A 57,671-nucleotide genomic window follows, 5' to 3' on the forward strand; every position below is an offset into this window, starting at 1 on the left:
AATCGGGATCAGGGCGTTTTTCAACGCGTGCTTGTAAACGATCACTTGTTCACGCAAGCCTTTTGCCCGCGCTGTGCGGATGTAGTCCTGGCGTACGACGTCGAGCATGCTGGAGCGGGTCATCCGCGCTACGATGGCAGCCCCGGCTGTTCCGAGCGTGATCGCGGGCAAAACCATGTGCTTCCACGTGCCCCAGCCAGCGACCGGGAACCATTGCAGTTTGACCGAGAAGTAGTAGATCAGGCTCAAACCGAGCCAGAAGCTTGGCAGCGAGACGCCGAGCAGGGCGACGATCATGATTGTGATGTCAGCCGCGGAATACTGCTTGGTAGCCGAGATGATCCCCGCGACCATTCCGAGTACGACGGTGACAAAAATACTGGCAATGGCAAGCTCGATTGTTGCTGGCAGGCGAGCCATGATTTCGTCGAAGACAGGCAGGTTGGAGCGCAAGGACGTACCCAAATCTCCGGTCATCACGTCCGTTACATAATGGAAGTATTGCACCATGACAGGCTGGTCGAGCCCGAGCTGTGTGCGAATTTTGGCAATCGTTTCTGCAGAAGCACCTTCACCAGCGAGCAGGACAGCCGGATCGCCGGGAACCATTTGCATGATCAAGAACACAACCAGAATGACACCGAGCAGGACGGGAATCATCTGTAACAGGCGACGAACAATGTAGACAAACATGAAGCCTTCCCTCCTATTGTTTCATTCTTGGGTCCAGAGCGTCCCGCAGGCCGTCTCCGAAAATGTTGAAGCCGAGTACGAGCGTAGAAATCGCCAGGCCAGGGAACATGGCCAAATAAGGAGCGGTGAACAAAAAGTCGCGTCCGTTGCTCAGCATGGCGCCCCATTCCGGCAGGGGAGGCTGTGCGCCGAGCCCAAGGAACGACAGACCGGCAGCGGACAAAATCGCTGTCGCGAGACGCATCGTTGCTTGCACGATAATAGGAGACAAAATATTTGGGAAAATGTGCTTGAAAATGATCGTGAAGTCGTTGGCGCCGAGCGAGCGAATCGCGTCGATGTATTCCAGCTTTTTCACCGTCAAGGTAGAACCGCGGACGATCCGGGCAAACACCGGAATCGAGAAGACCCCGACAGCGACCATGACGTTGAACAAGTTGGGACCCAGGGCGCTGACGATAGCCAGCGAGAGCAGGATGCCCGGGAACGCAAGCAGAACATCAATGACACGGGAGATGATCGTGTCGACCCATTTGCCGTAGTAGCCGGACAACAGACCGAGAATAATTCCGAAGAAAGCGCCGATAAAAACAGCGACGAATCCGACAGACATGGAAAGACGTGTTCCGTAGAGGAGACGACTGAGCACATCCCGACCTTTGTCGTCCGTACCCATCCAGTGATCAGCGGATGGCGGCTTGAGCTTGTTCACCAGATCAATCGCGTAAGGATCGTGCGGAGCGATAACTGGTGCCAACAGGGCGATTGCGATGTAGAACAAGACGATAAACCCGCCTACCATCGCCAATTTGTTTTTGCGCAATTTCCGGTAAAAAGTCCGCCATCTGCCTGGGCGTGCTGCCGCAGCTTTTGACGGAAGAGCTTGATTGGTTGGTGCGAACTCAACCTTCATGATGTGACCCCCTCCTTTGCTTACGTCAAAGTTATCAGAAAAATGTATGAAGTAAAGGCAATTTGAACAAGTCGTAAAAATAGTGAAAATAGACGTAAAGATTGTGCAAATCAACGCTCGTCCCTTCCTAGATAATGGGTAGGGAAGGCATAGATACACATTTCCCAGAGAGGATGGATGATGGATGGGCACTGCCTATTGGCTGACCAATGTTCGTTTGGAGACGGGCTATCGCAGGGAAAACGGAGTCGTCGCTGGAACGGATGCATCCTTGTTTCACATCTTGATAAAAGACGGAAAATTTGCACGTATTGCACAGGCGACGGAGACACTTGCGGACGATTTGCCGCAAAAAGACGCCAAAGGGCTTTTGGCGTTGCCGTCCTTCATTGAAAAACATGTGCATCTGGACAAGACACTCTTGGGCGAGCCGTGGCGGGCTGTCATTCCGGTAGCGAACATTATCGAGCGCTGCGAGATTGAAAAGCGGGCATTGCCAGCCTTGCCGACGACTACGCAGGAGCGGGCGGAAAACCTGCTGTCCGTGCTGCTGTCTTACGGTTCCACACACGTGCGCACACACGTCGACATTTATCCGGAAGCGGGCATCTCCAATCTGGAATCGGTGCAGGCAGCGCTGGCTACTTATGCGAATCGGGTAACTCATGAGATCGTGGCATTCCCGCAGCACGGACTTTTGCGGACGGATGCGCAGCCGCTGTTGCGTGAGGCGCTGCGCCAGGGCGCGACACATGTCGGCGGAGTAGATCCAGCAACGGTAGACGGCGATCTCGAACAGTCGCTGCACCAGATGATGGAGCTGGCGGTCGAGGCGAACGCCGGGGTTGATTTGCATTTGCACGACCCGGGACATTTGGGAACGTTTACGATGAAAAGGCTTGCAGCCATGACGGTAGATGCCGGATGGCAAGGCCGCGTAGCGATCAGCCACGCTTTTGCGCTCGGGGACATTCCCGTGCCGGAAGCAGAAGAGATGGCGACGATCTTGCGGGAAGCGGGCATTACGATTATTTCCAGCGTTCCGTTCAGCCGGGCGATCCCGCCTGTGTCATTGCTGCATCAAAACGGAGTGGACGTGGCGCTTGGCTGCGACAACATTTTTGATACGTGGCAGCCGTACGGCAACGGCGACGTGCTGGAACGCTTGTGGCGCTTGGCGGAGCGCAACCGTTGGCTGGACGAGCTGGCTTTGTCCCAGTCGCTTCGCTTCATTACGGGCGGGAAAACGACTTTGGATGCGAATGGCACGCAGCTGTGGCCTGCTGTCGGAGAAGAAGCGAGCCTCGTTCTGGTGGAAGCGTCGTGCTCGGCTGAAGCAATCGCGCGGCGGGCAGATCGCCAGGCGGTCTTTTTCAAAGGAAGCCAGGTCGCCGGACAAGTGGAAGAAGCGACCACAACGAAGGGATGATCGCAAATGAAGGCATCTCCGTACTGGATAATTAACGCTCGCCTGGAGTGCGGGTATGAGTGGGATCAGGGAGTTGTCACAGGAACGCGTACCGAGCTGTGCGATTTGCTTATCGAGAACGGGAAAATCACCCGAATCGTTCCGTCCAGCGAAATTTTGGAGGACGGAGTGCCAAAAAAGGATGCGAAGGGTCTGTTGATTTTGCCTGCGATGGCGGAAAAGCACATCCACTTGGAAAAAACGTATTACGGCGGGCCGTGGAAAGCGACGACTCCGGTGAAAAACTTGTTTGAACGGCACGCGGAGGATCGCACGTTGCTGCCGATGTACTTGCAGCAGGCACAGGCGGGAGCGGAGAGCATTTTGTCGCTTTTGGTGGAAACGGGCGTTACGCACGTGCGCACGCATTGCCACGTCGACCCGACTGTCGGCTACGGCTTTTTGGAGGGCATGCTGCGGGCTTTCGAAACTTTTACAGACAAAGTGTCGCATGAGATTGTCGCCTTCCCGCACTACGGCATGCTGCGCACGCAAGCACGCGAGACGGTGCGAGAGGCGCTGCGCCAAGGAGCGACGCATGTGGGCGGCGTCGATCCCGGCGGCGTCGACCAGGATATCGAACGCTCGCTGCAAACGATCATGGAGCTGGCTGTGGAAGCGGATGCCGACATCGACTTGCATCTGCACGACCCTGGGCACCTCGGACTTTTCACGATCAAGCGGATCGCAGCGATGACGGAAGAGGCAGGGTGGCAAGGGCGTGTCACGATCAGTCACGCGCTCGGGCTGGGAGATGTGTCGCTGGAGGAGGCGAGAGAGGTGGCGCAGCAGCTGGCAACGCTCGGCATCTCGATCGCATCGACGGTTCCGATCAACCGCCCGACGATTCCGATTCCGCTGTTGCACAAAGCAGGCGTCGCCGTCATGCTCGGCAACGACAGCCTGACAGACAACTGGACGCCGTTCGGAAGCGGAGATTTGCTGGAAAAAGCAGGCCGACTCGCGGAACGTTTTCGCCTGACGGATGAGCGGTCGCTGGGAGTGGCCCTCGGCTTCGTGACAGAGGGGCGCATTCCGCTGGACGATGCGGGCAATCGTCTGTGGCCGCTGGTAGGGGATGAGGCAAGCCTGATGGCAGTAGAAGCCGCTTCTTCGGCAGAAGCGGTGGCAAGGCGGGCGAAGCGCAGAGTGGTGCTGTTTCAGGGCAACAGGGTAGCGGGCGAATGGTAACAGGCAACAGGCGGCGCGACATGTGGCGAAGAAGCCAACGGTCGGCGGCAAGCCTTGCGCGGTGACAGCGGTTTTTTACAAATCCCATCTGGAAAGGATGTTATGAATACATGTCTACAGCCTATTGGATTACGAACGTTCGCCTGGAGCGTGGATACCGGACAGAAAATGGCAAAATAGTCGCAACCGACACAGAGCTGGCGCACCTTTTGATCGAGGACGGCCGGATTGCCCAAATCGCCTATGGCGACGAGGCGGGGGCGAGCGGACTGCCTGTCAAAGATGCGAACGGCTTGTTGGCTGTACCGTCGTTTCAGGACATGCACATCCATATCGACAAGACGTACTACGGCGGCCCGTGGAAAGCGGTCACTCCGGTCAAAAGCATTTTGGAGCGTCTGGAAGAAGAGAGTCGACTGATGCCCAAGCTGTTGCCGACGGCGCAGGAGCGCGCGGAAAAGATGCTGGAACTGCTTTTGTCCGCCGGTTCGACGAAAATTCGCAGCCATTGCAACATCGACCCGTATATCGGCCTGAAAAACTTGGAGGCGACACTTGCTGCCATGGAAACGTTCAGCGGCAGGTTGGAATGCGAGGTCGTTGCTTTCCCGCAGCAAGGGCTTTTGCGCAGCAACCAGGTGGAGAACATTCGCCAGGCGCTGAAAATGGGCGCGACCTACGTCGGCGGCGTCGATCCGGCGACTGTCGATCAAAACATCGAGAAATCGCTGGCGACGATTTTTGAACTGGCGGTAGAAGCGGATGCTCCGATCGACGTTCACTTGCACGATCCTGACCATCTCGGCATTTTCACGTTCAAGCGTCTGGCGAAAATGACCGAAGAGGCAGGCTGGCAAGGCCGCGTCACGATCAGCCACGCCATCGCTTTGGCTGACGTCAGCCTGGAGGAAGCGGGAGACGTAGCCGAGATGCTCGCCGCACTCGGCATCTCGATCACTTCTACCGTTCCTGTCAACAAGGCGACTATTCCGATTCCGCTTCTGCGCGACAAAGGCGTCAAAGTCATGCTCGGCGACGACAGCATTACCGATCACTGGTCGCCGTTCGGCCAGGGAGACAGTTTGGAAAAGGCAGGACGATTGGCGGAGCGCTTCCGCATGCAGGATGAGCGTTCCTTGTCCCAGGCGCTGGGCTTTATCACAGGCGGCAAAACGCCGCTCGACAAAGAGGGCAACCGCCAATGGCCGAATGTAGGAGACGAAGCAGACATGGTGTTGTTGCACGCTTCCTCTGCGGCAGAAGCGGTGGCGCGCCGAGCGAAGCGTCAGGCTGTCGTGTTCCGTGGCAATGTGGTGTCCGGGGCGCTGTAAGCTGACAGGTACTTGAAACGTTACGTACCATTTGCTGCAAAACATTCATGGCCGTTTTGTTGACTGCAAGCGGTCACATCCCATTTCACGAAAAACGTCGAGATGTTTTCACAGAAAAAAAGAGGCAGACCGCTTGCGGTTTTGCCTCTTTTTTGGCGTATGGAGCCATGCTTGTTTGCTAATGCGTTCGTGAAACAGCCCGTTCTTCCTATGAAATCAACGCCTGAGACGACAGACAGCGCGCGATCATTCCTGGCCAAGCTTCACGATTTGCTCGCGGACGTTTCCTTTGCATACGCCCCCGTGATAGCAGACGACGGCTTCCAGGTCGAGGTCTGCATACTTTTTCAGCGAGCGCCGGGCTGCATCCATATCTGGTGTCGTCGGGGCATGAATGCCGCCGATCATCCCGTCTACACTGTACAGCGAATCTCCGGCAATGAGCGTCTTGCTCTTTTTTACATACAGGCTGATATGTCCGGGAGTATGTCCGGGCGTATGAATGACGCGAATCCCGCCGCAAAAAGGCAGCTCCTGACCGTCACTTACCGTATGATCTACTCTGCCTTTAGGGGGATGTTCCAGGTGGCTGTCTTTTAACAGCGGCAACTCCCCTTGAATGTACGGCTGATCCAGCGCGTGCGCGTAAATTTTCACACGTGAACCGCATTCCTGCAAAATCTCAGGCAGACAGCCGATATGGTCCATGTCCTGATGCGTCAAAATCACGGCTTGCAGCTGGGCGAGCGGCACTCCTGCCGCGTCCATGGCTGCGCGCAAATCTTCTATTTGTCCGGGAAAGCCTGTGTCTATCAAAACGCTCATTTCTCCCTCGCGCAGAAGCATGGGGTGAACGATATTCCCGTGAAAATCGAGCGAAAGCATGTAAACCCCCGGTGAAATCTCCGCCGCCATTGTCATCGCCATCAACCTTTCATAAAATTAAATTTTTACGTAAATATATAATATTACGTTGGTTTTGCCGTTGTCAATCTTTACCGGATGATTTGGCTTGCTGCCCTTGACCTGGTTGTATCGTGTGGCACAAGAAAAAAGCTCCCGACTGTACACACTCAACAGTCGGGAGGTGGCTTGCCTCTTCGTCGGATAGGGAAAATTTCCTTGTTTTTTATTTATTTCACATATAAAAATATTGAAAAATAAATAAAAGTAATATAAGATAGTGCCCGAATCTACCAAAAATAGGAAGCGGTGCATAAGAATGATAAAGAGATCTGTATTCGCTATTGCTGGTCTTGGCTCATTGTTATTGTTTGCGAATAGTGCTTCAGCCGACATCACGTCTGCGACTTCATCTGTCGACATCAGTAGCTCACCCACAAGTAGCTACAAAGTAAAGTTTTCCGCTAAGACGCTTAATAATAATGCGAACGCTAAAGTGTATACTTTGTATAAAGGAGTCGTGCTCGTAGACGAAGTAGAGGATAGAGTTCGGACGTCAGGTGCTTATACTTCCAGTCATGAGCCGAAAATTAGATACAAGGTTGAGAGCGAGCATACTGAAAGTCTAGGCGCTGGACCAATAAGTGACTTCAAAATGTCCTCGGATACGGCCGTGTATGATCCGATTGATTGGACACTCGTTAAGGAAGATCCACATGAAGCCAAAGAATACGAGAATCTACTCGTACAAAGCGCCAATGAAATTGCTGACGATACTGGAATAGACTTGTCAGAATACACTGTAGTCGACAAAGAGGTAGTTTTCAATTTGGACAAAGACCTCTTTAAAGAGGTCAACGCCGTGACTAAGATTTCGATTGGTGATATACGCCCACAAATCTACCTCCATGAATCCCGTGAAAGTTTGTATGTACTGAAGCAATCAGCAGACGGGGAAAGCACGGTTACGGAATTTGTACTGGAAAACGATAAGTGGGAAAAGCAATAGTGTAAGGGGGGAGGTAGCGAAAGCTGCCTCTTTTTTCTTTCTTTAATGTCACAACTGCCATCCGATTACGGATGTATCCACATACACTACGAAAAGGGGCGGCATGCCAAATGAAAAACAGATACGAAATCAGGGGAGACGGATGCTTGCCAGCTCCCCACCTTGGCTGCGTTCTGCTTCCACGCGTCGCGCCGGGCGCTCTGTGGCCAGACTTGCTGGTCACAACCGCGCTCCTCGTTCCTCCCGCCGCTGCAGCCAGCTCATCTCGATGCTTGCCAGCTCCCACCTTGGCCGCGTTCTCCTTCCAGACATGGCGCCTGGCACTAGTTTTCCCCTCGTCTCTCCAACGCCCCATGCACGACTTTCCCTTTGAACATGACAGCAGCCCGGCGCGATCTTCTGGCGATGGCTTCGGCGGAGCAGGAAGCTTCGGCAAAAACGATGCTCGCTTCGTCACCAGCTTTGGGCCATGCGCGGTTGCCAGCGCGGTCGAGCGTCGTTTTGCCGCCTGTGATGAAAAAGAGCGATTGCACCAGCGAGCGCTCGTCCACCCAGCGATAGCGCTCCACGAGGCGATTCAGCTTCTCCAGCATGTCGCCCGTTCCGTACGGCGACCACGAATCGTAGAAACCGTCATAGCCAAGAGCTACGCGCACGCCTTTTTCGTGCAGGATCGGTACGGGAGGCATCGCTCGGTTGATCGGCACGGTCGTCATGATCATCGTGCCCAATCGGGACAAGCGCTCCGCCATTTCTGTGCTTTCCTCGACAGATACATCACCGAGAGCAAAGGCGTGGCTGATCGCCATCCGGTTTTGCCAGCCTGCTTCTTCTGTCAGGTCGAGAATGCGCTTGATCGTATAAAAGCCGAGCGTGCCCGGATCGTGCAGGTGGATATCGACATCGGCGTCAGCTTCCACGGCAATGTCCATCATCTCGCGCAGCGAACCTTCCAGCTCGTTGTCGATTCCGGCAGGGTCCAATCCGCCGACGAGCGTAGCGCCTTCTTTCATCGCCTGTCTCATCAAGGAGCTTGCTTGTGTGCGCAACAGCCCTTGCTGCGGAAAAGCGACAATCTCGTAGGTCATCCGGTCGCTGTACGCTTCCAGTGCGGCCCGTACGCCCTCCAAGTTTTTCAGGCCGATGTACGGGTCAATATTGACGTGCGTCCGTACATGTGTGGCACCGCCGTTCAGCAAAAGCTGCAACATCGCTTCGGCCCGCTTTTGCGTGGTTCCGGTCATCAGCGGCATTTCTGTCGCTTCGAACTCTAGGCGATCAATCAGCTTTTTCGGAGGGAGACACGACTTCCAGGTAGCGCCTGCATACGTTTTGTCCAGATGGTTGTGCTTTTCCACGAACGACGGGAGCGCAAGCAGTCCGTTGGCGTCCTGCTGCAGAAGCGTTGTGTCGAGTGGCTTGGTCGCGGAAACGATCTCGCTAATCACCCCGTCCTGGATTTTCAGGTGGCAAAGCTCGGAGCGTGTGTGGACAACCCCATCCTCTCCGGTTTCAAATCCGCTATCGAGACGAACGTTGGTTAGCCAGTATGAGTATGCTTGACTCACAAAAAATCAGCCCTTTCGCATGAAAAATAGTAAGAGGATCGTTGAAAAAAGCCCAGCCTAGCTTCATTGCTCTCTATTAATTGTAAGGAATATTTTGAATAAAGATTTGCAGCTTCTTTACGAGTTTTTGCATGATTTTTACTTATTGGCGAAATTCTTGCCGTTTTTTGAAAAGTAGTAAAGATTGTGCAAATACATGTAAAGCAATTGAAACAAACTTGACAGAATATTTCTTATACTGGCAAAGGATACAAAGATAGATAGTGGAGAGTGTGAGCACGAATCCGGAAGCAAGGGGGAGGAGCAGCATGAAAAAGAAACTGACAGCCAAGTATGTCATCGGGTACGACGGAGAAGACCACATCATCATCAAAGACGGGGAAGTCGTCTACGAAGGTGAGACGATTTTGTATGTAGGACATGCGTATGACGGAGAAGTGGACGAAGTGACCGACTTGGGCAATGCCGTGATCAGCCCGGGGTTCATCGATCTGAACGCGCTTGGCGATATTGACCACGACATCGTGCATCTGGAAGTGTCGGCGCAGCGAAACAAAAATTTGCTCTGGTCGGAAGCCTACTACAACAAAGGCTACCACGAGGTCATGACGCCGGAGGAAGAGGCGTTCAAATCGCTGTACGCCTACAGCCAACTGATCTTGAACGGCGTGACGACGGCGATGCCGATCACCTCTGTCTTTTACAAGCGCTGGGCAGAGACGTACGAGGAACTGGCAGCGGCAGCGGAGCATGCAGGACGTCTGGGACTGCGCATGTACATGGGACCGAGCTACCAGTCGGGAATGCGCGTCGTCAAGGCAAATGGCGAGATTGAAGTGCTGTGGAACGAAGCGGAAGGACGGGCAGGGCTTGAGCGGGCTGTCCAGTTCGTCAAAGACTTTGACGGCGCCCACAACGGCCTGATCCGCGGCATGCTCGCGCCGGAGCGGATCGAGACGCAAACGCCGGAAAATCTGGTTCTGACGAAACGCTACAGCGATGAGCTGGGTTGCCCGATCCGCCTGCATGCGGCGCAAGGAAGCTACGAGTACACGGAAATTCATCGTCGCCATGGCATGTCGCCCATCCAGTACCTCAACGAAATCGGGTTCCTGGGCAAAAGGACGGCGATTCCACACGCGCATTTCATCCCTGGCTACAGCGAAGCGACGATCGGGGAAGGCGACGATCTGGCCATCCTGCAAGAAACGGGAACAACGGTCATTCATTGCCCGCTCGTCATCGGACGCCACGGCTCCGCGCTGGAATCTTTTGCCCGCTACAAGCGTCGCGGCATTAATATCGCGATCGGGACGGACACGTTCCCGCCAGACTTCATCCAAAACATTCGCACGGCCAGCATGCTTTCCCGCTTGCAGGAGCGCGATGTGGCAGACTCCAGCTACGCGGATATTTTCCGCGCGGCAACACTGGGCGGCGCCCGCTTCCTCGGAAGGGACGATCTCGGCAGACTCGCTCCGGGAGCGCAAGCCGACATCATCGCGATCGACCTGGACGGATTCCACATGGGAACCGTTGACGATCCGATTCGCACCCTGATCATGTGCGGCTCCGGGCGCGATGTGAAGCTGTCGATCATCGCAGGACGCACCGTAATGAAAGACCGCGTGCTGCCAGGCGTTGATCTTGCGGAAATCAAGGAGCGCGGCCAACGCTATTTTGACAAAATGCGCCTCGGCTATGTGGAGAGAGACTATCAGCAGCTTGGGGAAAAAGAACTGTTCACCCCGTCGTTTCGCATCGTCAACAAACCGTAACGCTCTACACTAAAAGCCAATCCAAAAAGCACAATCTGCTGTTGTATAGCGGATTGTGCTTTTATTTTGCGCGCAACACACGCAAAAGTGGCAGCTCAACGCAAAAATCCTCCTTCCGAATGAATGATTTGTCCGGTAATCCATCCCGCTTCCTCGCTTGCCAAAAAAGCGACCAGACGTGCCGCATCTTCCGGTTGGCCGATCCTGCCCATGGGGCTGCGCTTCAAGAGGAACGGCACCAGCTCTTTTGACATCCATCCGGTATCTGTAGGGCCGGGATTGACTGCGTTGACGGTAATTCCGAGCGGAGCGACTTCTGCGGCAAAAGTAATCGTGAACGCATCCAGCGCCCCTTTTGTCGCGGCATAGGCGATTTCGCCAGGCATGGGGCCTTTCGATTGCCCGGAAGTCAGGTGAATAATCCGGCCGTTGCCAGGCTGGGAGAATCGACGGGCAAATTCGGCGCTGAGCATGATCGGCGCGCGAACGTTGAGCGCGTAATGAGCGTCCAGACTGGCAGCCGAAAGCGACTGATAATTGTCGGAAGTGGAATGGCAAGCGTTGTTGACGAGAATACAGGGAGCGCCAACCTGCGAGCTGGCTTCATCGAGGACATGCGACCACGAGTCAGGCTTGGACAAATCGATTTCGCTGCACGCGCACTTTACTCCATAGCGGGTCAACTGTTCGCGCAGTTGCGCTGGCTCATCGTCTTGTACCCCCCAATCCATTGTCTTGTCGTACGCTGTCCAATACGTGAAAAACAGATCAATCCCTTGTGCAGCCAACGCTCTGCATATGGCAGCACCAATACCGTTCAGCCGACTTGCTCCTGTGACGATGGCGACTTTTCTACTCATAGGCACGAAACCTCCTCAGCGATAATGGATCATTTGCGTTTTGCCCACGGGTAATCAAAACAAGTTCAGCAACAACGATGGCGGAGCCAAGTAAATATACCCGATGATGAGATAGGCGAACAGCAAGAAAAAGCAAATCCCGGAAATGGTGAGGTGTATGCGAATTTTTTTCGGATGGTAACCAAACAAACCGAGGAGCAGGCAAACGAAGCCGACGATTCCCAGCAAAAGCGGGATCGCGATGATAATATATTCATTCATGATAAAAATCACCCCACTTTACTACCTTCTTTTCGTTCCATGTAAAAGTCCAATCTTTGATGGGATGCGTGAGCACAACCAGAGCGCTGTTTTTGCAAAATGCAGTCCATTTTTCTTGCGCTGATGAATACTGCCTTTTTTGGGAATAGTCAATCACTTCGCTGTTCGCTCGCACATGCCGATGAAAATCACCCGATTCCATGAACAGGTACAACGTTTTCTGGAAAATGGGCGCAGCGTACTGGTCGTAGCTGTTGCTTTTCGTCAGGAAGCGGTCGAGCAGTGCGGGAGGCAGAACGAGATAGCTGAGCCGAATAGAGGGGCACAACACTCTGGAAAACGTTCCGACGTACACGACGCGTCCGTTGGAGCATGTCGACTTCCATTCCTTTCGTTCCTGGCACTGGAAAAAGCAGAAAACTGGATATTTCTTCTTTGTCTTTGTAAAATTAAGGATATTCTACATCATAACATCTTTGCAAAGCGAATCGGAAGCAGGGATGAGAAAGTCGCACGCGACATGGAGGAGAGAAGCAATGACGATGATTTTGCCTCATATCGAAAAGATGCCCGGCAATGTGAAAGGCGCGATGCCCTCGGCGGGAACAAAAGCGATCCGCCTGAATCTGCGATCGCACGCCATCTCGCGCTTGCGGCGTTGCGCGATCAAAGCTATATGCAAGAGACGACAGGCAGGATCAAGCGGACGCGGGCGGTTTTTTCCAAGCAGCTTGAATCGCTCGGTTTCAGCGTCGTCCCAGCGCAGACGAATTTCATTTTGTGCCAGCCACCAGCGAAGGCAGAAGGACAGTCTGCGCGCGAGCTGTATGAAAAGCTGATGGAGCAAGGAATTTACGTGCGCTATGATCAACTGCCGCGCCTTGCGGACATGTTGCGCATCACAGTCGGAACGGAAGCGGAGATGGAAGAGGTTTATGCTGCACTTTCCCCGATGATAGAGTAACTTTCCTGTTAGCCGTTTCTGGCAAAAGGAAAGTTAAGCTGGCAATCATTCGAAATAGTTGATATTTTAAATATATAAAGCTTATTTCAGAAATGCAGGATTTTAATAATCAAGGGAGATGTAGAAGATGGAGTGTCAGCTAACGATTGTCCGAACAGAACAGAAAAAAGAGAAGCCAGCACTCGACAAGCTGGGGTTCGGCGTGCATTTTACCGACCATATGTTCACGATGGATTACACGGAAGGAAAAGGCTGGCACGATCCGCAAATCGTTCCGCACGCTCCGCTGACGCTCGATCCGGCTGCGATGGTACTCCACTACGGACAAGCGATTTTTGAAGGAATGAAAGCATACCGCAACAAAGCAGGCAAGGTGCTTCTGTTCCGTCCGGAGCAAAACTTCAAGCGGATGAATCGGTCCCTGGAGCGGATGAGCATGCCGCAAGTGGACGGGGAATTTATGGTCGATGCGCTGAAACAGCTGGTAGCGCTTGAAAAAGAATGGATTCCGGCAGAGAGCGGCATGTCGCTGTACATCCGTCCATTCGTGATCGCTACGGAGCCATGTTTCGGCGTGCGTCCATCGCACACGTACAAGCTGATCATCGTTCTGTCTCCGGTTGGCGCTTACTATGCAAATGGTATGGAGCCAGTGAAAATTTACGTAGAAAACAAATACGTTCGCGCTGTCCGCGGCGGTACAGGCAATGCCAAAGTAGCGGGGAACTACGCAGGCGCTCTGAAAGCACAGGCGGAAGCCAAGGAAAAAGGCTACGAGCAAGTGCTTTGGCTGGATGGCGTAGAAAATAAATACATTGAAGAAGTCGGCAGCATGAACGTATTTTTCAAAGTGGGCGAAGAAGTGTGGACCCCTGCTTTGAACGGCAGCATTTTGGAGGGAATCACCCGTGATTCGACGATCCACCTGCTGAAAGACTGGGGCATCCCGGTAGTAGAAAAGCGGATTTCCGTCGAAGAATTGTACGAGGCGTACACAAAAGGGCAACTGGAAGAGGCGTTTGGAACAGGCACGGCAGCGGTCATCTCGCCAGTCGGCGACCTGAACTGGAACGGCCACCAAATGATTCTCAACGGCGAAAAAACAGGCCCGTTGACCACCAAACTGTACGAAACAATGACCGGAATCCAGTATGGCGAAAAAGAAGACAAGTTCGGCTGGTCTGTAGAAGTCAGCGAGTAATTTCATAACGACAATGCGACAAGCTGCAAAGCATGCCTTCCTCGTCTCGACGAGCGGGGGCATGTTTTTTTATGGCGCTACGCCAGCGAGATTTGCCAAGTTGCTTCCCTCAACGTAATCAAAAATGACCGAACGCGCAAAAAAGCACTGCCCACTCAGTGACAGTGCTTATTCACAACAACAGGCTAGACGTGCGCAAGCTCTGGCGCGTGCATGTGCAGGGGTGGGGAAATCAGCCAGCCCTTTTCCTTGAGGATGCGTTGCAGACGAAAACCGGAGTGCGCTTTCGCAAAGTGGAACTCGGCAAACATCAAGCCGATATCCTCGCGCAGCGACTGGCTCATGACCTGGCTGCATGTCAGCAAGCCTCCGGCAATATCCCGGGCAATTCCCAGGGCAATCTCGGAGTCGTTGAGCCTGGCTCCGACCGGAATGCTGCTCCGATCAGCCAGTGGCCGATCGGGAGGGGAAGGCGGCAAGGCGACGCCGTTTATTTTAAGTACATCCTCCAACTGGTCAATTTCCTTTTTCATCGTTTGCATGATATCTTCGAGAAAGTCCTTCAAATCCGTATCGCCAGCATGATTCATCGCTGTCTGATAACCAGCGAGCAGAGCTTTTGTCGTCGCCAAATAAACCCAGACGCCAAACACTTCGCCATAATGCAGCGGCTCTTGTTTGGAATTGTCACCAAAAATCCCCATGCCTGTCCTCCTTCTGATGCCGTTCATCTGACGGCGGCACTCGAATGATCTTCCGCCCATTGATAAGATTCGCCATGCACGGCAAATTCACCGTGGAAAATGTAGGCACTCGCCTGGTAGAGATTTTTTTAACATTCAAAAACAACAAGGTAAAGATAGTGAAAAAGAAAGTAAAGATCGTGCAAAGATTAATAGTAAGAAAATTAGTAATATTTTGTTATGTCATTATTTTTCTTTTTACCAACGAGACAAAGGGGGCATTTTCATTGAAGAAAACGCGCATCGTACGTTCCATTCTTGCTTTGTCTGTCGCGTTTGCGACCGTTTTGACAGGCTGTTCCGGCACCTCGCAATCGCAACCGGCCGCGATCGGCTCCAACTCCGGACAAGCAACCGGCAGTCCTGCGCCATCCACCCCTGCTGCGGCTGGCGGCGGTACGTTGATTATCGCCCGGCTGTCTGACGCGAACAACCTCGACCCGCATTTCAGTACGCAAATCAACTCCATGGCAGTCGTGCAGCACAAAATGTACGAAGGTCTGGTGATGATGGACCGCAACAGCGAGTACAAGCCGCTTCTGGCGACAGAATGGAAACAGAAAGACGATGTGACATGGGAATTTACTTTGCGAGACGGCGTGACGTTCCACGACGGAACCGCGTTTGATGCGGAAGCTGTGAAGAAGACGATCAATCGCATTTTGGACAAAAACCAGCCGACTCCGAAGGCAAACATGTTCGGGATGATCAAGGAAGTCAAAGTGATTGATCCGAAAAAAGTGGAGATCATTTTGCATTATCCATTCGCGGGATTGCTTTCTGTCCTCGCCAGCGCCGAGGGCGGCATCATCAGCCCGAAGGCGATTGAGCAGTACGGCAAAGACCTGGCCAAGCATCCGGTAGGGACAGGCCCGTTCGTCTTTGAGTCGTGGACGCCCGGTCAGGAAATCGTCATCGTCAAAAATGAAAACTACTGGGGCACGAAGCCAAAAGTGGACAAAGTCGTGTTCAAGACGGTTCCGGAGGACACGACGCGTGTCGCGATGGTGGAGACAGGCGAAGCGCACGTTGCCGAGCAGCTGCCCGTCACGGAGCTGGAGCGGGTGCAAAACTCCGCGAATATGTCGCTGGGGCGCTTCGAGTCTTTTGCCGTGGATCATATCGGGATGAATGTCAAAATGAAGCCGTTTGACGATGTCCGCGTCCGCCAGGCGATTGCGCATGCGATTGACAAGGAAGCGATTATTCAAGGCGTCTACAATAACGTCGGCAAAGTCGCGATCTCTTCGCTCGGTCCAAAAGTAATCGGCTATAGTCCGAACATCAAGACGCCTGAGTACGATTTGAACAAAGCCAAGCAATTGCTCACAGAAGCTGGATACGGCAACGGACTCAAGGCGACCGTGTACTTGAATGACAACAAAGCGCGCATCAACGTGGCAGAGGTGTTGCAATCGCAGTTGAAAGGCATCGGCATTGACCTGCAAATCCAGGTGATGGAGTTCGGGGCGTACCTGGAGCTGGCGGCAAAAGGCGAAGCCCAGATGTTCATCAGCGGCTGGGGCAATGCCACAGGCGACGGCGACTACAACCAGTACAACTTGTTCCACAGCACGTCTGCGGGAGTGCCAGGCAACCATTCCTTCTACAGCAATCCAAAAGTCGACGCGTTGATCGAAGCAGCACGCAAGGAAAAAGACCCGGAGAAACGCAAGCAAATCTACGCAGAGGCGCAACAGATCGAGATGGACGAAGTGCCGCTGCTCCCGTATCGCAGCTCTGAAAACCTGGCAGCTATCGCGAAAAATGTGCAGGGCGTCTACATCAGCCCTTCCGGCTACATCGAGGTCAGCGATGTGACGATTCAATAGGCTGTGCCAAAAGTCTCTCCCAATTGCTGGGAGGGGCTTTTTCTTTTGCTATCCTAATATGTGGAAAAGGCAAAAAAAGAGTAAAGAAAGTGAAAATAGTAGTAAAGAGAGTGAAAAAATAATACCTGAATAGTAGGTAAAATGAGACATGCGCGAATGATCAAAAAATTATAGCACATCCGGCGCAAACAAAAGAGGGGGAAACACTACATGAAAAAGACGCGCTTTTTCCAGACGCTGATCGCCATGACTGTTGCCGTATCGGCAGCGCTGGCCGGCTGCTCGCAGGCGCCAGCGCCAGAAGCGGGGACGAACGCCAATACGTCCGGGCAAACAGCAGCGCCTGGCACGGGCAAAGCAGGTGGCACACTGGTCATCGCCCGGTTGTCGGACGCAAACAATCTGGACCCGCACTTTCTTACGCAAATTAATTCGGCAGCTATCATTCATCACAAAGTATACGAGGGTCTGGTCCGCATGGACAAAGAAAGCAAATACGTCGGTTCGCTGGCAAGCGAATGGAAGCAAGTGGACGATGTGACGTGGGAGTTTAAACTGCGCACAGGCATAACTTTCCACGACGGCACCCCATTCAATGCAGAAGCGGTGCAAAAGACGATCGCCCGCGTCCAGGACCCGGCAGTCGGCTCGAACCGCGCCAACCTGTTCGAAGCGATCAAGGAAGTAAAAGTCGTGGATGACAACACGGTGCAATTTATCCTCAACTACCCGTACGCTCCGCTGTTGTCCGTTCTCGCCAGCGCAGAAGGCGGCATCCTGTCGCCAAAAGCGATCGAGCAGTACGGCAAAGACTTGACCAAGCATCCAACCGGAACAGGGCCGTACAAGTTTGAATCGTGGACGCCAGGACAAGAAGTTGTGCTGGTGAAAAACGACAACTACTGGGGAGACAAGCCGAAGCTGGACAAGGTTGTCTTCAAAACAGTACCAGAAGACACAACCCGACTGGCTATGGTCGAGACAGGCGAAGCACAAGTGGCTGAACAACTTCCTGTAACAGAAGTAGACCGCGTGAAAAACTCGGCAAACATGACACTCGGCCGCTATGCGTCCTTCTCCAGCGAGCATATCGGCATCAACAACAAGAAAAAGCCGTTTGACGATGTGCGCGTCCGTCAAGCGATTGCGCTTGCGATCGACAAGCCGACGATCATTCAAGGGGTGTACAACGATGTGGGAACGGTCGCTCATTCCTCGATCTCTCCTACGATGGTCGGCTACAGCGCGAACGTAAAAGACCTTGGCTACGACATCGAGAAAGCGAAAAAATTGCTGGCGGACGCAGGCTATGCCAACGGCTTCAAGGCAACCGTCTACCTCAATGACAACAAGGCGCGGGTCAACGTAGCGGAAGTATTGCAACAACAACTGAAACAAATCAATGTCGATCTGGAAGTCAAAGTGCTGGAGTTTGGCGCCTATATCGACGCAGCGAGCAAAGGCGAAACAGACTTGTTCATCAGCGGCTGGGGCAACGCGACAGGCGATGCTGACTACAATCAGTACAACTTGTTCCACACGAAGTCTCACGGCGCGCCAGGCAACCACTCCTTCTACAGCAATCCGGAAGTAGACAAGCTGATCGAAGAAGGACGCAAAGAGAAAGACGAAGAAAAACGCAAACAAATTTACGAAAAAGCGCAACAGCTCGAAATGGATGAAGTAGCAGTCGTGCCTTACCGCTTCGCAGAAAACTTGGCAGCGATTGAAAAAGGGGTAGAGGGCGTCTGGATCAGCCCGGCTGGTCACATCGAAATCGACGAAATCACCTTGCCATAACCGCAAGCTTCCAAGAGCAATGAATCGCAGCATAGCCGAGTTCCTTGAAGGGATCAGCTATGCTGCTCTACTTTCAAAACAAGAGACAGAAAAGCAAAAACGGGGGCGATTTTATGAAAAGACGCAAAGGATGGAGCATTCTGATGTCGGGCGTGCTCGGCGTTGGACTGGTGCTTGCAGGGTGTTCGGCACAACCGGAGCAGGGGGCTGCGGACAATCCAGCCAAAAGCGAAGCGGCTGATGGAACACAGACGCTGATTATTGCCAGACAATCGGATGCCAACAACTTGGACCCGCACTTTATTTCCGCGATCAACGCGGCGAGCGTCGTCCATCACAAAGTGTACGAAGGATTGATTCGCCGGGACGAAAATATGGAGTTCAAGCCGATGCTCGCAACCGAGTGGAAGCAGCTGGACGAAGTGACGTGGGAGTTCAAGCTGCGCCAGGGCGTTGTTTTCCACGACGGAACACCGTTTAACGCAGAAGCGGTCAAAGCGACGTTTGCTCGCGTCCTCGACCCGAAAGTCGGCTCTCCGCGCGCCACCCAGTTCCAAATGATCCAGGAAGTGAAAGCCGTAGACGACTACACTGTGCAAATCAAGCTGACTTACCCGTACTCGCCGCTGTTGTCCATTTTAGCCAACCATGAAGGGAGCATTATCAGCCCGAAAGCGATCGAGCAATACGGAAAAGATTTGAGCAAGCATCCGGTAGGCACAGGGCCGTTCGTGTTCGAGGCGTGGACGCCGGGACAGGAAATTGTGCTCGCACGCAATGACAACTACTGGGGTGAAAAGGTAAAATACGCAAAGGCCGTCTTCAAGGTCGTTCCGGAAGATACGACGCGAATTGCCATGGTTGAGACAGGCGAAGCCCATATTGCGGAGCCGCTGCCTGTAACCGAGATCGAACGCGTCAGCCAGTCGCCGCAAATGGCTCTGTATCGCACAGAAGGACTGGGCACCGATTTTATAGGCTTCAATACGAAGAAAAAGCCTTTTGACGATGTCCGGGTTCGCCAGGCGATCAACTATGCGATCGAGACAGATGCCATCATCCAAGGCGTTTTTAACAATGTGGGAACAAAAGCCAATTCTGCGATGAGCCCGAAAGTTCTCGGCTATAGCGAGGCGCTGAAAGGCTACGAGTTCGACCCGAACAAGGCCAAGGCACTGCTCAAGGAAGCGGGCTATGCCAACGGCTTCAAGACAACGCTGTGGACCGGGGATCGCAAAGAGCGGATCAATGCCGCAGAAGTCATTCAGTCGCAGTTGAAAGGCATCGGCGTGGAAGTAGAGGTCAAAGTGCTGGAGTACGGAGCGTATCTCGATGCCGAAGACAATGGCGAGACAGACATGTTTATCAGCGGTTGGGGCAACGCGACAGGCGACGGCGACTACAACCAGTACAACCTGTTCCATTCCAGCTCGCTCGGCAAGGGCGGCAACACGACTTTTTACGTGAACAAGGAAGTGGACAAGCTGATCGAAGAAGCGCGCCGCGAGCCGGACAGCGCCAAGCGCAAGCAACTTTACGCCCAGGCGCTGGAAATCGAGTCCAAGGAAGCGCCGATGGTTCCGATCCGCAATCTGGAACACGTTGCAGCAGTCAGCAAAAAAATCAAGGGCTTCTGGATCAGCCCATCCGGTTATATGATGATTAACGATATTACGATGGAGTAAGAAGGGGGAGCGAACATGGAGAGCGGGAAAGACAGCCTCTGGATCAAAAACGCACGTCTGGAAAGCGGGTTTCAAGAGGAGAACGGGAGGATAACAGGGACGGCGACAAAGCGTGTCCATCTGCTTTTGGCGGACGGTCGCGTGGAAAAAATCGTCCCTGCCAGCACTCCGCTCCCACAAGCTGCCTCTTACTGGGACGCAGACGGGCTGCTCATGCTGCCGTCTTTTCGGGAGATGCATATCCATCTGGATAAAACGTTTTACGGAGGTCCCTGGCAGGCAGTCATTCCTGCTCCCAACCGCTTTTTCCGGATTCAACAAGAGCAGGAACTGCTGCCGCGCCAGCTTCCGGTAGCCAAACAGCGTGCAGAAGGCTTGCTGCACCTGCTGCAATCGCACGGTGCGACACACGTCCGAACGCATTGCAATATCGATCCGGTCATCGGCTTGCAAAACTTGGAGGCCACACTCGCTGCTCTGGAAACTTACCGGGAAAAACTTTCCTGGGAAATTGTCGCTTTCCCTCAGCATGGATTGCTGCGCAGTGATTCCGTAGCGCTCGTCCGCGAGGCGATGAAGCATGGGGCGGGACTCGTCGGGGGTGTCGATCCAGCTTCTTTTGACGAAGATATCGAAAAATCGCTGCACACAATGATGGATATTGCGGTAGAAGCCAATGCGGACATCGACCTGCATTTGCACGAGCCGGGGCATTTGGGCATTTTCATCATGAAGCGACTCGCTGCGATGGTGCGCGATGCTGGCTGGCAAGGCCGGACGACTGTCAGCCACGCCTATGCGCTGGGAGAGGTGCCGACGGCTTTGGCAGAAGAGATCGCGGAATTGTGCACGGAACTGAACATCGCGATCATGTCCGCGGTGCCGATCGACATGCCGACGATCCCGATTCCGCTGCTCCGGGCAAAAGGGGTGCAGATCGGACTTGGCAACGATAACATTACCGATCATTGGGACCCGTTCGGCACAGGAGATATGCTGCAAAAAGCGAATCGCGTAGCGGAGCGCTTCCGGCTCATTGACGAGAAATCGCTTGCCCGCACGCTCGGCCTGGTCACTGGCGGTATCACCCCGCTTGACGAGGCAGGGAATCGCGCCTGGCCAAAGCCTGGTGACGCTGCCGATGCTGTGTTTGTCCGGGCCAGTTGCTCGGCTGAAGCTGTCGCACGTCAAGCTGCGAAGGAAGCAGTCGTGTACGCGGGAAAAATCGTCTGGCAAAAGCAGTAGCCGTCTGCTTTTATTGGAGAAAACCGCTTGTCCGTTCACAGGGGATGAGCGGTTTTTTCACGCAGTCCCTTTCCGGAAGCTGAATTAGATAAAATTAAATAAAAGTAAAAATATTATAAATAGAAGTAAAGATGCTGAAAGGCTGCGCAGAAAGTCTACCGTATAATGCAAATAAGAAATAGATTCAGAATTTTCGACAGCATTGTACAGGGGGACACGCAGATGAAGAAAACACGCTTGTTTGGATCGCTGCTCGCGCTGTCGCTGACCGTCGGTGTAGCACTGACGGGATGTGGCGCAGGTACAGAGCAGCAAAACGCAAATGGAGCACCGGCTTCCGAGGCGGCAAAAGAAGGCGGAACCTTGATCGTAGCGCGCAAGGCAGACGCAAACAATCTCGATCCGCATTTCATTTCCAACATTCCATCCGCCAACTATATTTACGGCAAAGTATATGAGAGTCTGGTGGCGCGGGACAAAAACGCAGGCTACAAGCCAGCACTGGCTACCGAGTGGAAACAGGTTGACGATCTGACTTGGGAATTTAAGCTGCGCGAAGGCGTTACTTTCCACGATGGCACACCGTTCAATGCCGAGGCCGTGAAAAAGACGTTCGAACGTGCCCTCGATCCGAAAGTAGGTTCCCCGCGCGCTTCCAACTTCGCGATGATCAAGGAAATCAAGGCAGTCGACGACAAAACGGTTCAGTTTATTTTGGACTACCCGTTTGCGCCGCTGCTGTCGATTCTCGCAAGCACGGAAGGCAGCATTATCAGCGCAAAAGCGATTGCCGAAGGCGCTGACACATTGGCGAGAAAGCCGGTAGGAACCGGGCCTTTCAAATTTGAAGACTGGATTCCAGGTCAGGAAATGACACTGGCGAAAAACGAAAACTACTGGGGCGAGAAGCCGAAAGTAGACAAAGTCCAATATAAAGTCGTGCCGGAAGATACGACCCGCATCGCGATGGTCGAGGCAGGCGAAGCGCACATCGGCGACCAGCTTCCTGTAACAGAGGTGGAGCGCGCACAAGCAACGCCAAGCATGAACATGGTTCGCGCAGAAGGTCTCGGTGTAGAATACATCGGCTTCAACGTGACGAAAAAGCCGTTTGACGACATACGTGTGCGCCAGGCTGTCGCGCATGCGATTGAAAAAGAAGCGATTGTCAAAGGCGTGTACAACAACGTAGGGACAGAAGCAGTCTCTTCGATGTCTCCTAAAGTGATCGGCTACAACCCGAACCTTGAGGACTACAAGTACGATGTGAACGAAGCGAAGTCGCTGCTTGCTGCGGCAGGGTACGCGAACGGCTTCAAAACATCGATTGTGACCGATGACCGCAAAGAGCGCATGAACGTAGCGGAAGTAATCCAGTCCCAGCTGAAGGGCATTGGCATCGACGTGGAAATCAAAGTAATGGAGTACGGGGCATATTTGGAGTACACAGACAAAGGCGAGCATGCGATGTTTATCGGCGGCTGGGGCAATGCCACAGGCGACGGCGACTACAACCAGTACAACGTCTTCCACAGCTCCTCTAAAGGCAGCGCCGGAAACATTGCCTTTTACAACAACCCGGAAGTCGACAAGCTGATTGAAGAAGGCCGCCGCGAAAAGGACGAAGCGAAGCGGAACGCGATCTATGCCAAGCTGCAAGAGATCGAGCTGAAAGAAGTTCCGGTCATTCCGATCCGCACCATCGACCACGTATCGGTAACAGCCAAAGATGTAAAAGGCTTCTGGTTAAGCCCGGTAGGCTACCTGATGCTGGACGAAGTCACAATTCAATAAGCTTTCACCAGGACAACACGATGAGACAAAGGGATGGCGCCAGGCGCTGTCCCTTTGTCTATAGGAAGGGAGCGCGGCTGTCAACATGACCGGGAGTGCTGCTCGCCAGCGGCCTGGCAAGGCTTTGGATCGAGCATGGACAGCGCAAAAGCAAAGCCGAAACGGGGCGGAGTGGCGGTAGTGCATATTTCGGGCGAACAGAGTAGCCAACACTTCGCCTAACTGGTAAGGTGGAAAAGAATGAGAAACCGATACGCAGATGAGGTGGAGTTGGATGACGGAAGAACGCTTTGACATTTTTGACGAATCAGGACAGCAGATCGGTGTGGAAGTGCGCAGCGAGGTGCACCGAAAAGGGGATTGGCACCAAACTTTCCATTGCTGGCTTTACCGGGTGCACAATGGACAACTGGAGCTTTTGTTCCAGAAAAGGCATCCGGAAAAAGATACGGGCCCGAATTTGCTTGATATAACATCGGCAGGTCATTTGCTCGCAGGGGAGCGGCCCTGTGACGGAGTGCGGGAATTGGAGGAAGAGCTTGGACTTGTCGTGCCGTATGAAAAGCTCCGCCAGATTGGCGTCATTCGCGATGTGATTACGGCGCCAGGCATCATCGACAAGGAGCTGTGCCACGTATTTGCGATGGAGTGCGATCAGCCGCTGCACGAATATCGGTTGCAAAAGGAAGAAGTGACAGGACTTCTCTGGGTGAATGTGCAGGAGTTGGAGGCGTTGTTTGCAGACCAGCTTTCGCAAGTGGCAGCGAAAGGGTTTTTGACCGATGCGGCAGGAGAGCGCTACGACGCTAGTCTGATGGTCAAGCAGAGTGATTTTGTTCCCCATGAAGTGCATTATTATCAGGAAGTGTTTCAGGCGATCAAAAGCTGGCTGTAACAAGATCAGGAGCGAAGGCGGCTCCCCGAGTCCCCAGTCTTGTCAATCCTTTCGCGCGTTGCAACAACGGCGCGGACAGGTGGCAGACGCGTTTTTGTTTCATAGGTAAGCAAAGTTTTGTGATATACTATGACAACGCTTTTTGGCGAATCGCGATCGTGCGTAGATAGAGAGAGGAGATCGAGATGAGAGTAAAAATTATGGTGGCACTGATGCTTTCCACCTTCCTGGCCGCCATGGAAGGGACGATTGTCAGTACAGCGGTGCCGCGGATTACAAGTGATTTATCGGGATTTGAGCTGGTCAGCTGGGTTTACGCCATCTACATGCTGGCGACTGCCGTGTCTGCCCCGATTTATGGCAAACTCGCTGACTTGTTTGGACGCAAAAATGTGTTGCTGATCGGGATCGGTATTTTCTTGCTTGGTTCCACGCTTTGCGGTGTGGCCATGACGATGGGCCAGCTTATCGTGTTCCGGGCGATTCAAGGCTTGGGCGCGGGTGCGGTCATGCCGATTACGATGACGATTATCGGCGACTTGTATACCGAGCAGACCGCGAGAGCGAAAGCCCAGGGCTGGATCAGCGCTGTATGGGGCCTGTCAGGTGTGGCAGGGCCGCTCGTTGGCGGGTTTTTGGTCGACACGCTTTCCTGGCGTTATATCTTTTTTCTCAATTTGCCGTTCGGGCTTTTGTCCTTTTTCATGCTGGTCTGGTTTTACCGCGAAAAGCTGCTGGCAAAAGCGAAGCGTCATATCGATTATCCGGGAGCGCTGATCTTCACCGTGGGCACGATTGCCTTGTTGTACGCGCTGTTGACGGGCAGCCAGGATCAGTCCTGGACCAATCCGGTGACGATTTCTTTGATTGTGTTTGCACTCGTGACCTACCTGGTTTTCGTTACGGTAGAAAAGCGCTCGCCTGAGCCGCTGATTCCGCTCACCCTTTTGACGAATCGCAACGTGACGCTGATCAACATGCTGACGTTTTTGACCAACGGAATTGTGATCAGCATGGTCGTGTACTTGCCGATCTGGAGCCAGGGCGTACTGGGGGAAAGCGCGACGATGGCAGGCTTTGTCCTGACGCCGATGCCCGTCTGTTGGACGATCGGCTCGATTTTGTCCGGCAATCTCTTGGGCAAGCTGCGGGCAGAGCAGTTGATTATCGGAGGGACGGCCATATTGACCGTTGCCACGACGCTTTTAACGATTCTGTCTTCCCATTCGGCAAGTTACTTGATTTATGTCGCCGTAGGCTTGGTGGGGCTTGGCATGGGGCTGATCAGCCCGATCGTCATGGTCAAAATTCAGGCGTCGGTCGCTGTCGACAAACGGGGAACGGCTGTCGCATTGAACACGTTCACAGGAACCTTCAGCCAAACCTTCGGGGCGGCAGTCTTCGGGATGCTGTTCAACATGGTCACGGTAGCGGGAGGCCACGCGAATCTCGGCGCATCCTTCGAGACAGGCTCCATCCCTGCGGAACAGCTGGCGTCGATCCGCGATTTGCTTTCTTCCGGGGTTCACGTCGTCTTTACCGGAACACTGGTTATCGCGATTGGCTGCTTCCTCTTGTCGCTTGTGATTGCCAAAAATCAGCGGCAACAGGCGAACAGCCAGTAATTTATCAAGCGTCGGCCATCCGGTCGGCGCTTTTTGGATGGCCAAGCCAAATATGGCTGAAAATGAAACTTTTCCAAAATATACAAAAACTTGTTGCTATTTACCGCATAGATTCTATAAAATTTTTTTAGACGAAATGGTTTGTCCCAAATGCGTACAGACAGGAGTGATTGTGACGATGGACGAGATTCGCCCTGTTTCTTTGAACGATATCGACGAGGTAGCGAGAATTGCCGCCATGGCTTATCCGGGAAGCAATCTTCTCGGGACGGAGGGCAGACAGCAGTTCGCTGAACGGGTCAAAAGCACGCTGGAAAATGACCCGAACGTAAGCTATCACGGATGCTATCGGGACGGACAGCTCGTAGGAATCATGAAGTGGTACGATTTTTCCATGTATGTATACGGTCAATCTGTACTGACAGGAGGAATCGGCACGGTCGCTGTCGATCTGTTGCATAAAAAAGAAAAGGTAGCGAAAACGATGCTGCACGGGTTTCTCGCGGCTTACCGGGAGAGAGGGATTCCACTTGTGTCGCTCTATCCGTTTCGCGTTGATTTTTACAAGCAGATGGGCTTTGGGACAGGAAGCAAAATTCATCAGTACAAATTCAAGCCTGCAAGCCTTCCCTATACGGGCAAGGATCAAATCGTGTACGTGACAAAAGAGGACAAGGAGCAAGTGCTGGCGTGTTACCAGCGGGTCGCCCGGCAGACGCACGGGATGATCAAACGGACGGAGCGGGATGTGGACAGCCTGCTGAATGTGCCGGAAAAAATCGTCGTCGGTGTCCGACAGGAGGACAAACTGACGGGATATCTTGCCTTCCAATTTGAAAGCGCTCACGAGGAAAATAAAATTTTCAACAACATCGTCGCGAAAGAGCTGGTCTATGAATCGCGCGAGGCGTTGGCGCAGCTACTCTCCTTCCTGCACAGCCAGGCGGATCAAATACAGCGGGTTGTCCTCAATACAGCCGACGAAGACTTCCATTTGCTTTTGTCTGATCCGGGAAATGGAACAAACCGACTTTTGCCTAGCGTCTACCATGAGAGTCATGTTTCAGGGGTTGGGCTGATGTATCGGGTGATTGATGTACCGGGCTTTTTCCGGCAAATGTCCGCTCATCGCTTTGGCGCAGAAACGGTTCGCTTGCAGTTGACGGTGCGCGACTCCTTCCTGCCGGAAAACAGCGGGACATGGCTTGTCCAGTTCACAGACGGACATGCTCGCGTGGTAGAGGAAGGACAGGCAGACGCTGCTGTTCAACTGGATATATCCGATTTTTCCTCGCTCGCCATGGGGGCGGTTCGTTTCAGCAAGCTGCACGAGTACGGTCTGGCAGAACTGGATGACCTGCGCGCGTTGCCGCAGTTGGATCGGCTTTTTTACACGGCGAAAAAACCGCAGAGCATGACGCCGTTCTGATTTTTAAAATTGTCATGATTTTGCCATAATTGGTCATCTTATTTTGCCTCTCCCCATATGTTGTTAACAAACGGGGAGGGGGCAGGTCTTATGATTTTTTTTACCGTCGTCATCTTTTTTGCGTTTTTGCTGGTTGTCTGGTTTGTGGTGAAGCTCCTGTTCCGTCTGGAGAAGCGCGATTCCATCAAGTACGACCAAAGGGAGCTTTGGGAATCATTTGACACAAAGTTGCAGGACATTCGGTACAAGAAAGAGAAAAATAAATAGAGCGCCAGTCACACGGCGCTGTTTTCTTTTGTGACATGCGGTGGGAAGTCATTACCTAAGAAATGAATGCGGGCAGCGAAAACCTTGTGCCGACAGGGACGAGGGCTTCGCCGCGTTTGGGAATAAATCGGGCAAGGGAAAGGAAGGTGAGAGCAATGGCGAGTGGATCAGAGGGTCACAAACGTGAATATTTCCGGTTGAAGCTGGAGCATCCCCTCTGTGCATTCATGACCATTGTTCTTGTCAAAGGAAAGACGATGGAGATCGGCAGCGCGAAGGTGCTGATTGAGGATATCGGCGCAGGCGGACTGCGATTTCTCTCGCACTTGAAAATGCCGGCCAGCGACCAGCTCGTCTTGCAGTTTGAGACGGAGTTGTGCGGTTCGACATTGAAAATGTACGGACATGTCGTGCGTACAAGCCCGTGGGAGCAAGATTTTTATGAATACGCGGTACGGTTCACGATGGAAGAAGCGCAGCATTTGGAGATCAACCAGTTGGTGAACCGTCTGGCCATTCGCTATCGGCAAAACCGGGTAGGGACGGAAGGGAGCTTTTGGAAGGGCGATCGGCAAGCCTTTCTGCAAGAATTGGCCCAGGCGTCGCAAACTTTGGAGACGACGAGAGCATAGGGCAAAACAGCAAACGAATCAAGACGAGCAGGCTTCTTGTTGGTGGGGTGACCAACAAGGGGCTTTTTTTGACAATGCACAAACGAAGTGTTATATTGTCTGCAATAAACTAAACATTTTGGGGATGTGCTTGTCAATGGGCATCAATGAATCGTTTTGGACTGCTTCATTGGAGGAAGCCAAGCAAGGATATGTAGAGCGGGAGCACGATTATTTGTGCTTGCTATGTGGAGCAGAAGTGGAAAAAGGAATTATCTATCCGGTAGACGGCGCCCTGTTCGAGGCGTCCCGTTACATGCGTCATCATATCGAGCAGGAGCATGAATCGGTTTTTGCTCATCTGAGCGGGTTGGACAAGCGGTTGACCGGACTGTCCGATCATCAGGCCAGCTTGATGCGGTTGTTTTATGCGGGCAAAAGCGATGCCGAGGTGCAAGCCGAGATGGGCATCGGCAGCGCTTCGACGATCCGCAATCACCGTTTTGCCCTCAAAGAGAAAGAGCGGCAAGCAAAAGTATTTTTGGCAATGATGGAGCTGCTGCGGGAAACGGACAAAGCAAGCACAGGCTCTTCAACGGGCAAGGGAAAGCCAAACAAGCAGGCTGAAAAGCAGAGAGAGGCCGGGCCGTCTGAATATGCCGCGGTTGTGCAAAAGTATTTTCCGAACGGGCCAGGCCATTCGCTGGCGCGGATACCACGCAAGCATAGCCACAGGCAGATTGTTTTTCAGGAGATTGCCAATCGCTTTGCGCCGGACAAGGTGTACACGGAGCGGGAAGTCAATGAGCTGCTGGAAGCGATTTATGAGGACCACGTCACCTTGCGCCGTTACTTGATCGACTTCGCTTTGTTGAGCCGGGAAGCCGACGGCAGCGCGTATTGGCGCACGAGCCAGGCGGGCGGCGACGGAGCGGAGCAAGAGGCGATGACGGATCGCAAGCAAGAGCTGAAACAGCTATACAAAGAAGTGAAGAGCGAGGCTGGCGTCTACCAGATCCGCAACAAAGAGAACGGCAAGGTACTCGTGGCGAGCACCATGAACATCAAAACGATGAACGGCAAAAAGTTCATGTTGCAGCACGGCTCCCATCCCAACCGGGAACTGCAAAACGATTGGAACGAGCTGGGCGCTGATGCATTCGAGTTCGAGGTGCTGGAAGTGCTGGAAAACAAAGACGAGCCTGCGTTTGATGCGAAGGCTGCTTTGGAGAAATTGGAAGCAAAGTGGGTAGAGAAGCTGGCTCCATACGGCGACCGCGGATACCATACCCGAAAACAGGCAGAGTAGAGAAAGCAACAGGCTACCTTGAACTGGAGGGTAGCCTGTTTTTTAGTCGAGCAGGCGAAAGCGCTCCAGGTGGTCGTGCAATCCGATCTGCTGCAAAATCTCGATTTGCCTCGGGCCAATCAGGTCAAAGTGGGGAAAAGCGGCGCGGTTGTGAATATAGGCGGGATTCAAGCCGTGCTGGCGGCACCATTCCACCAGCTTGTTTGGATCGGCGCAGTCTACTTTTGTCACGGTTTTCATCTCAGGAAAACGCGGGTCCAGCCAGTAATGCGTCAGAAAAGCAATCTCTCCGCGCCGGACCGCCTGTTTCCACTCGTTTAACTCTGCTCGTGAAATGCCGAATGCCACGAATGCTCTCCTCTTTCTGTTGAAAAGATGTGTGGCACAAGCGCATGCTTTGCCTATCGCCCCATTATAGCAAAAAGACAGCGCCCATCTGAACGAGAGATGGACACTGTCTTTTTGGTAAAGCTTAACGTACCCCCTGAGGAAGTGTCGGAGGAATGTAGTTCAGCTCTTCGTCGGCTGTGATGTAGTCGGTATTGACCATGAGCAGCAAGTAGCGTTTGCCCGTTTGCGGGTCGCTGAGAATGATGTGGTCGCGCCCGGCTGTCTCCAGCACGCCGCGGAAAATTTTCGCGTTCCACTGGCTGTTGTTCTCGAACGTCTGATAAACGGTAATGACTTTGCCGCGATTCATGCGCAAAATGTTTTCGATGTACGATTCTTCCATGACTTGCCCCGGCGTATAAGGCGTGCCAGGGATCAGCGCGCCGCTTGGCTGCATAGGAACCAATTGCGGCTGCTGTTGTTGCTGCATGCCAAAAGGAAACTGTGCGGAAGGATACATTTCATACCCGTAAGGATACGGTTGGTATGGGATTTGCTGACTCATGATGAACTCGCTCCTTTTATCTATCTGTTAAAAAACGCGCGGACAATCGGCTCTGGTTGGAATGAAGAAGCAGTGCGCCTTGTAACGCCCGGAGTTTGCCTGATCCCACCAGGTGGCAGGGCAATTGCCGACAGGACGGTAAAACCAAAGCGCATTGGTGGCTGGACGTGTCCGCTCGCCATTGATCGTTCGCTGGGCCAAACGTCTTTCGCGCTCACGTGCCCGCTGGTAGAAGTACGGCTTTTGCACAGACTCATATCCGCCCGGAGATTGATAGACCATATCTCGCATCGTCCGTATGTTCTTGAAGTCAAGGCAGTTGGCGAGAATCCGGTTGACGCCCACATTCCCCACCATCAGCATCCCCAGCTCGCCTTCGCCTTCCGCTTCCGCGCGCATTAAACGAGCCAACATATCGACGTCATTGCTGTTCGCTTTGATAACGGCCATTGCTTCACCTCCTCATAAAACTCACAATGACAATATATGGGCGTATGCCAGATCGGTGATTGCACCAGCGAAATTTTTCGGTAGATCGGGGCGACAGTTGACGTTAACGTAAACGGAAGGTAAAATATGGTTAATCAGTTATTTCTGAATATTAGAAAAGAAAGGTAAAGGAGCAGGAGACGATGAACAGAGAAGGCGACGAAAAGCAAGCACCATGGTCCATCTCTGATCTTGCTCACGAACTGGATGTCAGCACGAGAACGATTCGTTACTACGAGGAAGTCGGCCTGATTTTTCCGGCTCGAACTGAGCGGGGGATCAGGTATTACAGCCGCCAGGATCGGGCCAGGCTGCGATTGATTATGCGGGGAAAGCGCTTCGGCTTCTCGCTGGAGCAAATCCGGGAAATGATCGAGTTGTTTGGCGAGGATCGCAGCGGTCGCGCCCAGTTGCTGCGTGCCATTGATTACGGCAACCAGAAGCTGGCGGAGATTGACGACAAGATCAGGGAGCTGTCGCTGCTGCGGGAAGATATTCTCGCTTACAAGCTGGGGTTTGAACAAAAATTGCTGGAAGAACATGGGGAGGGGAACCGATGAACGTATCAGCTTTGCTTGCTGCAAACGGACGCAAATATCCCGACAAGCCTGCACTTGTTGCAGGTGATGCAGAACTTACCTTTGCCGAGTGGAATGATCGGGCGAGCAGGTGGGCCTATCGTTTGAGAGAGCATGGCGTCGAGCCAGGAGATCGCGTGGTTTTGATGCTGCCGAATTGTCCGGAGTTTGCGGTTTTTTACATAGCCGTTATTCGCTGCCAAGCGCTTGTCGTACCGATCAATGCGCGGTCGACCCAGGAGGAAGTGCGCTACATATGCGAGCATGCAGGGGCGAAAGCACTGATCGTTCACGAAGCTCTCGTGCACGCGGTCAACGAATGGATCGAACAAGGAACGAATCTGCTTGCCATCAAGACGGGCGGCAGTCAGGGCGTTTGGCTGGGAACAGCAGCTTGGGAGACAGGCGAAGACGTTCTCGGCAAGCTGGATGAATTTGCGATCGACCCGGATGCTCCGAACTTGACAGAAGAAAGCGAAGTCAGCATTTTGTACACGTCAGGTACAACGGGCCGGCCAAAAGGTGTTTTGTACACGCACAGAAGCTTGCTGACCGTCGCGACCATGATGGCCATCGAACTGTCGATCCAGCATCGCTCTCGCATCCTCCAGCTCATGCCGCTCAGCCATTCAGCGCCGCTGCACTTGTTTTTTATCTCAGGCTTGATGGTCGGAGCGACGCAAGTGATGGCGCTCACGTTTTCGCCGGAGCTACTCTTGTCGCTCGTGCAAAAGCAGCGGATTACTCACTTTTTCGGGGCGCCCGTTGCTTACTTGCTGACGATGAAGCATCCCGAGTTCGCCCGGTACGATTTGTCATCCGTGGAGTTTTGGATGTACGGAGGCGCTCCTTTGTCCAAGGAAATGGCTGCGCAGATGGAGCAAGCGTACGGCAGGGACAAACTGGCTTGCGTCTACGGGCTGACGGAAGCAGGGCCGACGGGCACTCGCCTGCTGCACCGCGAGCACCCGGACAAGGTGGGCAGCGTCGGAAACCGCGGCGTCCTGTTCGCCGAAGTCGAGGTTGTCGACGAAGCGGGCAGACCTGTCCCGGCAGGTACGCCTGGCGAGGTGCGAGTTCGCGGAGCAGGCTCGATGAAAGCCTATTACAACAACCCGGAAGCGACGAGCGAGGCGCTGCGCGACGGCTGGCTTTACACGGGAGATATCGGAAAATTCGACGAGGACGGCTTCCTGTGGATCGTCGACAGGAAAAAGGATGTCATGATTACGGGCGGAGTCAATGTCTACCCGAAGGAACTTGAACAGCTGCTGGAGCGTCACCCGGCGATTGCCGAAGTGGCTGTCGTGGGGCTGCCCCATCCCGAGTGGGGCGAGACGGTTACCGCCTATGTAGTGCTTGTTGCAGGGGCTGATCCGGCGCACGATTGGCTGACAGAAGTGCGCGGCTTTTTGAGCGGACACCTTGCCGATTACAAGCTGCCGCGACAGGTGAAAGTCCTTGCCCAGCTGCCGCGCAATACGAGCGGAAAAGTGCTCAAGCATGCTTTGCGCGATGCGGCTGCGCAAAAGGAAGTGGAGCTGACATGAGCGACCTGCAAGCGAAAATCGACCAGCGCCGCTACAGCGACAACATCCCTCACCCGCGCGCGGGCAGCCAGCAAAACTTTTTTGCGGCAGACCCCAACCTTGCTTTTTTGCTGGAGCGGTATTTGCCGGCGCCGATGCACGATTGGGCGAAGCAGCAGCTCGGTTGGCTGGGGGCACATGCGGCGGGGCCGCTGGATGAGCGGGCAGCCTATACCGATCGGGACGGCAAGCCGCACTTGCGCAAATACAATCGCCTTGGCGAAGACGTTTCCGAGATCATCACCAACGAAGGCTACAAGCAGACGGTGGCTGACGTGTACGGGGCGGGGATCGTCCATTATTTGTACCACGACATTCCCGAGCTTGGGTTCAAGGCACCGTACAGCTACTCCTTTTTGCTGGGCTACCTCGTCAGCCAGACCGAGCCAGGCTTTTATTGCCCGGTGACCTTGACGATGTCGGCGGCGTATTTGATCGATAAATACGGGGATGAGCAGCAAAAAGAGCAGTACCTGAGCGGGCTGACCTCGCGGGATCGCCGTTCGCTGTACGAGGGAGCCACTTGGCTGACGGAGCGTCAGGGCGGCTCGGATGTCGGGGCGAATCTCACGGTTGCCAAGCCGACAGCCGGGAAGCCGGGCGTCTATCAGTTGACGGGCGAGAAATTTTTTGCCAGCAATGCGGGCGCGATGGTCGCCACGGTGCTTGCGAGAATCGACGACAGCAAGCCGGGAACAAAAGGCTTGGGGCTGTTTCTCGTCCCGTGGGTTCGGCCGGATGGCACACGCAACCAGATTGAGGTTCGGCGTTTGAAAGATAAGCTCGGAGTGAACGCAGTGCCGTCTGCGGAGGTGCTGCTTCACGGCGCGGAAGGCTATTTGATCGGACAGCCGGAAAATGGCTTCAAATACATGGCGGAAGCGCTGAATTTGTCGCGAATTTGCAATGCGATCGCATCGGTCGGAATCATGCGCCGAGCCTTGTATGAAGCCAAATACTACGCGAGCGAGCGGCATGCTTTTCAAAAGCCGATCGACCAGTACCCGATGGTCAGAGAAATGCTGGTCAACCTGCTCTTGGATACGGAAGTAAGCACAGGCGCCGTGTTCGACATGATTGCTATCTACGACCGCGTACAGGATGGTTCGGGGGGCAGGGACGATTTGGCGCTTTGCCGGCTGTTGATTCCCCTGTTGAAATACCGGACGGGAGAGGAAGCGGTGGAAGCCGCCCACACAGCTATCGAGATTCACGGCGGCAACGGTTTTATCGAAGAGTATGTCACACCGCGCTTGCTGAGGGATGCGCAGGTGCTGACGGTGTGGGAGGGAACTTCGAACATTCTTGCGCTGGACATTTTGCGCGTCATGCAAAAAGAAAACAGCCATGCGGTCTTGATCCGGCTGTTGCGTTCGCGTGCGGCAGGCTGGCATCATGCCTTTTCCCGGCCGTTCGCCCAGCTTTTGCAATCCGAGCTTGCTGTACTGGAGGAGAATATTGCTTATTTGCTCCAGCAGTCGCCTGATTATCTCAGCTATAAATTGAAGGCGCTCGCCGACCACATGATTGACTTGTACACGCTTTCCTGCATCGTCAGCGAAGCAGAGGATCAGCTGCTGCGAGACAACAATGCCCGCAAATACGTGCTGGCAAAGCTGTACGCAAACAAGCATTTGCTGCCGAAGACAAAGCGGGGCATCCAGGGTGACGAGCTGCTGGATGTGCAGTTTTTCCGCGAGCTTCTGGACTATGAGCCGATCCCGCTGGAGGCGCTACAGCAGCAGTCTGCCTTTGTGTTCGCCACGTAACCAATCGCATCAAAAGGAAAAAACGCCCATGCAGCCAATTCGAGGTTGCTTGGGCGTTTTTCATCTCAGGCATAGCGTTTTCTGCGTTTGTTCCAGATGAACCAGCCAACGGCTACAAGTGCAGCGGCTGCGAGCAATGAGACTTCCAAGTATTCGTCCAGCAACACTTTGGCATGTTTGCCGTACAAGTAAAACAACGTACCGATCAGGAAAAATTTCAGGCCGCGACCGACGATGGCAAAGAGCATCAGCTTTGTCAGCGAATAGTTGAAAACGCCGCTCAATACGGTAAATACTTTGAACGGGATGGGCGTAAATGCGCCGATCAACACCGCAGCGTCTCCGTTTTTGGCGAATTTCTCGGTGGCGACCACGACCCATTTTTCCGGGAGCAGCTTGTGCAAAAGCGGTTTCCCCAGCCACTTGCCGAGCAAAAATCCGATTGGCGCCCCAAGAATCGAGGCGGTAAAAGCCACCGTTGCAAAGCGGAGGGCCGATCCGGGGTCAAGCAGACTCATCGCAATTTGCATAAAAAAAGGAGGAATCGGACTGATGAACGAATCCAAAAATGCCATGCCAAAGAGGCCCCATATTCCATATTGCATGAAAAGTTCTGTGATTTGATCGAGCATGAGCATCTCCTTAAGCACATTTCCTCTCGGGAATCAATTATACAGGAAAAAAGCGGTTTTCAGTAGTTAGGATATGCTTGGTCGTGCGGACAAAGACCGAAAAAGCGGGCTGATCCAAACAGATAGAAATACGATTGATTACACCGGGGGGTTACATTTTCCTGGTATTTTCCGGCTTTTAAGGAGATTCGTCCTGAGCGAAACGGCCCTGTGTATGCGTGAGTCGTGGTCGGGAAGTCCCTAGCTTTTCCATTGACGATAGGAAAGAATATCCATTAGTATAGAGAAGAAGGACATACAGCGTTGGGAGGAGCCCATGAAGACATTGGGATCGGGGAAAGTCGTTTTTTATGCGCCGGATGGAACCAGCGTGCAACTGACAGGAGAAATTGACGTGCGCGGAGACCGGGTAGCCGTGACTGAAATCATTTACTTTAACGGTCAGCCTAATGGTGCGCGTGAAACCAATCTGCCACTTTCGCAAACGGTCATCTACTGGGAACCGGAAGTGTATGAGCAGATCGGATTTGAATGATAAAAGAACAAGAAATATCGGGCAGCCCTGCTTTTTGCGGGGCTGTTTTGCATAAAGCTCCTGTTTGTGGCAGCACCTCGGGCTATAGCCGTTATGTCCCGAGTGTGATATCATGTGGGATGGAATTTACGTATGGTACAAGGAGTGATCCTGATGATCGATGCTATATTGGAGCGTGCCCTTGCAGGGGAACGACTGGGCCTGGAAGACGGCCTGGCCTTGTTTGCCAGCAACGAAATTGAAAAGATCGGACACTACGCCAATCTGGTGATGCAAAAGCATCATCCGGAACCAATTGCCACGTTTGTTATCAGCCGAAATGTGAACTACACGAACATTTGCGATACGTATTGCCGCTTTTGCGCCTTTTACCGTCGTCCAGGCTCAAGCGAAGGCTATGTACTGCCAAGAGAAACCATTTTCCAAAAGATTCAGGAGACCGTAGACGTAGGCGGTACGGAAATCTTGATGCAGGGCGGAACGAACCCGGATTTGAAAATTGATTACTTTACCGACCTGCTGCGGGCGATCAAGGAACGTTTTCCGAAAATCACCATGCACTCGCTGTCGGTAGCGGAAGTCATCAAAATCGCGGAAGTCTCCAACATGTCAGTCGAGGATGTGCTCAAAGAGCTGAAGGCAGCGGGGCTGGATTCCTTGCCGGGAGCGGGCGGAGAAATTCTCGACGACCGTACGCGCCGCAAAATTTCCCGTTTGAAAGGCTCTTGGAAAGAGTGGATCGATACGCAAAAAGCTGCTCACCGCATCGGGTTGCCAGGTACGGCGACGATGGTAATCGGCTTTGGCGAGGAGATGGAGGAGCGCGTGCTGTCTTTGCTGCGCATCCGTGAAGCACAGGACGAGACGCACGGCTTCAAAGCGTTCATCGTCTGGACGTTCCAGCCGGACAACACCAACATGAAGGCCGTCAACAACACGCCGGAAGAATACCTCAAGTCTTTGGCGATCAGCCGACTCATGCTGGACAATATCGAAAACTTCCAATCTTCCTGGGTCACCATGGGCCCGCACTACGGCCAATTGTCGCTCTCTTACGGAGCAAACGACTTCGGTCAGACGATGATGGAAGAAAATGTCGTGTCAGCCGCCGCATGTACGTACAAAGTGAACACCAACCAGATTCTCGAACTGATTCGCGGAGCAGGCAAAATCCCTGCCCAGCGCAATACCCAGTACGACATCCTGCGCGTGTTCCAGGACGGCGAGATGGCAGAGAAAGATTTTGTGATGCAAAACTAATTGATATACCAGCTGTTTCCACGCGCTGCTTGATCACCAGCCTTTGTCAAAGGGGAAGTGATGAGGGAGCGCGTTTTTCATATGGAACGACCCCATTTTCCAATCCCCGGTTTCCAATCGTTTAAAAGTATATCGCCAATCAAGGGACATATACTGTAACTACAATTGCGGTTGGGGGGATGAAAATGCAAACGTATCGCGTATTGCTGGAGAATGTCCCTGAGCATAGTGGCACGTATCGCGTGATCGTAAACGAAATGCTGGAGCGAGTCAATACGGCCCCGGTGCGCATTACATACAAGGAGCAAGAGCAGGAGGACTACTGCACGTTCCTTTTTCAAAGCTGGTGCGAAGAAGAATATGATGCGCAGACGATAGAGTGGGCGAGAGCTTTTGTGGCATTGACGTTGGCAGAGTGGGTGACACAGGTCAAGGAAGCGGACATCATGCAGGAAATGGCTGCCGATCTGTTGGCGGCAGAACAACTGGAAGAAGAATGGGGAGAAATTTTGCCCTACATCGAGCGCATGTGCCAGGAAATCGAGCAGGATGGCCGCGAGCTTTTGGCTGCCACGACCCGCAAGGCCAATGTTTACCGCAAGGCGTTTTTGTATCTGGAGCAGGAGCGGACGATCAACGTCCTGGGTTTCATCCGGTTCCGGCTGCAAGAGCATTGGAACGAGCTGTTTGAACTGGTGGAGTCCGGGATTGACGAATATCTGGAAGACAAGCAATACCAGGAATTTGTCGAGCTGTTGCGCTACTTCATCGCCGTGCAGGAAGTGAAACAGGAAGTGGTCCATGTTGTTCCTAGTGTGGACAAACCTTTCCATCTTTATGACAAACAGGGAGACCGTCTCTGGCTGGAGCAGCTTGATTCCGTGCTCAGCATGGACGAACAAAAGTGCCGGGACGAGGATTATTTGGTCAGCGCCTTGGTTACACTGGCTCCTGAGAGTATCGTGCTGCACATGGCTGGCGACAGGCCGGGGCTTGCGCAAACGATACGCAGCATTTTCGACAGCCGGCTGATTACGTGCCATTCCTGTTCATTATGCATTGGGCAAAGACGTGTACTTGACGGGAACAATCCGAGTCCACTATAATAAGCAACAACAAACGTATATGGCTTACAAATACGATGAGAAGGACATGGACGATATGAAGATCGCTCTAGAGAGGCGGGCCTAGGCTGGGAGCTTGCTGCGAGATCATATGGATCTACCCCCTTCGAGTAGCAGCCGGGAACGAAGCGCGTTTGCTTCCACTATCGGTTTGCCGGTTCCCATACCGTTATCATGTCATGAGGAGTCTGTTTCGGTGTTCCTTTTTATGCAAACAGACTTGAACTAGGGTGGTACCGCGAGAATGCACTCGTCCCTTTTTGGGATGGGTGTTTTTTATTTTCTCAAAAACAAACAGGAAGGAAGAATCCAAGGTGGCACAAATTAACGTAACATTCCCAGATGGCGCAGTTCGTCAGTATGATGCTGGGATCACCATCGAAGAGATCGCAGGCTCGATTAGCGCAAGCCTGAAGAAAAAAGCAGTAGCCGGTAAAAAAGACGGCAAAGTGGTGGATTTGTACACGCCACTTGAGGATGATGCAGCGATTGAAATCGTCACTCTCGATACACCGGACGGATTGGAAGTATATCGCCACAGTACCGCTCACTTGCTCGCCCAGGCTGTACGCCGCATCTACGGCAGCGAAGTGAAATTCGGTATCGGTCCCGTGATTGAGGATGGCTTCTACTACGATATGGATATTCCGGTAGCACTCTCGCCAGAGGATTTGGGCAAGATCGAAGCCGAAATGGAAAAAATCGTGAAAGAAGATTTGCCGATTCGCCGCAGAGTGGTGAGCCGCGATGAGGCGATTCGAATCTTCTCCGATCTGAACGATCACCTCAAGCTGGAACTGATTCGCGATCTGCCAGACGAGGCTACCATTACTTTGTACGAGCAGGGCGAGTTTTTCGACCTCTGTCGCGGCCCGCACTTGCCATCGACTGGCTTCATCAAGGCGTTCAAGCTGATGAGTGTAGCAGGCGCATACTGGCGCGGAAAAGCGGAAAACCAGGTGCTGCAACGCGTATACGGTACAGCTTGGCCGAAAAAAGCCGACATGGATGAATATCTGCACTTCATCGAAGAGGCGAGAAAACGCGATCACCGCAAACTGGGCAAAGAGCTGGGATTGTTCATGTTCTCCGAAGAAGCTCCAGGCATGCCGTTCTACCTGCCATACGGCTTCACTGTCCGCAACGAGCTGGAGCAATTCTCCCGCCGCCTGCAGCAGTTGGCGCAGTACACAGAGGTGCGCTCTCCGTTCCTCATGAACGAGCGTCTCTGGAAAGAGTCCGGCCACTGGGATCACTACAAGGAAAACATGTACTTCTCCGAGGTCGAGCACGCGACTTATGCGCTGAAGCCGATGAACTGCCCTGGACACATGCTGATTTACAAAAATGCGATGCACTCCTATCGCGACCTGCCAATCCGCTACTCCGAATTTGGTCAGGTGCACCGCCACGAGTATTCCGGTGCGCTGAACGGCATGCTTCGCGTTCGGACTTTCTGCCAGGATGACGCGCACGCCTTCGTTCGTCCTGACCAGATCCAGAACGAAATCAAGAGCATGATTCAACTGATCGATAAAATTTACAACGTCTTCGGCTTCGAATACAGCGTAGCGCTCTCGACTCGTCCAGAGGATTCCATGGGCTCCGACGAACTGTGGGAGACTGCGGAAAGCTCCTTGAAAAAGGTGCTGGAAGACTTGGAAATGCCTTACGAGATCAAAGAAGGCGACGGCGCTTTCTACGGTCCGAAGATCGACTTCCAAATTACTGACGCGTTGAAACGCCGCCACCAATGCGGAACGATCCAGCTCGACTTCCAGATGCCAGAGAAGTTTGACCTGACTTATATTGGCCAGGACAACGAGAAGCACCGTCCGGTTGTCTTGCACCGTGCGATGTACGGCTCGATGGAGCGCTTCATCGGCATCCTGATCGAGCACTATGCCGGGGCGTTCCCAGTATGGCTGACTCCGGTTCAGGCTCGCCTGATGAACATTAGCGAAGTGCACATTCCTTATGCAGAGCAAGTCAAAGAAAAACTGCAACAAGCAGGAATCCGCGTGGAGCTGGATGCGCGCAACGAAAAAATCGGCTACAAAATCCGCGAAGCGCAAGTGCAAAAAATCCCGTACATGCTGGTCATCGGTGAAAAAGAGATGGCTGACGGCACACTGTCTGTTCGCAGACGTGGCGTAGGCGATGAAGGTGCCATGACTGTGGATGCCTTCGTGGAAAAAATCCGCGCTGAAATCAACGAAATGAAGTAAAAACAACAAAACGGTCATGAAAAAGGGCAGTCTCTTCCGCGATGAAGAGAACTGCCCTTTTTGCTTTTTTCGTGATTCGTGAAAGGAAATTACAGAGCGGACTCCAGGCGGGACAACAGGGAGACGACCTCGCTCGATGCCTCCTGGAGCAAGAGATACGTTTGCTGCGCTCCCGCCAGATCTTGAGCCTGGTACTGCTCGACGGCTTGCTTGGCGTAAGCATGAACCATCCGGTGCGGCTCCTCAAGCTTTTTGAAGATCGGATTGTTTCGCACTTGGGCAGACAACTCGCCATAGTACCAGTTCCCGAGACGGCATGTGTGGTGGGAGCCCATTTCGCTTGCGTTCAAGTGCTCCAAGCCCAAAAACATGTTGTAAATTTTCCATTTCCACAGAAGATGGTCGGTTTTTGCCACGCGGACGATGTCTTTCGAGCTGAGCTTGACGTTGATCGTAAAGAATGTTTTGCGGTAATCGTCCATTTTTCGGCTCAATTCCAAAATCAGCTGGGCCGTATCCTTGGCGATTTCCTGCGAATGCGCGCTCAAGTCAAAAATCGTGGAGTTGCGGCGGGCAATGTCCGTTACGGAAGAAGCCTGCTCCTCGGTCATGGCGGCAATTTGCGAGGTCGATTGGCTGATTTCCTGCATCGCGGTCACAATTTTGTTCAAGGCGACGTCAGCGTATTGGGCCTCACTCACACAGCGCTCAACCAGTTTGCCTGTATCGTCCATTTGCTGGGTCACCTGATTGGAGACATGCTGCAACGATGCCATATTGGTTGTAATTTGGCTGATTTGTTCTTTTGTATGCTCGGCCAATTTGCGAACTTCTGAGGCGACAACGGCGAAGCCGCGCCCCTGGTCGCCTGCCCGCGCAGCCTCGATACTGGCGTTGAGGGCGAGCAGATTCGTTTGCTCGGCGATTTCCCGAATAATATGCACGACATCCTGGGTCTGGTGAATCTCCTGATCGAGCTTGTTGACGCGGCCCATGACCTCTTCGAAGACGCGCCCGACTTGCCGGATGTCTCCCAGCGCGGCATTGATGATCTGCCTGCTCTGTTCTGCGGAGTGGACGGCATCGTCCGTTCCTTCCGCCACCTTGATAGCGTGGTTGGCCACTTCCTGAATGGAAGCGCTCATTTCTTCCGTAGCTGCTGTCACGCTGTGGCTTTCCTCAATTTGTTCGTCCATGCCCGAGATGAGCTGTTTGGTCGTATCGAGCTGTGTCATATGATTCAACATGTCGGAGATGCCGAACAAAAATGATTTGAACGTCTCTTCCATATATACTTCCACGATCAGTTGCTGATCGAACGCTGCCAGTTTTTGGACGGATGTGACCATTTGCATCATTTGATGCGGCTGATGGCTCCATTTTTCCATCAAGATCGATGTCATGATCTGAATCAACATATGATGAGCGGAGATAAAATGATCGGCTGTCAGATGAATGCGGCTGTGAACTTGTCCAATCACAATTCTCGTCTTCACGTATTCGTAATCCACATTCGCCTGCAGAAACTGTTCAAGATACAACTCCAATGTGTGTTTCAATTTTCCTAGTGTTGAGTGGTCGAGAATCAGTTTTTGCAATTGATCAACAGCCGTGATTGCGCCGTAAAATTGGTCGACAATCTTCGCTTTAAAGGGCGAAAGCGTTTCGGCAGCATTTTTGACATGGGCGAGCGTGTCTTGATCCACCCCTAAAAAGGACAAGCGCTCCTTTACTCGTTCTCCTACTTGATCGATGTCAGTCGTGTGAGAGGATTTTACGTACTCTGTCCATGGCTTTGTTTTCTTCGTAAAAAATTGCATGCAGACCTCCGGATTCTTTGCTTTTCTCTTTTTTAGTCGTTCGCTTCAAAACGGGGGAAGAGAGCATACGTCAATGGTGCTTTGGTGAGTGAATTGGCGATAGTGGACACGACAAATGTTCTGGGATAAAATAAACCGACCCTACAGCAATAATAGGGTCGGTTGCACTACTCACTCCCAGCCATTCAAGTGCCCACATACAAATCGCTGATCATCGCTTCCACTTTCAGTTATACAATTTCACAATATATAGTCATATTAGCTTATATTAATTCAAAAAGGGAATAGCAAAAATGAGCTATTTACACTTTCAAGCAAAATATTATGGTTTTGCATAGGAACAACCAGGCGAAAGTGCAGGAAAGCTATTACGCCCGATCGTGGATATGATACGCTAGGAAAAAGGAGAGTGACAGCCAATGCCAGAGCAGTCGCCACTCGTTGATACACGAAATCGCCCTCTCCGCGATTTGCGTATTTCCGTGACAGACAAATGCAATTTTCGTTGCAGATACTGCATGCCTGCGGAAATTTTTGGACCGGACTTTGAGTTTTTGCCGCAGCACAAGCTGCTTTCATTTGAAGAGATTGTTCGACTGACCGACATTTTCGCCTCGCTTGGCGTCCAGAAAATCAGAATTACAGGCGGAGAGCCGCTCATGCGCAGAGGCTTGCCTGTGTTAATTGAAATGATAAAAAAAGTAGCAGGTATTCACGACATCGCTATGACCACCAACGGTTCGTTGCTCGTCCGCCACGCGCAGGCTCTGAAGGAAGCAGGACTTGACCGCGTGACAGTCAGTCTCGACAGTCTGGACAACGAGCGGTTCGGCACATTGAACGGCAGGGGCTATCCGGTAGAAGCTGTGCTGGACGGCATACGGGCGGCGGCTGAAGCAGGTCTTGGCGTGAAAATCAACATGGTCGTGCAGCGGGGAGTGAATGACCAAGATATTTTGCCGATGGCCAAATACTTCCGCGAGCAGGGGCATACTTTGCGCTTCATTGAATTTATGGATGTCGGAAACTCCAATGGCTGGAAGCTGGATCAGGTCGTGCCGTCCAGCGAAATCGTCCGCATGATTCACCAGGAGATGCCGCTTGTTCCGATCGAGGCAAATTACTTCGGGGAGGTCGCTTCGCGCTATCGCTACGAGGACGGGGATCAGGAGATCGGGCTGATTTCTTCTGTGACGCAAGCTTTTTGCTCCACCTGTACCCGCGCCAGGCTGTCCGCAGAGGGCAAAATGTACAACTGCTTGTTCGCTTCTGCGGGAGAAGACTTGCGCGAGCCGCTGCGAAACGGAGCGAGCGACGATGAGATCAGAGCGCAGATTCAGACGATCTGGAGCAAGCGCGATGAACGATATTCAGAAGAGCGGCTGGATGAGACGCCTGGCCTCGTAAAACGTCCCAAGGTGGAAATGTCGCACATTGGAGGATAGTGTGTGATAAGCCTTGACAAAGACAACTCTAACCTGTATCATGAATTGAGTGTATAAACACTTCATACTTCGAGAACAAGCAGAGGCGCCCAGCTTCTCACCTGCGTCGACGTCTTCCACGACTGTTGACAGGTAACTCTTATGCAAAGATCCTTGGATCTGATGAAATTGCTTAGGTGAGATATGTGCGGGCGCAGATGCGTTCGCACATTTTTGTTCCTTCTCGAAATTGACGGAGGTGGCAAGTATTAGCAAGGATCAAATGTTAATCAACGAAGCGATCCGTGCCCGTGAAGTCCGTTTGATCGGTGCTGACGGGAGCCAATTGGGAGTCGTACCTTTTAGGGAAGCGTTGCGCATTGCCCAGGAAGCCGAACTGGATCTGGTAAACGTTGCTCCTACAGCCAAACCGCCTGTTTGCCGTATCATGGACTATGGAAAGTTCAAGTACGAGCAGGCGAAAAAGGAGAAAGAAGCGCGGAAAAACCAGAAGATCATCGAGCTGAAAGAAGTGCGTTTTTCGTCTAACATCGAGGAACACGATTTTCAAACCAAGCTTCGCAACGTCCGCAAGTTCTTGGAGGATCATCACAAGGTGAAGTGTACGATCCGTTTCCGTGGACGTGAAATCACCCACTCCGAAATCGGCCTTGGCGTTATGGAACGTGTGGCTGCCCAGTGTGAAGATCTCGCTACGCCTGAGCGTAAACCGAAGATCGAGGGCCGCAGCATGATCATGATTCTGGCTCCGAAAGCGGAAAAGTAAGATAGTAGTTTAGACAGGAGGATTTTTCAGATGCCTAAAATGAAAACCAACAAGGCTGCTGCGAAACGTTTCAAAAAGACTGGAAGCGGCCAATTGAAGCGCGACCGCGCATTTGGTAGCCACTTGTTCGCTAACAAATCGACGAAAGCGAAGCGCCACCTGCGCAAAGCTGCACTCGTTTCCAAAGGCGATCAAAAACGTATTGAGCAAATGCTCACTTACCTGTAAGTTTTTGTATCACTACACACATTACGCAGCATGAGCTCCCTAAGCGCCTAGCAGTAGGCCGCCATGCTGGAAAGACCAGGAGGAGTTTAGTATGCCAAGAGTAAAAGGTGGCATTGTTACACGCCGTCGTCATAAGAAAATTTTGAAGCTGGCGAAAGGATACTTCGGTTCCAAACATCGCCTGTTTAAATCCGCTAATGCGCAGGTAATGAAATCCCTGCTTTATGCATACCGTGATCGTCGTCAAAAGAAACGCGACTTCCGCAAACTGTGGATCACTCGTATCAACGCGCAAGCTCGCTTGAACGGTCTGTCCTACAGCCGTCTGATGCATGGCCTGAAAGTGGCTGGCATCGAAGTGAACCGCAAAATGCTGGCTGATCTGGCTGTTAACGACAAAGCTGCTTTCAACGAACTGGCAACAGTTGCAAAAGGCAAGCTGAACGCTTAATCGGCTGCATCACGAGCCGACCTTTTCCCCGTGGGGAGATGGTCGGTTTTTTTGCGTATAAAGGTCTTTCCCTTTTTCCATCCGCAAGACAGCAAGTATCGGCAAAAAGCAGCCAAACGGCTTTTGCCGCCAAAAAATGGGCGTGGGACGTAGAAGAACTTCCGTCTCAGGTTGGAGAGAAAAACAATCTTCCGTCCGTGTCGGAGGGACTGCCTCCTGCCATACAATAAAAAGTGTCAAAGGAAAACATTGGATAGGGAGAGATCATATATGAAAAAACAAAAATGGATGATGATGATGGGTGCTACGGCGGTTGTTTGTTCGGCGTTGTTCGTTCCGGGAGCATTTGCCAAAGAAAAAGACGATGTCTATGTAGCACCGGTCGTTTTCACGAAAGGCGCACCTCTTGTGCAAAACGTGGATCAGGTCAAAAATACGATTCCTACCAGCAGCACATTTATTATCCCGCCTGCCAAAGAAGACGTGAAAGTAGAAAAGAAATAACAGCGAAATACCGCGAGAAGCGATCAGGCATAATGTCTGGTCGCTTCGTTCATTTTGGCGTGGCCGATGCAGTTTTGTCGGCAGGACGAATCTCCACTTCCGGATTTTCAACATATGATGGTGGGTGAATCCTAGCAGGAAGGGAGTTTCGCTGATGAGCAATCGCCAGAGGATGGCGGATGAGGAATTGCAGGTATGGGCATACCGGATGGAAGCCAAATTGCCACAGGACGTGCTGGTTCTGGCGGTAGAAAACTTTGCAGGCAATCTCGTCCTCGCCTCAAGCTTTGGTGCCGAAGATGTAGTGCTGATCGACATGCTGCATAAACTGGCGCCGACCATACCTGTCTTTTATCTCGATACGAACAAGCATTTTGCCGAAACCTACGAGACGCGGGACAAACTGCAAGAGCGTTACCAGACCAAGTTTATCCAGGTGTTGCCACAGATGACGCTGGCTGAGCAGGAAGAGAAGCATGGAGAGAAATTATGGGAAACGGACCCGAATCTTTGCTGCCAAATTCGCAAGGTAGAGCCATTGCAGCGGGTTTTGTCCGGCTACGACGCGTGGATTACAGGAATACGCCGCGATCAGGCGCCGACACGCGCCCATGCGAAAAAAGTGGAGTGGGATGACAAATTCAATCTGGTGAAGTTTAATCCGCTTGCGGACTGGACGATGGATCAGGTGTGGGAATATATACATGCAAATCAGGTCCCTTACAATCCGCTGCATGATCGCCACTATCCGAGCATTGGCTGCAGTGTGTGCACCCGGCCTGTCCTCCCGGGGCAAGATCCGCGTGCAGGGCGCTGGGCCGGCTTTGACAAGACCGAGTGCGGTCTGCACAAGTAGGAGAGGAAGAGGGGGAGTTGGCATGCAAACGATCTTGCCGCACGGCGGAACACTTATCAATCGGCTGGTGAACCAGGCGGAAGCGGCAGACAACGCAAGTGTCAAAAAAGTGATCACGATAGACGAATGGACCTTGTCCGATCTCGATTGTTTGGCGATTGGCGCCTTTTCGCCGCTGACAGGCTTTATGAACGAGGCAGACTACCGCTCTGTCGTCGAGACGATGCGGCTCGCAGACGGGACAGTGTGGCCTTTGCCAGTAACACTTGCTGTCGATCCGCTCGCGCATGCGGACATTCAGCCGGGAGACAGGGTGCTGTTGCGCGGGGAGGATGGGGAGAATTATGCGGTTCTTCACGTGCAAAGCTGCTATGAGCCGGACAAGGAACGGGAAGCGAGACAAGTATTTCGCACGGCCGATCAGGCGCATCCGGGCGTGAAAAAGCTTGCCCAGAAGCCGGGCCTGTATGTGGGCGGCCCTGTGCAAGTGCTGAAAAGACCGAGGCCAAAGCGTTTTGCCGAGTATTATTTGACGCCGCAAGAAACGCGAGAAAGCTTTGCCAGACAAGGCTGGAAAACAGTGGTCGGCTTTCAGACGAGAAATCCGGTCCACCGGGCGCACGAGTACATCCAGAAAGCGGCGATGGAGATCGTTGACGGGCTGTTTCTCAACCCGTTGATGGGGGAGACGAAGTCGGACGATATCGATTCGCAAGTGAGAATGAAAAGCTATCTCGCCCTGCTGGAAAATTACTATCCGAAACAGCGCGTGCTGCTCGCCGCCTTTCCGGCAGCCATGCGTTATGCGGGGCCGAGAGAGGCGGTTTTTCACGCGCTCGTCCGCAAAAACTACGGCTGCACGCACTTCATCGTAGGCCGCGATCATGCAGGAGTCGGCGATTACTACGGGACGTATGACGCGCAGCACATCTTTTCTGCGTTTGAGCCAGGCGAGCTGGGTATCCAGCTTTTGTTTTTCGAACACAGCTTTTACTGCACGGCTTGCCAGGGGATGGCGACCGCGAAGACTTGCCCGCATGACGCGAGCTTGCACCTGACGCTTTCCGGGACAAAAGTGCGCGAATTGCTGCGCAGCGGCAAGACTCCGCCCCCGGAATTTACCCGCCCGGAAATCGCCAGCATTTTGATCGAGGGTCTGCGCGAACAGAGATAAACGTGTTCCCAAAACAGGGGGAAGGGACGGCAGTGCCGTTCCGTTTCCTTGTCCAAAACGGGGACAAGCCGGAACAAAAATGTATCCGCTTTCACGCAAAAACCGCGCCGTTCCGCCATTTTCTATTGAGCACTCGTTCGGACGAAAGTCTAGTAAAATCTTTTTGTTTTCGTTGACACCCCAAAAGTGCCTAGCTATAATCAGACGTAACACTTTATTTTCTGACAACAACAATATTAGAAATATTGTTATAATAGCAGGCTATGACGAGGATGGTGCACGTCTCCCCTTTTACAGAGAGCCCTGATTGCTGAGAAACGGGTATCGGGTACGTTGCATTGCTCACCTCCGAGCTGTTTTGCTGAAATGTGCGTAAAATCACATAGTAGGCAAAACCGATTAACACCCGTTAGCGTGTTACAGTCCGCATTTATTGTGACTGGCTGAGATCGGCTGACCGTGAGGCGCCGATAAAGTTGGGTGGTACCGCGAACCCTTTCGCCCCAAAAGACATGGAAATCGAACCGTGTCGGGGCGAAAGGGTTTTTCTATGTGTCTATAGGTATTGTTTATAGGTACCTGTTGAGAAGTGGGAGGAGGAGAGGAAATGAGTGTTGAAATGGCCGAATTGCAGAAAAAGAACGGCATGCCACCGATCCAGTTCGGTGAGGAAGTGACAGGAGCAGAAACGCTTCTGCGCTGTTTGATCCTGGAGCAGGTCGAGTACATTTTCGGCTATCCAGGCGGAGCGGTTCTCCCGATCTACGATTCCTTGTACGGGAGCTACTTCAAGCACATTTTGACTCGCCATGAGCAAGGCGCTATCCACGCTGCTGACGGATATGCCCGCGCCACTGGCAAACCGGGCGTATGTATCGCCACTTCCGGGCCGGGGGCGACCAACCTCGTAACGGGAATTGCGACAGCCCAGATGGACTCGGTTCCGCTGGTGTGCATCACCGGAAACGTAGCCCAGTCGTTGATCGGAACAGACGCGTTCCAGGAAGCGAACATTACAGGGATCACGATCCCGATTACAAAGCACAGCTACTTCGTCCGCGATATCCGCGATCTGCCGCGCATCGTGAAGGAAGCGTTCCACATCGCAACGACAGGACGTCCGGGTCCGGTGCTCATCGATATTCCAAAAGATGTGGCGAATGCGACAGCGCCGTTCACCTACCCGGACAAAGTCGAGATTCGCGGCTACCGCGACACGCTCGTGCCGACAGACGAAGAAGTGCAAACATTTGTTACCGCGATTGGCGAAGCGAAGCGCCCGGTCATTTTGGCAGGCGGCGGCATCATCGCCTCGAAAGCCGAAGCAGAGCTGCTCGCTTTTGCCGAAAAGGCTCGCATCCCTGTCATCAACACTTTCATGGGTCTTGGCGGTTTCCCTGGAACGCACGAATTGGCGCTCGCCATGCCGGGCATGCACGGAAACTACACCGCCAACCAGGCGCTGCTGAACGCAGACTGTGTCATCGGGCTGGGCGCGCGTTTCGATGACCGGATCACGATGGGCCGCACAAAAGAATTTGCGCCGAAAGCTCGCATCGTTCACGTCGACATCGATCCGGCAGAGCTGGGCAAAAACGTGGAAACAGCCGTAACCGTGGCCGGAGATGTCAAAAGCACCCTGGCCAAAGCGATTCCGGTTGCCCGCACTTGCGATTCCGAAGCGTGGATCAGCCAGTTGAAAGAATGGCAAGCCCAGTATCCGTACAAGTACAAAAAAGACGGCGACGTGCTGAAGCCGCAAGCAGTCATCGAGCTTCTGTACAGCTCCACAGATGGGGAAGCGATCGTCACAACAGACGTTGGACAACACCAGATGTGGACAGCACAATACTACAAGTTCAAGCATCCGCGCTCGTTTATCTCTTCCGGTGGCCTCGGCACGATGGGCTTCGGCTTCCCGGCAGCGATCGGCGCACAGATCGCGCATCCTGATCGCACAGTAATTTCAGTGGTTGGCGATGGCGGCTTCCAGATGACAAACCAGGAGCTGGCGATTGTCTCCCAGTACAACATTCCGGTGAAAGTCGCGATTGTGAACAACCAGTGCTTGGGGATGGTTCGCCAATGGCAGGAATTGTTCTACGACAATCGTTACAGCCAAATCGATCTGACGTGCAGCCCGGATTTCGTCAAACTGGCGGAAGCGTACGGAGTCAAAGGATTGCGTGCAACCACACCAGAGGAAGCGGAAGCGGTTTGGACAGAGGCGCTCAAGCATGATGGGCCAGTCGTAGTGGACTTCCGCGTCGCGCAGGAAGAAAACGTATATCCGATGGTAGCGTCAGGCGACACATTAGATCAGATGGAATTGGGGGACGACTAGGATGCAACAACATACCATCGCCGTACTCGTCAACGATCACCCCGGCGTTTTGACCCGAGTCGCTACCTTGTTCGGGCAGCGCGGCTATAACATCGACAGCATCACGGTGGGCGGAACAGAAGAACAAGGTCTGTCCCGGATGATTATTACCACAGGCGCAGATGACCGTCAGATTCAACAACTGATGAAGCAACTGCAAAAACTGATCGATGTCATCTCGGTGACGAACCTCAGCGAAAATCCTTATGTTTCCAGAGAGCTGGCGCTGATCAAGGTAAGTGCTTCGCCAAGCCAGCTGGCAGAGCTGAATGGGATCGTCGAGCCGTTCCGCGCCGCGATCGTCGATGTCGGGCCGACTTCGCTGATCGTGCAAGTGACGGGTGACACCGAAAAAATCGACGCGCTGCTTGTCCTTTTGCAAAGCTATGGGGTACTCGAACTGACCCGCACCGGATCAGTAGCGATGGCGCGCAGTATTGTTCCAGCAACAGCCGCAGCAACGGTTTAAATTGCAAAATTCAGAATAGAAATTCAAACTAAACGATATTTTAGGGAGGCTACACAAATGGTAAAAATGTATTATGAAGCGGACGTAAACAAAGAGGTACTGCGTGGCAAAACAATCGCGATCATCGGCTACGGCAGCCAAGGTCATGCGCAAGCACAAAACCTGCGCGACAGCGGTTATAAAGTAGTAGTAGGTCTGCGCCCCGGGAAATCCTGGGATGTAGCGGCTAAAGACGGCTTTGAAGTTTTGACGGTAGCAGAAGCAACCAAGCGCGCTGATGTTGTGCAAATCTTGATGCCAGACGAGCGCCAGGCGCAAGTGTACCGCGACGAGATCGCGCCAAACCTGAAATCCGGCGCAGCACTGTGCTTCTCCCACGGCTTCAACATCCACTATGCGCAAATCGTGCCGCCAGCAGACGTTGACGTCATCATGTCCGCTCCGAAAAGCCCTGGTCACCTCGTTCGCCGCGTATACCAAGAAGGCTTCGGCGTACCTGGTCTGATCGCGATCTATCAGGATGCGACTGGCAATGCGAAAGACCTCGCTCTGGCCTACTCCAGCGGAATCGGTTGCACCAAAGCAGGCGTAATCGAAACAACTTTCCGTGAAGAGACAGAAACAGACCTGTTCGGTGAGCAAGCGGTATTGTGTGGTGGAGCAAGCGAGCTGGTAAAAGCAGGATTCGATACGCTGGTAGAAGCAGGGTACGCCCCTGAGATCGCCTACTTCGAGTGCTTGCATGAGCTGAAGCTGATCGTCGACCTGATGTACGAGGGCGGTCTGGCTCGCATGCGCTACTCGATCAGTGACACAGCGGAATACGGCGACTACAGCACAGGCCGCCGCATCATCACAGACGAGACTCGCAAAGAAATGAAAAAAGTGCTGGCTGAAATCCAAGACGGTACTTTCGCTCGCAACTGGATCTTGGAAAACCAAGCGAACCGCCCTGGCTTCACTTCCCGCCGCCGTCTGGAAGCAGAACACGGCATCGAAGTAGTAGGTCAACAACTGCGCGGCATGATGTCTTGGCTGAACAAAGACACGAAAAAAGAAGAAGCGAAAATCGGTCAATAAGGATCGTTACAAAGAGACATATATAATGTAGGAAAAAATGTGGAGGTGAAAAGTTCATGCGGACCATTGAGATTTTTGATACGACATTACGTGATGGGGAGCAGTCTCCGGGCGTCAACATTAGCACGAACGAAAAGGTGGAGATCGCCCTCCAACTGGAAAAGCTGGGCGTAAACAGAATTGAGGCCGGCTTCGCGGCTGCTTCCCCGGGCGACCAAAAGTCTGTGGCCGAAGTGGCGAAGCGGGTGAAAAACTCCACCATCGTAAGTCTCGCACGTGCCGTCAAAGACGACATGGATAAGGCGTACGAAGCGCTGCGCAACGCGCAAAACGCATCCCTCCACGTCTTTCTTGCAACCTCTCCGATCCACCGCCAGTACAAACTGAACATGAGCAAGGAGCAAGTCCTTGCTCGTGCGGTGGAGGCAGTCACGTATGCGAAAAAGTATTTCACGGAAGTACAATTTTCTGCCGAGGATGCAGCGCGTACAGAGATCGACTTTTTGGCCGAGGTAGTGGAGGCAGTCATCAAGGCTGGGGCTACGACTGTCAATATTCCGGACACGGTTGGCTACATGACGCCTTATCAGTACGGAAACATTTTCCGCGAGTTGAAAAAGCGCGTGCCGGCTACAGACGGAATCCGCCTGAGCTGTCATTGCCACGATGACCTGGGAATGGCTGTCGCGAACAGTTTGGCAGCAGTAGAAGGCGGGGCGACCCAAGTGGAAGGCACGATCAACGGGATCGGTGAACGCGCCGGCAACGCTGCCTTGGAAGAAGTCGCGCTCGCTCTTGAGACTCGCAAAGATTACTACCAGGCGACAACCAAGCTGCACTTGAAGGAAATCGCGCGGACCAGCCAGCTGGTGAGCCGTTTGACGGGAATGATCGTGCCGGGCAACAAGGCCGTCGTAGGAGCGAACGCTTTTGCGCACGAATCCGGTATCCATCAGGATGGCGTTTTGAAGGAAGTTACCACCTACGAGATTATTCGTCCAGAGTCGGTCGGCTTCAAGTCAAACAAACTGGTTCTCGGCAAGCACTCGGGCCGTCACGCCTTCAAGGAAAAGCTGGTGGAACTGGGCTACCACCTCGACCAAGAGGAAGTAAACGCCGCTTTTGCCGCATTCAAAGCATTGTGCGACAAGAAAAAGGAAATTACGGACGACGACATTCTTGCCTTGATCGATACCAAAATCGTTCGCGGCCAGGAAGCGTTCCAGCTGGAATCGGTTCAACTCGCCTACGGCAACATTTCCGTGCCGACCGCCAGCGTTCGTCTCAAGCGGGCTGACGAGTCGGTCGTAGAAGAAGCAGCGATTGGCAATGGTTCCGTCGATGCGATCTACAAAGCGATCGACCGTGCGACTGGAGAAGAAGTCACTTTGATTGACTACAAAATTCTTTCGGTTACGCACGGCCAGGATGCGCTCGGCGAAGTGTATGTCCGTCTGCAACAGGGCGAGCTGACAGTTACGGGCCGTGGAGTCAGTACGGACGTGCTGGAAGCGAGCGCGATTGCCTATATACGCGCCATCAACAAAATTTTGGAGCGTCGCGGGGAATCGGTGCCAGTGGCTGTGAACTAGAAAGAAAGCGTATTGGATAGGAACAGGAACCAGCAAGGAACGAAAAACCATTACAGAAAAGAAATGCGGGATAAACGATGAAGAAAAACTATCGCATCGCCGTTCTTCCTGGTGACGGTATCGGACCGGAGATCATGCAGGAAGCAGTCAAAGTCCTTCAGCTTGTAGGAGAGCGCGAAGGCGTTACATTTACGTGCGAGGAAGGCCGAATCGGTGGAATTGCCATCGACACGGACGGAACTCCTTTGCCGGAAGCAACCGTCACATTGACGAAGCAAGCTGACGCTGTGCTGCTTGGCGCAGTAGGCGGACCGAAGTGGGATCAAAACCCGGGACATCTGCGCCCGGAAACTGGCCTTTTGGGCATTCGCAAAGCGCTTGGATTGTTTGCCAACATTCGCCCGGCGACCATGCACAGCTCGCTCGTCGACGCCTCTTCGCTCAAGCCTGAAGTGGTTTCCGGCGTAGACCTGATTGTCGTGCGCGAGCTGACTGGCGGCATTTACTTCGGGGAGAAAAAGCGCTACGACGGCCCGAACGGAGAAGTAGCGGAAGATCAGTGCATCTACAACGAAGCCGAAGTGGAGCGAATCATCCGCGTGGGCTTCGATATCGCCCGCAAGCGTCAAAAACGTCTCGTCTCCGTCGACAAAGCGAACGTCTTGGAAAGCTCCCGCCTCTGGCGCAAAGTAGCCGAACGCGTTGCAGCCGACTATCCTGACGTGGAGCTGTCGCATCAGCTGGTCGATTCGTGCGCGATGCAGCTTGTTCGCGCACCGAAGCAGTTCGACGTCATCGTGACGGAAAACATGTTTGGAGACATTTTGAGCGATCAGGCGGCTATGCTGACCGGATCGATCGGAATGCTCGCTTCTGCCAGTCTGGCAGCGGGAAGCTTCGGTCTGTACGAACCTGTGCACGGCTCCGCGCCTGATATTGCCGGAAAAGGCATTGCCAATCCGCTGGCGACGATTCTTTCCGTAGCGATGATGCTTCGCCTCTCGCTCGGCATGGATGAGGCTGCGGCAGCGGTCGAGAATGCCGTGTGGGCCGTTCTTGAGGCCGGACACCGCACAGGCGATATCGCAGCAGATCCGAGCAAAGCGATTGGCACCGTGGCAATGGGCCAACTGGTTCGCGACGAGCTGTCCAAACAGTTGCAGCATAAGTAAGCAAAAGCACGAAAAAGATGAAAAACCCTGCCGCAGCGTCCCAATGGACAACTGGCAGGGTTTTCGTTCGTTCATTCAACCGATCGTGATTTTGCCTTTTGGATAGCGGAAGTATTCTTTCTGCCTGCGTTGGGCCAGCGCGAATGCGATCGTCAGCGGCCCGACCCGTCCTGCGAACATCGTCAAAATGATCAGCGTTTTGCCGATCGGGGAGAGACTGGGGGTCAGCCCCATCGATAACCCGGTCGTGGCGAAAGCGGACGTGACTTCGAACAAAATCATTTCAAAACGTGCGCCTGCTTCCGTAATGGACAGAGCCATCGTGACGGCCATGACGATGAACAACCCGGTCATGGTCACGGTCAGCGACTTGTAAATCATGTGCGGCAAAATGCGTTGCCGGAAAAAGATGACGTCTTCCTTCCCTTTGATCTGGGCGATGACCGCACCGATGAGCGTGGCAAACGTCGTCGTCTTGATCCCGCCCCCGGTGGAACCGGGAGAAGCCCCGATGAACATCAGCAAAATGATCAGGAACAGCGAAGACTGGCGCATGTCGCCGATGCTCAGCGTGTTCGACCCGGCCGTTCGCGCCGTCACAGACTGATAGAGCGAGCCGAGCACTTTTCCGAGCATGGAGAGCGGCTGCAACGTTTTCGGGTTCGTATACTCCAAAATGAAGATCAGCACCGTACCGCCCAGCACCAAGAGGGCAGTCGTGGACAGGACGACTTTGGTATGCAGCGACAGGCGGCGCGTATGGCGATATTCGTACAGATCGCTGACGACGATAAAGCCAATCCCGCCGAGAATAATCAATAAGCATACGACGAGCGTGACGAGCGGATCGTCTACATAGCCCGTCAGGCTGGCGAAGTCGCCCATCAAGTCAAAGCCGGCGTTGTTGAAATTGGAGATGGCGTGAAAAAAGCCAAAGTAGATCGCTTTTGGCAAAGGAAAGTCGAAGGCGAACCGGATCGAAAGCAAAACCCCGCCGATCAGCTCTGCCAGCGCGGTGAAAATCAGGATCATTTTGGCCAGACGGACGACGCCTTCCATCGTCATCTGGTTCAGCGACTCTTGCAAGATCAGCCGCTCGCGCAACGAGATTTTTTTGCGCATGATCAAGGAAAAGAAAGTGGCGACGGTCATGAAGCCAAGACCGCCAATTTGGATAAGCGAGAGGATGACCATCTGACCGAAAGTCGTAAAGGTCGTTCCGGTGTCCACGACGACCAGACCTGTCACGCAGGTGGCCGAAGTGGCGGTGAACAGAGAATCAAGCCACGGCAGTCCTTGTCCGTTGACGGTAGCGCTCGGCAGGGTCAACAGGAATGTGCCGAGAAGGATAATCAGGGCGAACCCAAGGACGAGTGTTTTCGGGGGATCAAGCTGTAGCTTGTCAGTCCATTTTCTGATCATGTAGGTCATACCTCGACTTCTTTATACGATTGTGAATGGTTTGATGCGAGAAAAGCTCGGTATTTCCTTAGTATGGCGTTTCCCCTGAAAAAATTACCGCAAAAGGGCGGCCCCCAGGCGATGCAGCCAGTGCTTCAGTTCGCGCTCCTCCAGCGGGGCGAGCGGAAACCGGACAGCAGGGCGGCGCTTGGTGTCGTCAGGCTCGTCAGCTACCCGAAAAGCATGGCCGCACGTAAGCTCAAGCCCTTCTTCCCGCAAGATGGTTACGACCCGCTCTTCCAGCTCGGTGGCGTTCGTAGTCGGATTTCCCCATTCGATCCACGTATTCAGCCCGCCGGAAATCGGATACATCCGGGCGTGGGACGGCAAAGCCTGCTGCTTTTCCTTCCAAAGCCTAAGGAAGCGGGACTGGAACAAAGCGCGGTGATCCGGCAAATACTTTTCGTAAAACCAGGGATCGCCGAGGAGTGTAACGGCTGCCTCTACGACCAAGAGCGACGGCTCCGCACCTGTCATCGAGACAATCTGTCTGTAGCGCTCCAGCTCCTCTTCGGCAAAATCAGAAGGCAGCATCAGGACGCCGAGTTGCAGATCGCGTGCCAGCGTCTTGGACAGAGAGTGCAGGTAGTACACGTCGACAGAGCTTTTTTGCTGAAAAGCCATCTCGTAAATCGGCTTGCTCGGCTCCTCGAACCACAAGTCGCCGTAGTGGTCGTTTTCCACGATGCGCACGCTGTGGCGTTCGGCCCAGGCAAGCAGTTCTTCCTTGCGTTTCAGCGAGTAGCTGATCCCGGTAGGAAAATGATAGTGCGGATTGATCAAGAGCCAGTTGGCCGGGTAGTGCTCCTGTTCCTGATCGAGTGCTTCTATGCTGACTCCTTCGTCGTCGAGCCGAATCGGACGCACCGTGATGCCGCACTGACTGAGCAAGCGCAAAAAGACGGGGTAGCTGTATTCCTCCACGTAGACGACATCGCGCGGATTCATGATGCGCTGGGCGAGAAAGGCGAACCCGCTCGTACTCCGGTTGAACAGCAGCACGCGTTCAGGGGAGTGCGGCAAGCCTCTTCTGCTCAGGTGATCGGCAAATACTTTGGCGGCTTGGGCGCGGCGGAGTTTCTTTTGCGCCGAAGGTTCGTCCAGTACGGCCAGGCTCTCGTAAAAGGCGCCGCGCAGTCGCTTGACCAGCTCTTCGCCAGGGCGGGGAGAAGAGTCGGCGAGCGAAGCGATCGGAATGTCGGTGAGCGGCAGGCGGCTTTCCAGACGCGCTTCTTTTGCCAGTTGCGTCAAGTAGTAGCCTTTGCCGTGCACCGCCTCCAGCCAGCCTTCCAATGCGAGGTGATCGTATGCTTTTTTGACGGTTTCCAGCGAGCAGCCGCTGACGGTTTTCATATCGCGAAGGGAAATCAACTGCTGACCGTCTACAAGAAAGGCCCCGCGCAGAATAGCTGTTTTCAGTTGCTCGGCTAGTTGCACATAAATGGGCGTGTGGGATTGCTTGTGAAAATGGAACGAAAAAAATGGGCGTTCTGCCATCCGGGGACGCCTCCTTGTCTGTCGAAAATAGCTGTCATCAGCATTATATCGAAAACCGCGCCATCTCGGGTAGCAGAAGTGTGAAAAACGTCGAGAGGTTTTCACGGAAATCGCGCGGTTGAGCCGTACCGGATTGAGGGAAAATGGTAGAATGAGAGAAAATGCGCCAGCAGGAAAAGGGGAGGACGCAAAATGAGCACACAGGAGCACAAGGCATTGTCGCCCAAACACGTAACGTGCATGGTCATCACCGTGTCAGATACGCGAACCGAAGAGACAGACAAGAGCGGACAATTAAT

Annotated in this window: 53 protein-coding genes and 1 riboswitch (2 of these 54 running past the window's edge); of the genes, 38 read left to right on the plus strand and 15 right to left on the minus strand. The window is 53.2% G+C overall.

The features are described 5' to 3' along the window. A protein-coding gene (gene nikB, locus M2298_RS02085; protein WP_122963096.1) for a nickel ABC transporter permease crosses the window boundary here: on the minus strand, window positions 1-693 show its 5' portion. 228 nt of this gene lie to the left of the window's left edge; only the first 693 of its 921 coding nucleotides appear in the window; its start codon is at window positions 691-693; its stop codon lies beyond the left edge, outside the window. A gap of 13 nt (window positions 694-706) precedes the next feature. Then, window positions 707-1,606: an ABC transporter permease gene (locus M2298_RS02090; protein WP_242772168.1), complete on the minus strand. Its 900-nt coding sequence runs from the start codon at window positions 1,604-1,606 to the stop codon at window positions 707-709. A gap of 184 nt (window positions 1,607-1,790) precedes the next feature. Here M2298_RS02090 and M2298_RS02095 point away from each other — a divergent pair, with 184 nt between their 5' ends. From M2298_RS02095 to M2298_RS02105, 3 genes are all read left to right on the plus strand, one after another. After that, window positions 1,791-3,035: an amidohydrolase gene (locus M2298_RS02095; protein ID WP_173596192.1), complete on the plus strand. Its 1,245-nt coding sequence runs from the start codon at window positions 1,791-1,793 to the stop codon at window positions 3,033-3,035. A 6-nt stretch (window positions 3,036-3,041) separates the two neighbouring features. Continuing rightward, a complete protein-coding gene (locus tag M2298_RS02100; protein WP_280648171.1) occupies window positions 3,042-4,265 on the plus strand; it encodes an amidohydrolase in 1,224 nt (407 codons plus the stop codon). Window positions 4,266-4,375: 110 nt separating this feature from the next. Continuing rightward, the gene (locus tag M2298_RS02105; protein WP_173596194.1) at window positions 4,376-5,596 is read left to right on the plus strand and encodes an amidohydrolase family protein; all 1,221 of its coding nucleotides are present in this window, start codon (window positions 4,376-4,378) and stop codon (window positions 5,594-5,596) included. Window positions 5,597-5,842: 246 nt separating this feature from the next. Here M2298_RS02105 and M2298_RS02110 read toward each other — a convergent pair whose 3' ends face one another. Then, a complete protein-coding gene (locus M2298_RS02110) occupies window positions 5,843-6,517 on the minus strand; it encodes an MBL fold metallo-hydrolase (protein WP_280648172.1) in 675 nt (224 codons plus the stop codon). Window positions 6,518-6,818: 301 nt separating this feature from the next. Here M2298_RS02110 and M2298_RS02115 point away from each other — a divergent pair, with 301 nt between their 5' ends. Further along, entirely contained in the window at window positions 6,819-7,508 is a 690-nt protein-coding gene (locus tag M2298_RS02115) for a hypothetical protein (protein ID WP_280648173.1), read from the plus strand. A 323-nt stretch (window positions 7,509-7,831) separates the two neighbouring features. Here M2298_RS02115 and M2298_RS02120 read toward each other — a convergent pair whose 3' ends face one another. Beyond that, window positions 7,832-9,076: an amidohydrolase family protein gene (locus M2298_RS02120; RefSeq protein WP_280648174.1), complete on the minus strand. Its 1,245-nt coding sequence runs from the start codon at window positions 9,074-9,076 to the stop codon at window positions 7,832-7,834. Window positions 9,077-9,384: 308 nt separating this feature from the next. Between M2298_RS02120 and M2298_RS02125 the strand changes: the two genes are divergently transcribed. Continuing rightward, entirely contained in the window at window positions 9,385-10,854 is a 1,470-nt protein-coding gene (locus tag M2298_RS02125; protein WP_173598364.1) for an amidohydrolase family protein, read from the plus strand. Window positions 10,855-10,949: 95 nt separating this feature from the next. On the opposite strand, the gene M2298_RS02130 is transcribed toward M2298_RS02125, so the two are convergent. Genes M2298_RS02130 through M2298_RS02140 form a run of 3 tightly spaced genes read right to left on the minus strand, consistent with a single transcriptional unit; the run spans window position 10,950 to window position 12,330 of the window. After that, entirely contained in the window at window positions 10,950-11,714 is a 765-nt protein-coding gene (locus M2298_RS02130) for an SDR family oxidoreductase (RefSeq protein WP_173596198.1), read from the minus strand. Window positions 11,715-11,768: 54 nt separating this feature from the next. Further along, complete coding sequence (locus M2298_RS02135; RefSeq protein WP_122963105.1) at window positions 11,769-11,975, minus strand: hypothetical protein; 207 nt, start codon at window positions 11,973-11,975, stop codon at window positions 11,769-11,771. Next, complete coding sequence (locus M2298_RS02140; protein ID WP_233454203.1) at window positions 11,968-12,330, minus strand: hypothetical protein; 363 nt, start codon at window positions 12,328-12,330, stop codon at window positions 11,968-11,970. The genes M2298_RS02135 and M2298_RS02140 overlap by 8 nt, the downstream gene beginning before the upstream one ends. Window positions 12,331-12,495: 165 nt before the next feature. Between M2298_RS02140 and M2298_RS02145 the strand changes: the two genes are divergently transcribed. Together M2298_RS02145 and M2298_RS02150 are read left to right on the plus strand one after the other, a co-directional pair. Further along, a complete protein-coding gene (locus M2298_RS02145; RefSeq protein WP_122963106.1) occupies window positions 12,496-12,939 on the plus strand; it encodes an aminotransferase class I/II-fold pyridoxal phosphate-dependent enzyme in 444 nt (147 codons plus the stop codon). A 127-nt stretch (window positions 12,940-13,066) separates the two neighbouring features. Then, a complete protein-coding gene (locus M2298_RS02150; protein WP_122963107.1) occupies window positions 13,067-14,140 on the plus strand; it encodes a branched-chain amino acid aminotransferase in 1,074 nt (357 codons plus the stop codon). Window positions 14,141-14,325: 185 nt separating this feature from the next. Here the strand turns inward: M2298_RS02150 and M2298_RS02155 are convergent, their stop codons facing one another. Continuing rightward, complete coding sequence (locus M2298_RS02155) at window positions 14,326-14,844, minus strand: DUF3231 family protein (RefSeq protein ID WP_122963108.1); 519 nt, start codon at window positions 14,842-14,844, stop codon at window positions 14,326-14,328. 266 nt (window positions 14,845-15,110) lie between these two features. Here M2298_RS02155 and M2298_RS02160 point away from each other — a divergent pair, with 266 nt between their 5' ends. From M2298_RS02160 to M2298_RS02210, 11 genes are all read left to right on the plus strand, one after another. Continuing rightward, the gene (locus M2298_RS02160; RefSeq protein WP_217021937.1) at window positions 15,111-16,715 is read left to right on the plus strand and encodes a glutathione ABC transporter substrate-binding protein; all 1,605 of its coding nucleotides are present in this window, start codon (window positions 15,111-15,113) and stop codon (window positions 16,713-16,715) included. A gap of 210 nt (window positions 16,716-16,925) precedes the next feature. After that, window positions 16,926-18,515: a glutathione ABC transporter substrate-binding protein gene (locus tag M2298_RS02165; RefSeq protein WP_122963110.1), complete on the plus strand. Its 1,590-nt coding sequence runs from the start codon at window positions 16,926-16,928 to the stop codon at window positions 18,513-18,515. A gap of 113 nt (window positions 18,516-18,628) precedes the next feature. Continuing rightward, window positions 18,629-20,200 carry a glutathione ABC transporter substrate-binding protein gene (locus M2298_RS02170; RefSeq protein WP_280648175.1) on the plus strand — a complete coding sequence of 524 codons (1,572 nt, stop codon included), beginning with the start codon at window positions 18,629-18,631 and terminating at the stop codon, window positions 20,198-20,200. A 15-nt stretch (window positions 20,201-20,215) separates the two neighbouring features. After that, entirely contained in the window at window positions 20,216-21,445 is a 1,230-nt protein-coding gene (locus M2298_RS02175; protein WP_280648176.1) for an amidohydrolase, read from the plus strand. Window positions 21,446-21,667: 222 nt separating this feature from the next. Continuing rightward, on the plus strand, window positions 21,668-23,239 hold the full coding sequence (locus tag M2298_RS02180) for a glutathione ABC transporter substrate-binding protein (protein ID WP_217021940.1): 1,572 nt from the start codon (window positions 21,668-21,670) through the stop codon (window positions 23,237-23,239). A 274-nt stretch (window positions 23,240-23,513) separates the two neighbouring features. Continuing rightward, window positions 23,514-24,134 carry an NUDIX hydrolase gene (locus M2298_RS02185; RefSeq protein ID WP_280648177.1) on the plus strand — a complete coding sequence of 207 codons (621 nt, stop codon included), beginning with the start codon at window positions 23,514-23,516 and terminating at the stop codon, window positions 24,132-24,134. Window positions 24,135-24,319: 185 nt separating this feature from the next. Next, window positions 24,320-25,759, plus strand: a complete 1,440-nt coding sequence (locus M2298_RS02190) for an MDR family MFS transporter (RefSeq protein WP_173598358.1) — start codon at window positions 24,320-24,322, stop codon at window positions 25,757-25,759. A 178-nt stretch (window positions 25,760-25,937) separates the two neighbouring features. Continuing rightward, a complete protein-coding gene (locus M2298_RS02195) occupies window positions 25,938-27,188 on the plus strand; it encodes a GNAT family N-acetyltransferase (RefSeq protein WP_280648178.1) in 1,251 nt (416 codons plus the stop codon). Between the two features lie 90 nt (window positions 27,189-27,278). Continuing rightward, window positions 27,279-27,455 carry a hypothetical protein gene (locus tag M2298_RS02200; RefSeq protein WP_167470237.1) on the plus strand — a complete coding sequence of 59 codons (177 nt, stop codon included), beginning with the start codon at window positions 27,279-27,281 and terminating at the stop codon, window positions 27,453-27,455. Between the two features lie 155 nt (window positions 27,456-27,610). Then, window positions 27,611-28,087, plus strand: a complete 477-nt coding sequence (locus M2298_RS02205) for a PilZ domain-containing protein (RefSeq protein ID WP_122963116.1) — start codon at window positions 27,611-27,613, stop codon at window positions 28,085-28,087. 136 nt (window positions 28,088-28,223) lie between these two features. Then, window positions 28,224-29,375 (plus strand): DUF2087 domain-containing protein, encoded by a 1,152-nt coding sequence (locus tag M2298_RS02210; RefSeq protein ID WP_280648179.1) that lies wholly within the window; start codon window positions 28,224-28,226, stop codon window positions 29,373-29,375. Between the two features lie 42 nt (window positions 29,376-29,417). Here the strand turns inward: M2298_RS02210 and M2298_RS02215 are convergent, their stop codons facing one another. The 3 genes from M2298_RS02215 to M2298_RS02225 form a co-directional block, all read right to left on the minus strand. Further along, window positions 29,418-29,723: a hypothetical protein gene (locus tag M2298_RS02215; RefSeq protein ID WP_280648180.1), complete on the minus strand. Its 306-nt coding sequence runs from the start codon at window positions 29,721-29,723 to the stop codon at window positions 29,418-29,420. 124 nt (window positions 29,724-29,847) lie between these two features. Beyond that, window positions 29,848-30,270, minus strand: coding sequence for a spore coat protein GerQ (gerQ, locus tag M2298_RS02220; RefSeq protein ID WP_122963119.1), 423 nt, complete (start codon window positions 30,268-30,270; stop codon window positions 29,848-29,850). 27 nt (window positions 30,271-30,297) lie between these two features. Beyond that, entirely contained in the window at window positions 30,298-30,720 is a 423-nt protein-coding gene (locus M2298_RS02225) for a cell wall hydrolase (RefSeq protein WP_122963120.1), read from the minus strand. 182 nt (window positions 30,721-30,902) lie between these two features. Here M2298_RS02225 and M2298_RS02230 point away from each other — a divergent pair, with 182 nt between their 5' ends. From M2298_RS02230 to M2298_RS02240, 3 genes are read left to right on the plus strand one after another with little or no spacing between them, the layout of a single operon-like run. Then, entirely contained in the window at window positions 30,903-31,319 is a 417-nt protein-coding gene (locus M2298_RS02230) for a MerR family transcriptional regulator (protein ID WP_122963121.1), read from the plus strand. Further along, window positions 31,316-32,887: a class I adenylate-forming enzyme family protein gene (locus M2298_RS02235; protein ID WP_280648181.1), complete on the plus strand. Its 1,572-nt coding sequence runs from the start codon at window positions 31,316-31,318 to the stop codon at window positions 32,885-32,887. The genes M2298_RS02230 and M2298_RS02235 overlap by 4 nt, the downstream gene beginning before the upstream one ends. Continuing rightward, a complete protein-coding gene (locus M2298_RS02240; protein ID WP_280648182.1) occupies window positions 32,884-34,695 on the plus strand; it encodes an acyl-CoA dehydrogenase family protein in 1,812 nt (603 codons plus the stop codon). The genes M2298_RS02235 and M2298_RS02240 overlap by 4 nt, the downstream gene beginning before the upstream one ends. Before the next feature lie 65 nt (window positions 34,696-34,760). Here M2298_RS02240 and M2298_RS02245 read toward each other — a convergent pair whose 3' ends face one another. Beyond that, on the minus strand, window positions 34,761-35,327 hold the full coding sequence (locus M2298_RS02245) for a YqaA family protein (RefSeq protein ID WP_063228694.1): 567 nt from the start codon (window positions 35,325-35,327) through the stop codon (window positions 34,761-34,763). Window positions 35,328-35,643: 316 nt separating this feature from the next. Here M2298_RS02245 and M2298_RS02250 point away from each other — a divergent pair, with 316 nt between their 5' ends. The 4 genes from M2298_RS02250 (at window position 35,644) to thrS (ending at window position 40,474) form a co-directional block, all read left to right on the plus strand. Further along, entirely contained in the window at window positions 35,644-35,862 is a 219-nt protein-coding gene (locus M2298_RS02250) for a hypothetical protein (protein ID WP_063228695.1), read from the plus strand. Between the two features lie 153 nt (window positions 35,863-36,015). Next, the gene (gene mqnC / locus M2298_RS02255) at window positions 36,016-37,122 is read left to right on the plus strand and encodes a cyclic dehypoxanthinyl futalosine synthase (protein WP_122963124.1); all 1,107 of its coding nucleotides are present in this window, start codon (window positions 36,016-36,018) and stop codon (window positions 37,120-37,122) included. 185 nt (window positions 37,123-37,307) lie between these two features. Then, window positions 37,308-38,228 carry a putative sporulation protein YtxC gene (ytxC, locus tag M2298_RS02260; RefSeq protein WP_122963125.1) on the plus strand — a complete coding sequence of 307 codons (921 nt, stop codon included), beginning with the start codon at window positions 37,308-37,310 and terminating at the stop codon, window positions 38,226-38,228. Window positions 38,229-38,560: 332 nt separating this feature from the next. After that, window positions 38,561-40,474: a threonine--tRNA ligase gene (gene thrS, locus M2298_RS02265; protein WP_122963126.1), complete on the plus strand. Its 1,914-nt coding sequence runs from the start codon at window positions 38,561-38,563 to the stop codon at window positions 40,472-40,474. Between the two features lie 89 nt (window positions 40,475-40,563). On the opposite strand, the gene M2298_RS02270 is transcribed toward thrS, so the two are convergent. Then, entirely contained in the window at window positions 40,564-42,294 is a 1,731-nt protein-coding gene (locus tag M2298_RS02270) for a methyl-accepting chemotaxis protein (protein ID WP_122963127.1), read from the minus strand. A 148-nt stretch (window positions 42,295-42,442) separates the two neighbouring features. Then, window positions 42,443-42,525: riboswitch (cyclic di-GMP riboswitch) on the minus strand. Between the two features lie 188 nt (window positions 42,526-42,713). Between M2298_RS02270 and moaA the strand changes: the two genes are divergently transcribed. The 12 genes from moaA (at window position 42,714) to leuB (ending at window position 54,414) form a co-directional block, all read left to right on the plus strand. After that, window positions 42,714-43,739 carry a GTP 3',8-cyclase MoaA gene (gene moaA / locus M2298_RS02275; protein WP_173596208.1) on the plus strand — a complete coding sequence of 342 codons (1,026 nt, stop codon included), beginning with the start codon at window positions 42,714-42,716 and terminating at the stop codon, window positions 43,737-43,739. A gap of 262 nt (window positions 43,740-44,001) precedes the next feature. After that, the gene (gene infC / locus M2298_RS02280; protein WP_005829338.1) at window positions 44,002-44,505 is read left to right on the plus strand and encodes a translation initiation factor IF-3; all 504 of its coding nucleotides are present in this window, start codon (window positions 44,002-44,004) and stop codon (window positions 44,503-44,505) included. 30 nt (window positions 44,506-44,535) lie between these two features. Then, window positions 44,536-44,733 carry a 50S ribosomal protein L35 gene (rpmI, locus tag M2298_RS02285; RefSeq protein ID WP_012685334.1) on the plus strand — a complete coding sequence of 66 codons (198 nt, stop codon included), beginning with the start codon at window positions 44,536-44,538 and terminating at the stop codon, window positions 44,731-44,733. A 91-nt stretch (window positions 44,734-44,824) separates the two neighbouring features. Then, on the plus strand, window positions 44,825-45,184 hold the full coding sequence (rplT, locus tag M2298_RS02290; RefSeq protein ID WP_063228701.1) for a 50S ribosomal protein L20: 360 nt from the start codon (window positions 44,825-44,827) through the stop codon (window positions 45,182-45,184). Window positions 45,185-45,454: 270 nt separating this feature from the next. Continuing rightward, entirely contained in the window at window positions 45,455-45,688 is a 234-nt protein-coding gene (locus tag M2298_RS02295; protein WP_173596209.1) for a hypothetical protein, read from the plus strand. Window positions 45,689-45,842: 154 nt separating this feature from the next. Next, on the plus strand, window positions 45,843-46,544 hold the full coding sequence (locus tag M2298_RS02300) for a phosphoadenylyl-sulfate reductase (RefSeq protein ID WP_173596210.1): 702 nt from the start codon (window positions 45,843-45,845) through the stop codon (window positions 46,542-46,544). 22 nt (window positions 46,545-46,566) lie between these two features. Beyond that, entirely contained in the window at window positions 46,567-47,718 is a 1,152-nt protein-coding gene (gene sat, locus M2298_RS02305; protein WP_173596211.1) for a sulfate adenylyltransferase, read from the plus strand. A 607-nt stretch (window positions 47,719-48,325) separates the two neighbouring features. Further along, a complete protein-coding gene (gene ilvB / locus M2298_RS02310) occupies window positions 48,326-50,062 on the plus strand; it encodes a biosynthetic-type acetolactate synthase large subunit (protein ID WP_280648183.1) in 1,737 nt (578 codons plus the stop codon). Between the two features lies 1 nt (window position 50,063). Further along, complete coding sequence (gene ilvN, locus M2298_RS02315; RefSeq protein ID WP_063228706.1) at window positions 50,064-50,570, plus strand: acetolactate synthase small subunit; 507 nt, start codon at window positions 50,064-50,066, stop codon at window positions 50,568-50,570. A 57-nt stretch (window positions 50,571-50,627) separates the two neighbouring features. Beyond that, on the plus strand, window positions 50,628-51,650 hold the full coding sequence (ilvC, locus tag M2298_RS02320; RefSeq protein WP_122963131.1) for a ketol-acid reductoisomerase: 1,023 nt from the start codon (window positions 50,628-50,630) through the stop codon (window positions 51,648-51,650). 56 nt (window positions 51,651-51,706) lie between these two features. After that, window positions 51,707-53,242, plus strand: coding sequence for a 2-isopropylmalate synthase (locus tag M2298_RS02325; RefSeq protein ID WP_217021945.1), 1,536 nt, complete (start codon window positions 51,707-51,709; stop codon window positions 53,240-53,242). A 77-nt stretch (window positions 53,243-53,319) separates the two neighbouring features. Continuing rightward, on the plus strand, window positions 53,320-54,414 hold the full coding sequence (gene leuB, locus M2298_RS02330) for a 3-isopropylmalate dehydrogenase (RefSeq protein WP_122963133.1): 1,095 nt from the start codon (window positions 53,320-53,322) through the stop codon (window positions 54,412-54,414). Window positions 54,415-54,489: 75 nt separating this feature from the next. Here the strand turns inward: leuB and M2298_RS02335 are convergent, their stop codons facing one another. Then, window positions 54,490-55,836 carry a TrkH family potassium uptake protein gene (locus tag M2298_RS02335; RefSeq protein WP_122963264.1) on the minus strand — a complete coding sequence of 449 codons (1,347 nt, stop codon included), beginning with the start codon at window positions 55,834-55,836 and terminating at the stop codon, window positions 54,490-54,492. A 93-nt stretch (window positions 55,837-55,929) separates the two neighbouring features. Beyond that, complete coding sequence (locus M2298_RS02340) at window positions 55,930-57,372, minus strand: aminotransferase-like domain-containing protein (RefSeq protein ID WP_122963134.1); 1,443 nt, start codon at window positions 57,370-57,372, stop codon at window positions 55,930-55,932. Window positions 57,373-57,564: 192 nt separating this feature from the next. Here M2298_RS02340 and M2298_RS02345 point away from each other — a divergent pair, with 192 nt between their 5' ends. Beyond that, window positions 57,565-57,671, plus strand: partial view of a MogA/MoaB family molybdenum cofactor biosynthesis protein gene (locus M2298_RS02345; protein ID WP_280648184.1) — the 5' end (the start) only. The gene runs 400 nt beyond the window's last position; only the first 107 of its 507 coding nucleotides appear in the window; it begins with the start codon at window positions 57,565-57,567; its stop codon lies off the right edge, out of view.

This window comes from Brevibacillus sp. 1238 (genome assembly GCF_029892995.1).
Classification (GTDB): Bacteria; Bacillota; Bacilli; order Brevibacillales; family Brevibacillaceae; genus Brevibacillus; species Brevibacillus parabrevis.

Bases quoted from the DNA above. Each gene is read 5' to 3' on its own strand.
- M2298_RS02090 (WP_242772168.1), bottom strand. From the start codon at position 1,606: ATGAAGGTTGAGTTCGCACCAACCAATCAAGCTCTTCCGTCAAAAGCT.
- M2298_RS02095 (WP_173596192.1), top strand. From the start codon at position 1,791: ATGGGCACTGCCTATTGGCTGACCAATGTTCGTTTGGAGACGGGCTAT.
- M2298_RS02100 (WP_280648171.1), top strand. From the start codon at position 3,042: ATGAAGGCATCTCCGTACTGGATAATTAACGCTCGCCTGGAGTGCGGG.
- M2298_RS02105 (WP_173596194.1), top strand. From the start codon at position 4,376: ATGTCTACAGCCTATTGGATTACGAACGTTCGCCTGGAGCGTGGATAC.
- M2298_RS02110 (WP_280648172.1), bottom strand. From the start codon at position 6,517: ATGACAATGGCGGCGGAGATTTCACCGGGGGTTTACATGCTTTCGCTC.
- M2298_RS02115 (WP_280648173.1), top strand. From the start codon at position 6,819: ATGATAAAGAGATCTGTATTCGCTATTGCTGGTCTTGGCTCATTGTTA.
- M2298_RS02125 (WP_173598364.1), top strand. From the start codon at position 9,385: ATGAAAAAGAAACTGACAGCCAAGTATGTCATCGGGTACGACGGAGAA.
- M2298_RS02130 (WP_173596198.1), bottom strand. From the start codon at position 11,714: ATGAGTAGAAAAGTCGCCATCGTCACAGGAGCAAGTCGGCTGAACGGT.
- M2298_RS02135 (WP_122963105.1), bottom strand. From the start codon at position 11,975: ATGAATGAATATATTATCATCGCGATCCCGCTTTTGCTGGGAATCGTC.
- M2298_RS02145 (WP_122963106.1), top strand. From the start codon at position 12,496: ATGGAGGAGAGAAGCAATGACGATGATTTTGCCTCATATCGAAAAGAT.
- M2298_RS02150 (WP_122963107.1), top strand. From the start codon at position 13,067: ATGGAGTGTCAGCTAACGATTGTCCGAACAGAACAGAAAAAAGAGAAG.
- M2298_RS02155 (WP_122963108.1), bottom strand. From the start codon at position 14,844: ATGGGGATTTTTGGTGACAATTCCAAACAAGAGCCGCTGCATTATGGC.
- M2298_RS02165 (WP_122963110.1), top strand. From the start codon at position 16,926: ATGAAAAAGACGCGCTTTTTCCAGACGCTGATCGCCATGACTGTTGCC.
- M2298_RS02170 (WP_280648175.1), top strand. From the start codon at position 18,629: ATGAAAAGACGCAAAGGATGGAGCATTCTGATGTCGGGCGTGCTCGGC.
- M2298_RS02175 (WP_280648176.1), top strand. From the start codon at position 20,216: ATGGAGAGCGGGAAAGACAGCCTCTGGATCAAAAACGCACGTCTGGAA.
- M2298_RS02180 (WP_217021940.1), top strand. From the start codon at position 21,668: ATGAAGAAAACACGCTTGTTTGGATCGCTGCTCGCGCTGTCGCTGACC.
- M2298_RS02185 (WP_280648177.1), top strand. From the start codon at position 23,514: ATGACGGAAGAACGCTTTGACATTTTTGACGAATCAGGACAGCAGATC.
- M2298_RS02190 (WP_173598358.1), top strand. From the start codon at position 24,320: ATGAGAGTAAAAATTATGGTGGCACTGATGCTTTCCACCTTCCTGGCC.
- M2298_RS02195 (WP_280648178.1), top strand. From the start codon at position 25,938: ATGGACGAGATTCGCCCTGTTTCTTTGAACGATATCGACGAGGTAGCG.
- M2298_RS02200 (WP_167470237.1), top strand. From the start codon at position 27,279: ATGATTTTTTTTACCGTCGTCATCTTTTTTGCGTTTTTGCTGGTTGTC.
- M2298_RS02205 (WP_122963116.1), top strand. From the start codon at position 27,611: ATGGCGAGTGGATCAGAGGGTCACAAACGTGAATATTTCCGGTTGAAG.
- M2298_RS02210 (WP_280648179.1), top strand. From the start codon at position 28,224: ATGGGCATCAATGAATCGTTTTGGACTGCTTCATTGGAGGAAGCCAAG.
- gerQ (WP_122963119.1), bottom strand. From the start codon at position 30,270: ATGAGTCAGCAAATCCCATACCAACCGTATCCTTACGGGTATGAAATG.
- M2298_RS02225 (WP_122963120.1), bottom strand. From the start codon at position 30,720: ATGGCCGTTATCAAAGCGAACAGCAATGACGTCGATATGTTGGCTCGT.
- M2298_RS02230 (WP_122963121.1), top strand. From the start codon at position 30,903: ATGAACAGAGAAGGCGACGAAAAGCAAGCACCATGGTCCATCTCTGAT.
- M2298_RS02235 (WP_280648181.1), top strand. From the start codon at position 31,316: ATGAACGTATCAGCTTTGCTTGCTGCAAACGGACGCAAATATCCCGAC.
- M2298_RS02240 (WP_280648182.1), top strand. From the start codon at position 32,884: ATGAGCGACCTGCAAGCGAAAATCGACCAGCGCCGCTACAGCGACAAC.
- M2298_RS02245 (WP_063228694.1), bottom strand. From the start codon at position 35,327: ATGCTCGATCAAATCACAGAACTTTTCATGCAATATGGAATATGGGGC.
- M2298_RS02250 (WP_063228695.1), top strand. From the start codon at position 35,644: ATGAAGACATTGGGATCGGGGAAAGTCGTTTTTTATGCGCCGGATGGA.
- mqnC (WP_122963124.1), top strand. From the start codon at position 36,016: ATGATCGATGCTATATTGGAGCGTGCCCTTGCAGGGGAACGACTGGGC.
- ytxC (WP_122963125.1), top strand. From the start codon at position 37,308: ATGCAAACGTATCGCGTATTGCTGGAGAATGTCCCTGAGCATAGTGGC.
- M2298_RS02270 (WP_122963127.1), bottom strand. From the start codon at position 42,294: ATGCAATTTTTTACGAAGAAAACAAAGCCATGGACAGAGTACGTAAAA.
- moaA (WP_173596208.1), top strand. From the start codon at position 42,714: ATGCCAGAGCAGTCGCCACTCGTTGATACACGAAATCGCCCTCTCCGC.
- infC (WP_005829338.1), top strand. From the start codon at position 44,002: ATGTTAATCAACGAAGCGATCCGTGCCCGTGAAGTCCGTTTGATCGGT.
- rpmI (WP_012685334.1), top strand. From the start codon at position 44,536: ATGCCTAAAATGAAAACCAACAAGGCTGCTGCGAAACGTTTCAAAAAG.
- rplT (WP_063228701.1), top strand. From the start codon at position 44,825: ATGCCAAGAGTAAAAGGTGGCATTGTTACACGCCGTCGTCATAAGAAA.
- M2298_RS02295 (WP_173596209.1), top strand. From the start codon at position 45,455: ATGAAAAAACAAAAATGGATGATGATGATGGGTGCTACGGCGGTTGTT.
- M2298_RS02300 (WP_173596210.1), top strand. From the start codon at position 45,843: ATGAGCAATCGCCAGAGGATGGCGGATGAGGAATTGCAGGTATGGGCA.
- sat (WP_173596211.1), top strand. From the start codon at position 46,567: ATGCAAACGATCTTGCCGCACGGCGGAACACTTATCAATCGGCTGGTG.
- ilvB (WP_280648183.1), top strand. From the start codon at position 48,326: ATGAGTGTTGAAATGGCCGAATTGCAGAAAAAGAACGGCATGCCACCG.
- ilvN (WP_063228706.1), top strand. From the start codon at position 50,064: ATGCAACAACATACCATCGCCGTACTCGTCAACGATCACCCCGGCGTT.
- ilvC (WP_122963131.1), top strand. From the start codon at position 50,628: ATGGTAAAAATGTATTATGAAGCGGACGTAAACAAAGAGGTACTGCGT.
- M2298_RS02325 (WP_217021945.1), top strand. From the start codon at position 51,707: ATGCGGACCATTGAGATTTTTGATACGACATTACGTGATGGGGAGCAG.
- leuB (WP_122963133.1), top strand. From the start codon at position 53,320: ATGAAGAAAAACTATCGCATCGCCGTTCTTCCTGGTGACGGTATCGGA.
- M2298_RS02335 (WP_122963264.1), bottom strand. From the start codon at position 55,836: ATGATCAGAAAATGGACTGACAAGCTACAGCTTGATCCCCCGAAAACA.
- M2298_RS02340 (WP_122963134.1), bottom strand. From the start codon at position 57,372: ATGGCAGAACGCCCATTTTTTTCGTTCCATTTTCACAAGCAATCCCAC.